Origin of the sequence: Polynucleobacter sp. AP-Nickl1-40-C4 (genome assembly GCF_035012665.1) — a bacterium.
In the GTDB taxonomy this organism is placed as follows: Bacteria; Pseudomonadota; Gammaproteobacteria; order Burkholderiales; family Burkholderiaceae; genus Polynucleobacter.
Genome location: NZ_JAYGQR010000003.1, coordinates 1 through 56859, shown reverse-complemented (window position 1 = coordinate 56859; position 56859 = coordinate 1). Strand labels below are relative to the sequence as shown.

At 45.9% G+C, this 56859-nt stretch carries 57 protein-coding genes and 1 other RNA gene (1 of these 58 only partly in view); 31 read left to right on the top strand and 27 right to left on the bottom strand.

The features are described from left to right. The 10 genes from VC182_RS04825 to rnpB form a co-directional block, all read left to right on the top strand. Nucleotides 1–449 carry the 3' end of a Tim44-like domain-containing protein gene (locus VC182_RS04825; RefSeq protein WP_323484669.1) on the top strand. It extends 460 nt beyond the left edge of the window, so 449 of the gene's 909 nt are visible here — the last part of the coding sequence; the start codon falls outside the window, past its left edge; it ends in the stop codon at nucleotides 447–449. 53 nt (nucleotides 450–502) lie between these two features. Next, the gene (locus tag VC182_RS04820; protein WP_323484668.1) at nucleotides 503–1123 is read left to right on the top strand and encodes a ubiquinone biosynthesis accessory factor UbiJ; all 621 of its coding nucleotides are present in this window, start codon (nucleotides 503–505) and stop codon (nucleotides 1121–1123) included. Between the two features lie 3 nt (nucleotides 1124–1126). Beyond that, on the top strand, nucleotides 1127–2713 hold the full coding sequence (ubiB, locus tag VC182_RS04815; RefSeq protein ID WP_216120221.1) for a ubiquinone biosynthesis regulatory protein kinase UbiB: 1587 nt from the start codon (nucleotides 1127–1129) through the stop codon (nucleotides 2711–2713). A gap of 52 nt (nucleotides 2714–2765) precedes the next feature. Beyond that, nucleotides 2766–3419 carry a DUF502 domain-containing protein gene (locus VC182_RS04810; protein ID WP_323484667.1) on the top strand — a complete coding sequence of 218 codons (654 nt, stop codon included), beginning with the start codon at nucleotides 2766–2768 and terminating at the stop codon, nucleotides 3417–3419. Nucleotides 3420–3435: 16 nt separating this feature from the next. Then, a complete protein-coding gene (gene aspS / locus VC182_RS04805) occupies nucleotides 3436–5235 on the top strand; it encodes an aspartate--tRNA ligase (RefSeq protein ID WP_323484666.1) in 1800 nt (599 codons plus the stop codon). A gap of 21 nt (nucleotides 5236–5256) precedes the next feature. Continuing rightward, the gene (gene nudB, locus VC182_RS04800; protein ID WP_323484665.1) at nucleotides 5257–5700 is read left to right on the top strand and encodes a dihydroneopterin triphosphate diphosphatase; all 444 of its coding nucleotides are present in this window, start codon (nucleotides 5257–5259) and stop codon (nucleotides 5698–5700) included. 37 nt (nucleotides 5701–5737) lie between these two features. Continuing rightward, the gene (locus tag VC182_RS04795; RefSeq protein WP_323484664.1) at nucleotides 5738–7561 is read left to right on the top strand and encodes an ABC transporter ATP-binding protein/permease; all 1824 of its coding nucleotides are present in this window, start codon (nucleotides 5738–5740) and stop codon (nucleotides 7559–7561) included. 9 nt (nucleotides 7562–7570) lie between these two features. Further along, entirely contained in the window at nucleotides 7571–8923 is a 1353-nt protein-coding gene (locus tag VC182_RS04790; protein WP_323484663.1) for a glycerate kinase, read from the top strand. Nucleotide 8924: 1 nt separating this feature from the next. Continuing rightward, the gene (gene pyrC, locus VC182_RS04785) at nucleotides 8925–9983 is read left to right on the top strand and encodes a dihydroorotase (RefSeq protein WP_323484662.1); all 1059 of its coding nucleotides are present in this window, start codon (nucleotides 8925–8927) and stop codon (nucleotides 9981–9983) included. A gap of 59 nt (nucleotides 9984–10042) precedes the next feature. Continuing rightward, nucleotides 10043–10349: RNase P RNA component class A (gene rnpB, locus VC182_RS04780), an RNA gene on the top strand. On the opposite strand, the gene VC182_RS04775 is transcribed toward rnpB, so the two are convergent. After that, nucleotides 10350–10772, bottom strand: a complete 423-nt coding sequence (locus tag VC182_RS04775) for an OsmC family protein (RefSeq protein ID WP_216120232.1) — start codon at nucleotides 10770–10772, stop codon at nucleotides 10350–10352. A 409-nt stretch (nucleotides 10773–11181) separates the two neighbouring features. Here VC182_RS04775 and rplM point away from each other — a divergent pair, with 409 nt between their 5' ends. The 4 genes from rplM (at nucleotide 11182) to erpA (ending at nucleotide 13643) form a co-directional block, all read left to right on the top strand. Further along, nucleotides 11182–11610, top strand: coding sequence for a 50S ribosomal protein L13 (rplM, locus tag VC182_RS04770; RefSeq protein ID WP_072582725.1), 429 nt, complete (start codon nucleotides 11182–11184; stop codon nucleotides 11608–11610). 9 nt (nucleotides 11611–11619) lie between these two features. Beyond that, a complete protein-coding gene (gene rpsI, locus VC182_RS04765) occupies nucleotides 11620–12021 on the top strand; it encodes a 30S ribosomal protein S9 (protein ID WP_072582726.1) in 402 nt (133 codons plus the stop codon). Nucleotides 12022–12141: 120 nt separating this feature from the next. Next, the gene (argC, locus tag VC182_RS04760; RefSeq protein WP_323484754.1) at nucleotides 12142–13200 is read left to right on the top strand and encodes an N-acetyl-gamma-glutamyl-phosphate reductase; all 1059 of its coding nucleotides are present in this window, start codon (nucleotides 12142–12144) and stop codon (nucleotides 13198–13200) included. Nucleotides 13201–13268: 68 nt separating this feature from the next. Then, a complete protein-coding gene (gene erpA, locus VC182_RS04755) occupies nucleotides 13269–13643 on the top strand; it encodes an iron-sulfur cluster insertion protein ErpA (protein ID WP_068319574.1) in 375 nt (124 codons plus the stop codon). A gap of 40 nt (nucleotides 13644–13683) precedes the next feature. On the opposite strand, the gene VC182_RS04750 is transcribed toward erpA, so the two are convergent. Further along, nucleotides 13684–14811 (bottom strand): anhydro-N-acetylmuramic acid kinase, encoded by a 1128-nt coding sequence (locus VC182_RS04750; RefSeq protein WP_323484661.1) that lies wholly within the window; start codon nucleotides 14809–14811, stop codon nucleotides 13684–13686. Between the two features lie 76 nt (nucleotides 14812–14887). Between VC182_RS04750 and tyrS the strand changes: the two genes are divergently transcribed. Next, nucleotides 14888–16120 carry a tyrosine--tRNA ligase gene (gene tyrS, locus VC182_RS04745; protein WP_323484660.1) on the top strand — a complete coding sequence of 411 codons (1233 nt, stop codon included), beginning with the start codon at nucleotides 14888–14890 and terminating at the stop codon, nucleotides 16118–16120. On the opposite strand, the gene ruvB is transcribed toward tyrS, so the two are convergent. The 10 genes from ruvB to VC182_RS04695 all read right to left on the bottom strand — a co-directional run bounded on the left by ruvB (nucleotide 16117) and on the right by VC182_RS04695 (nucleotide 25719). Next, a complete protein-coding gene (gene ruvB / locus VC182_RS04740) occupies nucleotides 16117–17187 on the bottom strand; it encodes a Holliday junction branch migration DNA helicase RuvB (RefSeq protein ID WP_072582728.1) in 1071 nt (356 codons plus the stop codon). The genes tyrS and ruvB overlap by 4 nt on opposite strands. A 26-nt stretch (nucleotides 17188–17213) precedes the next feature. Next, complete coding sequence (gene ruvA / locus VC182_RS04735) at nucleotides 17214–17795, bottom strand: Holliday junction branch migration protein RuvA (protein ID WP_072582729.1); 582 nt, start codon at nucleotides 17793–17795, stop codon at nucleotides 17214–17216. Between the two features lie 29 nt (nucleotides 17796–17824). Then, nucleotides 17825–18355 (bottom strand): crossover junction endodeoxyribonuclease RuvC, encoded by a 531-nt coding sequence (gene ruvC / locus VC182_RS04730; protein WP_072582730.1) that lies wholly within the window; start codon nucleotides 18353–18355, stop codon nucleotides 17825–17827. 26 nt (nucleotides 18356–18381) lie between these two features. Then, nucleotides 18382–19962 (bottom strand): bifunctional phosphoribosylaminoimidazolecarboxamide formyltransferase/IMP cyclohydrolase, encoded by a 1581-nt coding sequence (purH, locus tag VC182_RS04725; protein ID WP_072582731.1) that lies wholly within the window; start codon nucleotides 19960–19962, stop codon nucleotides 18382–18384. A gap of 52 nt (nucleotides 19963–20014) precedes the next feature. Further along, nucleotides 20015–20254 (bottom strand): helix-turn-helix domain-containing protein, encoded by a 240-nt coding sequence (locus VC182_RS04720; RefSeq protein WP_072582732.1) that lies wholly within the window; start codon nucleotides 20252–20254, stop codon nucleotides 20015–20017. 57 nt (nucleotides 20255–20311) lie between these two features. Next, nucleotides 20312–21328: a tRNA dihydrouridine synthase DusB gene (gene dusB, locus VC182_RS04715; RefSeq protein WP_072582733.1), complete on the bottom strand. Its 1017-nt coding sequence runs from the start codon at nucleotides 21326–21328 to the stop codon at nucleotides 20312–20314. Nucleotides 21329–21456: 128 nt separating this feature from the next. Further along, nucleotides 21457–22614 carry an FAD-dependent monooxygenase gene (locus VC182_RS04710; RefSeq protein ID WP_323484659.1) on the bottom strand — a complete coding sequence of 386 codons (1158 nt, stop codon included), beginning with the start codon at nucleotides 22612–22614 and terminating at the stop codon, nucleotides 21457–21459. Between the two features lie 16 nt (nucleotides 22615–22630). Next, on the bottom strand, nucleotides 22631–23998 hold the full coding sequence (gene pepP / locus VC182_RS04705; protein WP_323484658.1) for a Xaa-Pro aminopeptidase: 1368 nt from the start codon (nucleotides 23996–23998) through the stop codon (nucleotides 22631–22633). Next, complete coding sequence (gene murU / locus VC182_RS04700; protein WP_072582734.1) at nucleotides 23991–24707, bottom strand: N-acetylmuramate alpha-1-phosphate uridylyltransferase MurU; 717 nt, start codon at nucleotides 24705–24707, stop codon at nucleotides 23991–23993. The genes pepP and murU overlap by 8 nt, the downstream gene beginning before the upstream one ends. Nucleotides 24708–24717: 10 nt before the next feature. Continuing rightward, the gene (locus VC182_RS04695) at nucleotides 24718–25719 is read right to left on the bottom strand and encodes an aminoglycoside phosphotransferase family protein (RefSeq protein ID WP_323484657.1); all 1002 of its coding nucleotides are present in this window, start codon (nucleotides 25717–25719) and stop codon (nucleotides 24718–24720) included. A 33-nt stretch (nucleotides 25720–25752) separates the two neighbouring features. Between VC182_RS04695 and VC182_RS04690 the strand changes: the two genes are divergently transcribed. Genes VC182_RS04690 through rsmA form a run of 4 tightly spaced genes read left to right on the top strand, consistent with a single transcriptional unit; the run spans nucleotide 25753 to nucleotide 31491 of the window. Then, on the top strand, nucleotides 25753–28275 hold the full coding sequence (locus VC182_RS04690) for an LPS-assembly protein LptD (protein WP_323484656.1): 2523 nt from the start codon (nucleotides 25753–25755) through the stop codon (nucleotides 28273–28275). An 8-nt stretch (nucleotides 28276–28283) separates the two neighbouring features. Then, a complete protein-coding gene (locus VC182_RS04685; protein WP_323484655.1) occupies nucleotides 28284–29729 on the top strand; it encodes a peptidylprolyl isomerase in 1446 nt (481 codons plus the stop codon). Beyond that, on the top strand, nucleotides 29704–30711 hold the full coding sequence (pdxA, locus tag VC182_RS04680) for a 4-hydroxythreonine-4-phosphate dehydrogenase PdxA (RefSeq protein ID WP_323484654.1): 1008 nt from the start codon (nucleotides 29704–29706) through the stop codon (nucleotides 30709–30711). The genes VC182_RS04685 and pdxA overlap by 26 nt, the downstream gene beginning before the upstream one ends. A 3-nt stretch (nucleotides 30712–30714) precedes the next feature. Beyond that, complete coding sequence (gene rsmA / locus VC182_RS04675) at nucleotides 30715–31491, top strand: 16S rRNA (adenine(1518)-N(6)/adenine(1519)-N(6))-dimethyltransferase RsmA (RefSeq protein WP_323484653.1); 777 nt, start codon at nucleotides 30715–30717, stop codon at nucleotides 31489–31491. Between the two features lie 48 nt (nucleotides 31492–31539). Here rsmA and VC182_RS04670 read toward each other — a convergent pair whose 3' ends face one another. From VC182_RS04670 to VC182_RS04630, 9 genes are all read right to left on the bottom strand, one after another. Beyond that, complete coding sequence (locus VC182_RS04670) at nucleotides 31540–32274, bottom strand: lysophospholipid acyltransferase family protein (protein WP_323484652.1); 735 nt, start codon at nucleotides 32272–32274, stop codon at nucleotides 31540–31542. Between the two features lie 7 nt (nucleotides 32275–32281). Beyond that, nucleotides 32282–32854, bottom strand: coding sequence for a D-glycero-beta-D-manno-heptose 1,7-bisphosphate 7-phosphatase (gene gmhB, locus VC182_RS04665; RefSeq protein ID WP_072582741.1), 573 nt, complete (start codon nucleotides 32852–32854; stop codon nucleotides 32282–32284). Next, nucleotides 32851–34989 (bottom strand): glycine--tRNA ligase subunit beta, encoded by a 2139-nt coding sequence (glyS, locus tag VC182_RS04660; protein WP_323484651.1) that lies wholly within the window; start codon nucleotides 34987–34989, stop codon nucleotides 32851–32853. The genes gmhB and glyS overlap by 4 nt, the downstream gene beginning before the upstream one ends. Before the next feature lie 27 nt (nucleotides 34990–35016). Further along, on the bottom strand, nucleotides 35017–35907 hold the full coding sequence (gene glyQ, locus VC182_RS04655) for a glycine--tRNA ligase subunit alpha (RefSeq protein ID WP_068319536.1): 891 nt from the start codon (nucleotides 35905–35907) through the stop codon (nucleotides 35017–35019). A 59-nt stretch (nucleotides 35908–35966) separates the two neighbouring features. Beyond that, on the bottom strand, nucleotides 35967–37466 hold the full coding sequence (gene lnt, locus VC182_RS04650) for an apolipoprotein N-acyltransferase (protein WP_072582899.1): 1500 nt from the start codon (nucleotides 37464–37466) through the stop codon (nucleotides 35967–35969). 38 nt (nucleotides 37467–37504) lie between these two features. Next, nucleotides 37505–38344: an HlyC/CorC family transporter gene (locus VC182_RS04645; RefSeq protein WP_216120259.1), complete on the bottom strand. Its 840-nt coding sequence runs from the start codon at nucleotides 38342–38344 to the stop codon at nucleotides 37505–37507. A 30-nt stretch (nucleotides 38345–38374) separates the two neighbouring features. Then, entirely contained in the window at nucleotides 38375–38848 is a 474-nt protein-coding gene (gene ybeY, locus VC182_RS04640) for an rRNA maturation RNase YbeY (protein WP_216120261.1), read from the bottom strand. Beyond that, nucleotides 38835–40184, bottom strand: coding sequence for a tRNA (N6-isopentenyl adenosine(37)-C2)-methylthiotransferase MiaB (miaB, locus tag VC182_RS04635; protein ID WP_072582745.1), 1350 nt, complete (start codon nucleotides 40182–40184; stop codon nucleotides 38835–38837). Before miaB ends, ybeY begins: the two co-directional genes overlap by 14 nt. Before the next feature lie 66 nt (nucleotides 40185–40250). Then, a complete protein-coding gene (locus tag VC182_RS04630) occupies nucleotides 40251–41513 on the bottom strand; it encodes a putative Na+/H+ antiporter (protein WP_216120263.1) in 1263 nt (420 codons plus the stop codon). A gap of 58 nt (nucleotides 41514–41571) precedes the next feature. On the opposite strand from VC182_RS04630, the gene VC182_RS04625 reads away from it, so the two are divergent. Both VC182_RS04625 and VC182_RS04620 read left to right on the top strand, forming a co-directional pair. After that, a complete protein-coding gene (locus tag VC182_RS04625; protein ID WP_072582747.1) occupies nucleotides 41572–41982 on the top strand; it encodes a rhodanese-like domain-containing protein in 411 nt (136 codons plus the stop codon). 47 nt (nucleotides 41983–42029) lie between these two features. Continuing rightward, complete coding sequence (locus VC182_RS04620) at nucleotides 42030–42419, top strand: OsmC family protein (protein WP_323484650.1); 390 nt, start codon at nucleotides 42030–42032, stop codon at nucleotides 42417–42419. A 68-nt stretch (nucleotides 42420–42487) separates the two neighbouring features. Here the strand turns inward: VC182_RS04620 and VC182_RS04615 are convergent, their stop codons facing one another. Together VC182_RS04615 and VC182_RS04610 are read right to left on the bottom strand one after the other, a co-directional pair. Next, nucleotides 42488–42775, bottom strand: a complete 288-nt coding sequence (locus tag VC182_RS04615) for a glycine zipper domain-containing protein (protein ID WP_215358625.1) — start codon at nucleotides 42773–42775, stop codon at nucleotides 42488–42490. A gap of 47 nt (nucleotides 42776–42822) precedes the next feature. Beyond that, a complete protein-coding gene (locus VC182_RS04610; protein ID WP_072582900.1) occupies nucleotides 42823–43185 on the bottom strand; it encodes a Rap1a/Tai family immunity protein in 363 nt (120 codons plus the stop codon). Between the two features lie 135 nt (nucleotides 43186–43320). Here VC182_RS04610 and VC182_RS04605 point away from each other — a divergent pair, with 135 nt between their 5' ends. The 3 genes from VC182_RS04605 to VC182_RS04595 are packed head-to-tail and all read left to right on the top strand — an operon-like array spanning nucleotide 43321 to nucleotide 46061. Next, entirely contained in the window at nucleotides 43321–44523 is a 1203-nt protein-coding gene (locus VC182_RS04605; RefSeq protein ID WP_323484649.1) for an ammonium transporter, read from the top strand. A gap of 56 nt (nucleotides 44524–44579) precedes the next feature. Next, nucleotides 44580–45104 carry a gamma carbonic anhydrase family protein gene (locus VC182_RS04600; protein ID WP_072582750.1) on the top strand — a complete coding sequence of 175 codons (525 nt, stop codon included), beginning with the start codon at nucleotides 44580–44582 and terminating at the stop codon, nucleotides 45102–45104. 27 nt (nucleotides 45105–45131) lie between these two features. Continuing rightward, nucleotides 45132–46061 carry an AEC family transporter gene (locus VC182_RS04595; protein ID WP_072582751.1) on the top strand — a complete coding sequence of 310 codons (930 nt, stop codon included), beginning with the start codon at nucleotides 45132–45134 and terminating at the stop codon, nucleotides 46059–46061. Here VC182_RS04595 and maiA read toward each other — a convergent pair. Next, the gene (gene maiA / locus VC182_RS04590) at nucleotides 46032–46712 is read right to left on the bottom strand and encodes a maleylacetoacetate isomerase (RefSeq protein WP_216243296.1); all 681 of its coding nucleotides are present in this window, start codon (nucleotides 46710–46712) and stop codon (nucleotides 46032–46034) included. The two genes, VC182_RS04595 and maiA, sit on opposite strands and share 30 nt — an antisense overlap. 90 nt (nucleotides 46713–46802) lie before the next feature. On the opposite strand from maiA, the gene VC182_RS04585 reads away from it, so the two are divergent. Together VC182_RS04585 and VC182_RS04580 are read left to right on the top strand one after the other, a co-directional pair. After that, entirely contained in the window at nucleotides 46803–47432 is a 630-nt protein-coding gene (locus VC182_RS04585) for a trimeric intracellular cation channel family protein (RefSeq protein WP_323484648.1), read from the top strand. Between the two features lie 176 nt (nucleotides 47433–47608). Continuing rightward, entirely contained in the window at nucleotides 47609–49279 is a 1671-nt protein-coding gene (locus VC182_RS04580) for an MFS transporter (protein ID WP_323484647.1), read from the top strand. Between the two features lie 66 nt (nucleotides 49280–49345). On the opposite strand, the gene VC182_RS04575 is transcribed toward VC182_RS04580, so the two are convergent. Together VC182_RS04575 and VC182_RS04570 are read right to left on the bottom strand one after the other, a co-directional pair. Next, nucleotides 49346–49957, bottom strand: a complete 612-nt coding sequence (locus tag VC182_RS04575; RefSeq protein ID WP_072582754.1) for an MOSC domain-containing protein — start codon at nucleotides 49955–49957, stop codon at nucleotides 49346–49348. 30 nt (nucleotides 49958–49987) lie between these two features. Next, the gene (locus VC182_RS04570; protein WP_323484646.1) at nucleotides 49988–50311 is read right to left on the bottom strand and encodes a DUF6150 family protein; all 324 of its coding nucleotides are present in this window, start codon (nucleotides 50309–50311) and stop codon (nucleotides 49988–49990) included. Nucleotides 50312–50368: 57 nt separating this feature from the next. On the opposite strand from VC182_RS04570, the gene VC182_RS04565 reads away from it, so the two are divergent. From VC182_RS04565 to VC182_RS04550, 4 genes are all read left to right on the top strand, one after another. Next, on the top strand, nucleotides 50369–50515 hold the full coding sequence (locus VC182_RS04565) for a hypothetical protein (RefSeq protein ID WP_323484645.1): 147 nt from the start codon (nucleotides 50369–50371) through the stop codon (nucleotides 50513–50515). 604 nt (nucleotides 50516–51119) lie between these two features. Further along, complete coding sequence (locus VC182_RS04560; protein ID WP_323484644.1) at nucleotides 51120–52331, top strand: site-specific integrase; 1212 nt, start codon at nucleotides 51120–51122, stop codon at nucleotides 52329–52331. A 247-nt stretch (nucleotides 52332–52578) separates the two neighbouring features. After that, nucleotides 52579–53679 (top strand): hypothetical protein, encoded by a 1101-nt coding sequence (locus VC182_RS04555; protein WP_323484643.1) that lies wholly within the window; start codon nucleotides 52579–52581, stop codon nucleotides 53677–53679. A gap of 462 nt (nucleotides 53680–54141) precedes the next feature. Then, nucleotides 54142–54708 carry a site-specific integrase gene (locus VC182_RS04550; RefSeq protein WP_323484642.1) on the top strand — a complete coding sequence of 189 codons (567 nt, stop codon included), beginning with the start codon at nucleotides 54142–54144 and terminating at the stop codon, nucleotides 54706–54708. 34 nt (nucleotides 54709–54742) lie between these two features. Here VC182_RS04550 and VC182_RS04545 read toward each other — a convergent pair whose 3' ends face one another. After that, nucleotides 54743–55678, bottom strand: coding sequence for a hypothetical protein (locus VC182_RS04545; protein WP_323484641.1), 936 nt, complete (start codon nucleotides 55676–55678; stop codon nucleotides 54743–54745). 143 nt (nucleotides 55679–55821) lie between these two features. On the opposite strand from VC182_RS04545, the gene VC182_RS04540 reads away from it, so the two are divergent. Beyond that, nucleotides 55822–56769 carry a hypothetical protein gene (locus VC182_RS04540; RefSeq protein ID WP_323484640.1) on the top strand — a complete coding sequence of 316 codons (948 nt, stop codon included), beginning with the start codon at nucleotides 55822–55824 and terminating at the stop codon, nucleotides 56767–56769. Nucleotides 56770–56859 lie beyond the last annotated feature (90 nt).

Sequence of the window (56859 nt, the reverse complement as noted above, 5' to 3'; positions counted from 1 at the left end):
AAGAACCTGCATTCACTCCTGCTGCAAATGCATTCGGTGGGGTGAGTACAGAGCCTGAGGTATTTCAGTCAACTTTGCCCCCTGGTTTCGATCAGCAAACATTTTTGGAAAATGCAAAACAATATTTTGTAACTTTGCAAAAAGCTTGGGACCAAGGTGATCTTGCATCCTTACGTGAATTTACAACTCCCGATATGTTTGCCACGATTCAGCAAGATTTAGCTGGTAGAACTGATGGCAGTAATCAAACAGATGTCGTGACTATTAATGCTCAGCTCTTAGGGGTTGAGACGGCAGATGCCCATTATTTCTGTAGCGTTCAGTTCAGCGGCATGATTCGTGAGCAGCAGGGAGCTCCAGCGAGCGACTTCTCCGAAATCTGGAATTTAAGCAAGCCTGTGGAAGGTCCTGGCGGCTGGGTACTGGCGGGTATTTCCCAGTTGGTTTAAGCTTTAGGTACTTTCCGTCGGAAAACCCGCACTAGTGCGGGTTTTTTACACTCATGAATAGACATTTTTCGACTACCCATACGATTGCTTCTGGCGCAGCCTGCCGGGGGATTAATCACGTGTTGGATAGCGAGCCTTGGGCGTCTACAGAATTGGCTCGTCATGCCAACAAAACAATCTTGTTACAACTTCCGCTAGGTAATCTGTGTTTTGAGATCAAGCCAGATGGTTTATTGGCTAGCTTAAAAGAGATTGAGGCACCTTCGCTCACTTTGGAGGTTTCTGCCAAGGCATTGAGTGACTTGGCAGGCAGTACCGGTTCTTTGCGAGAGCAGGCTTTCAAAGCAGTCAAAATTACTGGTGATGCAGACTTGGCCCAATTATTGGGTCGTCTTGCAGGACAGTTGCGCTGGGAATACGAGGAAGATTTAGCTCGTCTGGTTGGAGATGCACCTGCAAACTTTGCCGTAAGGCAGGGTAAAAAGTTTGTGTCTGCCACACGTTCTGCTGCAAGCGATTTGCTGGACAATGTAGTGGAGTATGTCAGCGAAGAAAAGAAAGTGCTTTTAAATAAACGAGACTTTATGGTTCGTAAATCCGAATTAAGTGATTTGCGCGAGTCTGTAGATCGTATGGAAAAACGTATTCAACTTCTAGAGCAAAAGGCTAAATAAATCGTGCGTCGAATTGCTCGTCTCTTTTTCATTTTCTTTACCGCATGGCGTTATGGTTTATTGCCACTACTTCGTGATCTTCTAAAGCCGGGCATTCGTCGCGGATTCTTAACAGTACTTTGCTGGATGTCTCCTGGCAGTCATTTACCTAGAGGTGAGCGTATTCGATTGACGCTAGAGGCACTAGGCCCTATTTTTGTGAAATTTGGTCAAGTACTTTCTACACGTCGCGATTTATTGCCAGAAGATATCGCTAATGAATTGGCTAAATTACAAGATCAGGTACCACCATTCTCAAACGAAGAATCTCGTCGCTTGATTGAAGCGGATCTAGGTCAACCAATTGAAGAAGTGTTTATTAGCTTTGATGCAACACCTGTCGCTAGTGCCTCAGTGGCACAGGTGCACTTCGGAGTCTTGCGTGGCACAGATAAGCATCCTGAATGGGAGGGTCGTTCAGTAGCCATCAAGGTCTTGCGCCCCGGTATTTTGCCGGTGATTGAGGGTGATTTGGCTTTGATGTACGACTTAGCTAAAGTGATTGAAAAAAGCTCCGAAGATGGCCGCCGTTTAAAACCGCGTGAGAACGTTTCGGAGTTCGATACTTATTTGCATGATGAGCTTGATCTCATGCGCGAAGCCGCTAATGCGAGTCAGCTACGTAGGCAATTTGCGGATTCGAATAAGTTAATGATTCCCGAGATGTATTGGGATTTATGTCACACCAATGTGATTGTCATGGAGAGAATGTATGGCATCTCAATTGGTAAAACGGCAGCACTCAGAGAGGCGGGCGTTGACTTTAAGAAGTTGGCTTCAGATGGCGTAGAGATATTCTTTACTCAAGTGTTTGAGTATGGGTTCTTCCATGCAGATATGCATCCCGGCAACATTATGATTAGCTTAGAGCCAGAAACATTTGGCCGTTTCATTTCTCTAGATTTTGGAATTGTTGGTGCATTAAGCGAATCTGACAAAAATTATTTAGCCTTGAATTTTCTGGCATTCTTTAATCGCGATTACCGCCGAGTTGCTGAGTTACATATTGAATCGGGTTGGGTTCCGGCGAATACCCGCGTTGAAGAATTAGAGGGTGCGGTACGTTCAGTTTGCGAACCGTATTTCGATCGCCCCCTGAAAGAAATTTCCTTGGGCATCGTGCTGATGCGCCTATTTCAAACATCGCGTCGCTTTAAGGTGGAAATTCAGCCGCAACTCACTTTGCTACAAAAAACCCTCTTGAATGTCGAGGGTCTGGCTCGTCAACTGGATCCCGACCTGGATCTTTGGAAAACGGCTAAGCCGATTCTGGAAAAATGGGTAAGCAAGCAGTTGGGGTGGCGTGGTCTCATTGATGGCATCAAGGAAGAGGCGCCTACTTGGGCCAAAATTCTGCCAACATTGCCCCGTTTGATTGCGGATAGCCTAGCGCAGGCCCGTTCCCCCATCAAAGACCAAAATGGCGAATTAGAGGTCTTAAAGGCCCTTTTATTGCAAGAAAGACGTACACATCGCCTTTTGGCAGGCGCTTTACTCTTTGCTGGCGGGTTTTTGGCTGGAATTTTGATCATCAGCCTAGGCATTTATTAGTCTCTCGCTGATTGGCTGCTAACCCGCTAAAATAGCGGGTTAGGCAGAACACATGAAAAAATACTTTATCGCTGGCATCCTCGTTTGGGCACCCTTGTCGATCACCATTTGGGTGATTGCTTGGGGCTTGGGCCTGCTCGATGGTGTTTTTGGTTCTGTAATGCACGCCATTATTATTGTTCTCCCTGAGGATGCCGCTAGAGATTTGCAGCATTTCCGCGACCTCCCGGGTGTTGGAATACTGATTGTCATTGTGGTCATCCTTCTCACTGGATTGACCGCAATTAATTTTGCCGGACAGTGGTGGTTAAAAGTTTGGGATAAATTTGTTAATCGCATACCGATTGTTCGTTCCATTTATTCCAGCGTTCAGCAAGTCTCATCCACTTTATTTTCTGGAAGTGGGCAAGCTTTTAGCAAAGCCTTGCTGATTCGATATCCCCATGCGGATTCTTGGGTGATTGCTTTTCAAACTGGCATTCCCGCAAGAGAAGTAACTGCCAAATTGGGTGAAGATTACGTCAACGTATTTTTGCCTACAACCCCAAATCCAACCTCTGGTTTTTTCATGATCGTGCCACGTGCACAAACGATTGAATTAGAGATGAGTGTGGAAGAGGCTCTGAAACATATTGTTTCAATGGGCTCTGTTCCCCCCAATAGTTCTAGTGGTTTAACTGCATCCCAGTTGCCACACCATTTTTGATTTATAGGAAATTGTTATGTCAATGCGAAGCCATACCTGCGGCCAGGTCACCGATTCACTGATTGGTCAAGAAGTCACTCTTGCTGGATGGGTTAATCGCCGTCGTGACCACGGAGGCGTGATCTTTATTGACTTGCGTGACCGCGAAGGTTTTGTACAGGTTGTTTGCGATCCTGATCGCCCAGAAATGTTTGCTCTTGCTGAGCAAGTTCGTAGCGAGTTCTGTATACAGATTAAAGGTCTTGTACGTGCACGTCCTGCCGGCACTGAGAACACGGATTTAGTTAGTGGAAAAGTAGAGATCCTCTGCCATAGCTTGGTGATTCTGAATGCTTCTGTAACTCCGCCGTTCCAGATTGATGATGAGAATTTGTCAGAGACCACTCGATTAACTCATCGCGTATTGGATTTGCGTCGCCCACAAATGCAAAAGAATTTACGGTTGCGTTACAACGTGGCGATGGAGTGTCGTCGTTATTTAGATGATGCTGGCTTTATCGATATCGAAACACCGATGTTAACTAAGAGCACCCCAGAAGGCGCGCGTGATTATTTGGTGCCTTCCCGTGTTCATGATGGCCAGTTCTTTGCGCTGCCACAGTCTCCACAGTTATTCAAACAGTTGTTAATGGTCGCTGGCTTTGATCGCTACTATCAAATTACCAAGTGTTTCCGTGACGAAGACTTGCGTGCGGATCGTCAACCTGAATTTACTCAGATCGACTGTGAAACTGCTTTCTTGAGTGAGTTAGAAATTCGTGATTTGTTTGAAAACATGATTCGACATATTTTCAAGAAGACGATGAATGTTGAGTTGCCTAATCCATTCCCAACCATGCCTTACTCTGAAGGTATGGCGCGTTTTGGCTCTGATAAGCCAGATTTGCGTGTGAACTTTGAATTCACTGAATTGACTGATTTAATGAAAGACGTTGATTTCAAGGTGTTCTCAGGTGCCGCTAACCAAGTGGGTGGACGAGTGGTGGGCTTATGCGTGCCTGGTGGTGCTGAAATTAGCCGTAGCGAAATCGATGACTACACTCAGTTCGTCAGTATTTATGGCGCTAAAGGCTTGGCTTGGATTAAGGTCAATTCCGTTGCTGAAGGCCGCAATGGCTTGCAGTCACCAATCGTGAAGAATTTGCATGATGCAGCGATTCAAGGCATCTTGAAGCGCACTGGTGCAAAAGATGGCGACATTATTTTCTTTGGTGCCGACAAAGAAAAAGTAGTAAACGATGCGATTGGTAATTTACGTTTACGTATTGGCCAATCTGCTTGGGGCAAAGCGCATGGTCTCTTTACCGAAGGTTGGAAACCATTGTGGGTAGTAGATTTCCCAATGTTTGACTACGACGAAGGCGAAGCCCGTTGGGTTGCCTGCCATCATCCGTTTACCAGTCCTAAAGATGAGCACATGAAGTATCTGGAGTCTGATCCAGGTAAGTGCTTGGCTAAAGCGTATGACATGGTGTTGAACGGTAGTGAAATTGGTGGCGGCTCAGTCCGTATTCACCAAGAGGCTGTTCAAAGCCAGGTATTCCGTGCATTGAAAATTGATGCAGAAGAAGCGCAAGCGAAGTTTGGCTTTTTGTTAGATGCACTTCAGTATGGCGCGCCTCCTCACGGCGGTATTGCGTTCGGCCTGGATCGCATCGTAACGATGATGACTGGTGCAGAATCCATTCGTGATGTGATTGCTTTCCCTAAAACACAACGTGCGCAGTGCTTGTTAACTCAGGCCCCAAGCCCAGTAGACGAGCGTCAACTGCGTGAGTTGCATATCCGTTTGCGTCAAGCTACCCCTGCCGCATAAAGCAACTTCAGTAATACCATCTTGAAAATCCCTATTTCGGTTTTAGTCGTTATCTACAAATCGAATAGGGATGTTTTATTGATAGAGCGTGCTGACCGCTCTGGCTTTTGGCAATCTGTCACTGGTAGTCTTGATACTCTCGATGAGGATCTGGCTTTAGCAGCTACGCGAGAAGTATTTGAAGAGACGGGGATTGCGGTGGTGCGCCTACCAAAAGAGGCGTTGCAAAACCTGCATCATCACATCGAGTATGAAATCTATCCTGAGTGGCGATTTCGTTATGCCCCAGGTGTTACCCGAAATATCGAACATTGGTTTGCGCTAGAAGTTCCGGATAGCACTCCAATCACACTTGCCCCAAGGGAGCATGTTGCATATGAGTGGCTCCCTTATGAAGAGGCCGCTAAGAAATGTTTTTCTCGTAGCAATGGCGAAGCTATTTTGAAATTATTTTCTGCGAACTAAGCCGAGTCAAATAGCCGATTAGGAATAAGATAGAGCGATGAGACATTCATCAGGACATCATCACGGTAGCGCAGATTCAAAAACACCAGGGCGCGGTGATTGGCGCGTCATTCGTGATCTCCTCCCTTATCTTCTGGAGTATCGCTTTCGGGTAATTATTGCCCTGAGCTGTTTAATAGCTGCCAAGGTCGTTAATCTCGGCATTCCAATTGTGATGAAAGAGTTAATTGACTCTTTGGATATCAAAGCAAGTTCTCCCCAAGCCCTTTTGGCTGTTCCCTTGGGAATTATTCTGGCCTACGGCTTATTAAGAATTTCCGCATCCTTGTTTACAGAGTTGCGTGAAGCTTTATTTGCCAAGGTTACCCAGAATGCAGTTCGTAAAGTAGCGCTTCAGGTATTTGAGCACTTGCATTCACTTGCGCTGAGCTTTCATCTAGCCCGTCAGACGGGTGGCGTGAGTCGAGATATTGAGCGCGGGACACGTGGTATTCAGTCACTGATTTCTTACTCGCTCTATAGCATCTTGCCAACAGTAATTGAGTTTTTTTTGGTGTTGGGCTACCTTGCCTATTCATACGATATTTGGTTTGCTGCAATTACATTTATAGCCTTAGTCCTCTATATTGTTTTTACGGTGATGGTTACTGAGTGGCGTACCCATTACCGCCGCACCATGAATGATATGGATTCAAAAGCCAATCAAAAGGCCATTGATTCTCTATTGAACTTTGAAACAGTGAAGTATTTTGGTAACGAGGCCTTTGAGGCCAGGCGTTACGATGAAAACTTGCTGCGCTATCAATCTGCAGCAGTGAAGTCACAAAAGACCTTAGCCGTATTAAATCTTGGCCAGCAGATCATTATTGCTACCGGCTTAATGTTGATTCTGTGGCGCGCTACTGTCGGCGTTGTCAATGGCACGATGACTTTGGGCGATCTGGTGCTGGTAAATACCTTGATGATTCAGCTCTATATTCCGCTTAATTTCTTGGGGGTCATATATCGTGAAATTAAGCAGTCATTAACGGATATGGATCGGATGTTCTCATTGCTGAATACCGATAAAGAGATTGCTGATTCTCCAGATGCAAGGCCGCTACAAGTTCATGACCAGGGACATGGCCCAGACGTTAGGTTTGAGCATGTGTCGTTTCACTATGATGCCAAGCGTGAAATTCTGCGTGATGTCAGCTTCAATATTCCTGCTGGAACCATTACGGCGGTAGTGGGTCAAAGTGGCGCAGGTAAAAGTACTCTCGCCAGATTACTATTCCGTTTTTATGATGTGCAGTCAGGAGAAATTCTGATTGCAGGGCAGAATATTCAAGATGTGACACAGGCTAGCTTGCGTAAAGCAATCGGCATCGTTCCGCAAGATACCGTTTTATTCAATGACACGATTGGTTACAATATTGCCTATGGCGATCCTTCAGCAACGATTGAAGAGGTGCAAGAGGCGGCTAGGGCAGCTCAAATCGATAGCTTTATTAAGCGCTTGCCAGAGGGGTATGACACACAGGTTGGCGAGAGAGGTTTGAAGCTTTCTGGGGGTGAGAAACAACGCGTAGCGATTGCGCGAACACTCCTCAAAAAACCGGCCATGTTGATTTTTGATGAAGCGACTTCAGCTCTAGACTCCAAAACAGAACGCGCTTTTCAGGAAGAGCTACTCAGTTTGGCCAAGAACCGGACAACCCTCATTATTGCCCATCGTCTTTCAACTATTATTCATGCCGATCAAATTTTAGTGATGGACCGTGGTCAGATTGTGGAGCGAGGAACTCACGAAGAGTTGCTTGCAGCTCAAGGAAGGTACGCGGAGATGTGGCAGATGCAAGAGCGTGCCACGGTTGATTAGAATAGCTGGATGACTCAAAACAGTTCTTTTCCCTCTATGGCAGCAAGTAAAGAAGCAATTCTTAAAAATGCATTTGCTGCTGCAGTGGCAGTGGCTGATCCACAGGTCATTGTTCCCCAGTACTTAGCAAAGATATTTCCAGTTGGGCAAGAGCCTAAGGGTAAATGTTTGGTAGTAGGTGCAGGTAAGGCTAGCGCTTCGATGGCTAGTGCATTAGAAGCTTATGCCAAATCCCATTGGCCACAGGTGAAGTTAGAGGGCGTTGTGCTGACGCGTTATGGTCACGGCTCACCAACCTCCTTCATCAAGATCGTAGAGGCTGGCCATCCAGTGCCCGATCAAGCTGGCATGGATGGAGCTAAAGAAATTTTTGCCTTAACCAATCAGTTGGAAAAAGGCGACGTATTGATCGCCTTAGTCTCTGGTGGTGGATCAAGCCTTCTTACCCTGCCGCAAGAGGGTATCTCGATTGATGATATGCGTAAGACCACGGAAGCACTTTTGCGTAGTGGTGCACCTATTGAAGAAATGAATGTGGTGCGTAAACATTTATCTGCAATCTTGGGTGGCAATTTAGCTAGAGTAGCTATCGCCCGTGGCGCACGAGTCGAGGCTTTATTAATTTCTGATGTCACAGGCGACTCACCAGCCGATATTGCTAGCGGCCCGTGTGCTGCAGACTACTCAACCTATTTAGATGCACTCAACATCTTGCAAAAATATGATTTAGATGATTCGGTTATCCCTGGATCAGTATTGAATCATCTCAAACAAGGTTTGGCTGGTGAAAAGCCAGAGACTCTGAAAGATTCTGATTTAATCTCCGCTCAAGTGGCCAATCATGTGATTGCAACTGCTTATAAAAGTTTAGAGGCTGCTGCTGACTATGTGAGCACGCAGGGTTATGAACCCATTGTTTTGGGGGACACTATTACTGGTGAGGCGCAAGAAGTTGGTGTGGAGCAGGCTGCGTTAGCTCGTGACTATATGGCTAAGGGAATTGATAGTCCGCTTGCCCTCATTTCAGGGGGTGAATGTACTGTGACGATTCCAGCAGACGTAAAAGGCCGTGGCGGTCGTTGCAGTGAATATCTACTCTCACTTTTAGCTGCTAGCTCTGATTTGCCAAGAATAGCTGCTTTGGCTGCGGATACCGATGGCATTGATGGTAGCGAAAAGAACGCCGGTGCCTGGTTTGATAGCGCCGTGCGCCAATCTAGCCAGACTGCAGGTCTGGTTCCAGAGAAATTCTTATCAGCACATGATTGCTATGGCTTCTTTGCAGAATTAGACGCTTTAGTGGAAACTGGCCCTACACTTACTAACGTGAATGATTTCCGCATTATCTTGCTCGATAAATAATATGTCTAATAGCCCTACACAAATTCAACTGATTCAGCCGGACGATTGGCATTTGCACATTCGTGATGGTGAAGTGATGAAAGATGTGTTGGCAGACACTGCGCGTCAATTTGCGCGTGCGATCATCATGCCCAATCTCAAACCACCAGTAACTACTGTGGATTTGGCTAAGGCCTATCAATCTCGCATTGAATCGAATTTAAAGTCTCTGGGTGTCAGTGACTTCACGCCTTTGATGACTTTGTATCTCACTGACAATACTTCTACAGATGAGGTTCGTAAGGCCAAGGCTGCAGGCATTGTAGGTTTTAAGTTATATCCAGCAGGTGCAACGACGAATAGTGACGCCGGTGTCAGTGATCTTAAACATTGCCATGCGGCATTAGAAGCGATGCAAGCTGTTGGTATGCCGCTCTTAGTGCATGGTGAAGTAACCAGCTCTGAAATCGATATCTTTGATCGTGAAGCGGTATTCATTGATACGGTTTTAGAGCCTCTTCGTAAAAAATTTCCTGAGCTCAAGATTGTGTTTGAGCACATCACTACCAAGCAAGCAGCCCACTATGTGCGTGATGCAGCAACGGGTGGAAAGAATACGATTGCAGCCACGATTACTCCGCAGCATCTACTCATGAATCGCAATGCTATTTTTGCTGGTGGCATTCGTCCACACAATTATTGTTTACCTGTGCTTAAGCGCGAAGAACATCGCGTTGCACTTTTAGAGGCTGCGACCAGTGGTAACTCTCGTTTCTTCTTGGGTACGGATAGTGCGCCTCATGCTAAGGACGTCAAGGAGGCAGCTTGTGGTTGCGCGGGTTGTTACAGCGCCTTTAATGCTTTAGGTTTATATGCAGAAGCATTTGAGAGTGTTGGTAAGTTAGACCGGTTAGAAGGCTTTGCTAGTTTCTTTGGCCCTGATTTTTATTCTCTGCCACGCAATAGCAAAAAAATTACTCTGGTAAAGCAAGCGCAAAGCATCCCTGCTGAATTGCCATTAGGCGACACCACCATTGTCCCTTTGCGTGCTGGCGAAACCATCGCCTGGTCACTCGTTTAAAAAACACAAATCATTACTTTCTTAGCCAAATTGGCCTGACTGCGTTAGACTGCAGGCGCAGAGTCAATTGGGCAATCGCCGCCTCTTTATTGAGGGGGAGGAAAGTCCGGACTCCATAGGGAAGGGTGATGGCTAACGGCCATCCACGGCGACGTGAGGAATAGGGCCACAGAGACGAGCGTATTTAGTTACGGTGAAACGCGGTAACCTCCACCTGGAGCAATCCCAAGTAAGCAGGCGATGAGGCGTCCCGCTGAGTCTGCGGGTAGGGAGCTTGAGCCGTCAGGTAACTGCCGGCCTAGAGGAATGATTGCCCCTAGATGCAAATCTAGGCGACAGAATCCGGCTTATCGATTGACTCTGCACTTATTCCGCAATGATTTCGACGCTGTAGGTCAGTTCTGCAGTTTTAGCCAACATAGTCGTAGCCGAGCAATATTTTTCATGTGAGAGCTTTACGGCGCGATCTACCTTTGCCTGATCTAGGTCTTTTCCTTTGACCGTAAAGTGCAAATTAATCTTAGTAAAGACTTTCGGGTCTTCTGAAGCCCTCTCAGCCTGGAGGGCTACTTCACAGCCGGTAATGGCTTGGCGGGCCCTCTGTAGGATTAAAACCACATCAAATGCAGAGCATCCGCCTGCACCCACTAAAAGCAGCTCCATTGGCCTTGGAGCGAGGTTTTTGCCACCAGCTTCAGGGGCACCATCCATGTTTACGAGGTGGCCACTGCCAGTTTCTGCAGAAAAAGCCATCCCGCCATTACCCAACCAACTTACTCGACATTCCATTATTAGTGACCCCTAACTTACTAAATTAATCAATATTATCAATAGTTTACCTATTTTATGGGAAATCAAGTTGCTGCACAGCAACATAAAAAAATTGATTTTGATCAATATTCTTGCGTCGCACCATGCATATGGATACAATAACCATATTGGTAGTCAGTCTTGTATAAGACTGCGACTTACCTCCCAGTGTCTCCTCCACCCAAACATAGGTGGATTCCAACCCAGGACTCGTTCCTGGGTTTTTTTTAGGTTACAATTCAAGGCTTTACTGAATTACCGAGCCGGTCAGCGGTAATTTGTTGTACCAAGTAAATTGCAGAATCTGCGAGCTTGCAAACATAAGCAGGGCCAAGGTGGATGTAATTTGGTTGGGGTAATTTTTTTGACTATAACAATTTGAGAAATCATGAAAACTTTTTCTGCAAAATCCCATGAGGTAGTGCATGAATGGTTCGTGATTGACGCTACGGACAAAGTCCTCGGTCGTGTCGCCAGTGAAGTGGCACTCCGTCTACGCGGCAAGCACAAGCCTGAATACACCCCACACGTTGATACTGGCGACTTTATCGTTGTCATCAATTCATCTAAGCTCCGTGTCACAGGCACAAAAGGCTTGAACAAAATTTATTACCGTCACAGCGGATACCCAGGTGGTATTAGCTCGACCAACTTCGACAAGATGCAAGACCGTTTCCCAGGTCGCGCTTTGGAGAAGGCTGTGAAGGGTATGTTGCCAAAAGGCCCACTAGGCTATGCCATGATCAAGAAATTGAAAGTTTATGGCGACGCTAATCATCCGCACACGGCTCAACAGCCTAAAGCGTTAGAGATTTAAGGAACCCAAATGGCTATTAATTACGGAAATTGGAATTACGGTACTGGTCGTCGCAAGAGTTCTGTGGCGCGTGTATTCATTAAATCTGGCAAGGGCGAAATCATTGTTAATGGTAAGCCTATCGATGCCTATTTTGCTCGTGAAACATCACGCATGATCGCTCGTCAGCCTTTGGCTCTCACAGCCCACTTAACGACCTTTGATATCAAAGTAAACGTTTCTGGTGGCGGTGAAACTGGCCAAGCTGGTGCAGTTCGTCACGGCGTTACTCGTGCATTAATCGACTACGACAACGCCTTGAAGCCAGCCCTGTCTAAAGCAGGTTTGGTAACTCGCGATGCTCGTGAAGTTGAGCGTAAAAAAGTTGGTCTGCACGGCGCGCGTCGTCGTAAGCAGTTCAGCAAGCGCTAATTCTTTCAGTCGCTCAAGTTTTATCGAAAGGGTCGCGCAAGCGGCCCTTTTTGTTTCTACAATTGAGGTATTCAGAAGTTTTAAAAAAAACTTCTCATGATCGGTATTTTGGAGAATGGCATGATTAAAGTTGGCATCGTAGGTGGCACTGGATATACCGGAGTGGAGTTGTTGCGTTTATTGGCGCAGCATCCTGAGGTAGAGCTCACTGCAATTACTTCTCGCACAGAAGCTGGCATGCCAGTGGCTGAGATGTTTCCATCTTTGCGTGGCCGTGTTGCTCTCAAATTTACAACGCCTGATGAAGCCAAGCTGAATGAATGTGATGTGGTGTTCTTCGCAACTCCACATGGCGTTGCAATGGCACAAGCAAAAGAATTGCTCGCTAACAATGTGAAGATTTTGGATCTTGCCGCAGACTTTCGTTTGAAGGATGTCAAAGAATTTGCAAAGTGGTATGGCATGGAGCACACTTGCCCAGAAATTTTGGCTGAAGCGGTTTATGGTTTGGCGGAGATTAACCGTGAGGACATTAAGAAAGCGCGCGTAGTTGGTTTGGCGGGTTGCTATCCAACATCAGTGCAGCTAGGTCTAGCGCCTTTGCTATCACCTAAATCGACTGGCGGCAAACACCTCATCGATGGCACGCATATTATTTCTGACTCAAAGTCAGGCACTTCTGGTGCTGGCCGGAAAGCAGAGATCGGCACACTATTGTCTGAAGCAGCGGACAACTTTAAAGCTTATAGCGTTAAAGGACACCGTCATCTTCCAGAGATTGAGCAGGGATTAAAGGCAATTGCTGGCCATGATCAGATCGGTTTGACCTTTGTGCCGCATTTAACGCCGATGATTAGAGGTATTCATTCGACCTTGTACGTCCGTTTGACTGAGGCTGGTAAAGAGGTTGATTACCAAAAGCTGTATGAGAGTTTCTATAAGGATGAGCCATTTGTCGATGTCATGCCAGCAGGCAGTCATCCAGAGACGCGTTCTGTGCGGGGTAGCAACGGTATTCGGATTGCGATCCATCGTCCAGGCGGCGGTGATACTTTAGTTATTTTGGTAGTTGAGGACAATTTGGTGAAGGGCGCTTCAGGCCAAGGTGTGCAGTGTATGAACCTGATGTTTGGGTTACCAGAGACTATGGGCCTTACCCAGATCGCTGTTTCCCCATAATGACCCTTCAGCAAACTGGGCATTAAAAGCCTAAAATAAGACATTGCCTTTTGAATTAGGAGTAAATCATGACCGAATTAGCTACACAACCTGCACAAGATTTAGCCGAGCCGCCAACCCCATTGGTGTTCACGGATAGCGCTGCTGCGAAAGTGGCGGACTTGATTGCTGAAGAAGGCAATCCAGAATTGAAGCTGCGCGTATTCGTTCAAGGTGGCGGTTGCTCAGGATTTCAGTATGGCTTCACATTTGATGACGCTGTGAATGAAGACGATACTCTCTTTGAAAAGAATGGCGTTACCTTGTTGGTAGATTCAATGAGCTTCCAATATTTAGTTGGCGCTGAGATTGATTACAAAGAAGATATCAACGGCTCACAGTTTGTGATTAAGAATCCAAATGCGCAAACTACTTGTGGTTGTGGATCTTCTTTCTCTGCTTAATTAAAAAAGAACTTAATTAATATTTAATTAAGCAGCGAAGTTAAGCTGGGTAACAAGCACCTAGAATTCTAGGCCCCTTCGCCCCCGTAACGGCTGGCAAATTTGCTGGCCGTTTTTCTTTATGAGCCCACGCTAGCCATGCAAAAGCAAGGCCTTCCACAAGTTGCGGATCAATTCCTGCGGATTCACTCGTAGTAATTTCTAATGGCTTTTTGAAGAAATGCTGCGACTTCACTTTGAATAAATTCATCAAGGCATTATTTTTAGCGCCGCCTCCACAGACAATCAGCTTCTGGGTTTGCGGGGCATAACGGGCTAAAGCTTCGAGGGCTGAGTGTGCTGTGAGATGCAATAAAGTAGCCTGCACATCTTCACAAAGATAGTTTTCACCATTCAATTTTTCTTGTAACCAAGTGAGGTGAAAGTCGTCTCTACCAGTGCTCTTGGGCGGAACTTTTGCAAAGAAAGCGTCATCTAACATTTTTTTCAGCAGTGCTTCATTGACCTTGCCTTGTAATGCCCAGTTGCCATTCTCATCAAAGGCATTGCCTTGATGCTCATATATCCAGGCATCCATCAACATATTTCCAGGGCCGCAATCAAAACCAGTTACTTCGCCATTCTTAGGAAGTAAGGTGAGATTAGCGATGCCACCGATATTGAGAATGGCTAAATTTTTATCTTCTACAAACTGCTGCGCATGAAATGCAGGAACTAAAGGTGCACCATGTCCACCCGCAGCTAAATCTCGACTTCTAAAATCGGCGATGACATCAATGCCCGTTTTTTCTGCCAAGAGGGCTGGGTTGAGAGTTTGATGTGTGTAAGCCATATCCCCAAGATACGGTTGGTGGCGAATCGTTTGCCCATGTGCGCCGATGGAAGCGATATCAGAAGGCTGTAGATTTGCTTTTCTGAGTAACTGGCTAACGGCTTCTGCATAAGCCAAGGCCAAAGCATTTCCTGCCTGTTTTTCTCGGTGAAGCTCATTTGGGCCAGGGCTTTGAAGCTCGGATAGGGTCTTGCGGAGCTCCGCTGAGAAAGGGGCGCTAATGGCGTCTAGCGCACTAGCTTCCCCATTAGCCCCTATCTTCGCTAGAACAGCATCTATCCCATCCAGGCTGGTGCCAGACATTAGGCCGATATAGAGGGAATGGAGTTTGTTCATTTAGCTCTCAGGAATGCGACAATTATGCTTTAGCAATTTAACTACTAATTTAACTGAATCAGCAATCCGAATCAGCATGACGGCTAAACCAGAACAAAAATATCCTTTGACCCCTGAAGTCTTTGCGGCGCTCGAAGTCACCAAACGTGGCTGCGATGAGCTATTGGTTGAGGCAGACTGGGTTCAGAAACTGGCTCGTAGCCAAGCTACCAAGACTCCACTCAGGATTAAATTAGGTTTAGATCCTACGGCTCCTGATATTCATCTGGGTCATACCGTTGTTTTGAACAAGTTGCGCCAGTTACAAGACTTAGGTCATACCGTAATTTTCTTGATCGGTGATTTCACTAGCATGATTGGTGATCCATCGGGTCGTAACGCTACCCGCCCTCCATTGACCGCAGAAGAAATCGCAGTCAATGCAGAGACTTACTATCGTCAAGCGAGTATGGTGCTCGATCCTTCTAAAACCGAAGTGCGTTACAACAGCGAGTGGTGTGATCCTTTGGGCGCGCGCGGCATGATTCAGTTGGCTGCTAAACATACTGTTGCTCGTATGCTCGAGCGTGATGACTTTACTAAGCGCTATCGTAATGGTGTACCCATTTCGATTCATGAGTTTTTATATCCACTCATGCAAGGCTATGACTCCGTTGCACTGAAGAGTGATTTAGAGCTTGGTGGTACAGACCAGAAGTTCAATCTTCTCGTTGGTCGTGAACTCCAGCGTGAGTATGGCCAAGAGCCTCAATGTATTTTGATGATGCCGCTCCTGGTTGGTTTGGATGGTGTTGAGAAGATGAGTAAGTCCAAGGGTAACTATATTGGCATTAGTGAGCCTGCTGGCGATATGTTTGGCAAGCTCTTGAGCATTTCGGATGATTTGATGTGGGACTACTTCACATTACTGTCATTCCGTCCAATGGCTGAGATTGATTTGATGAAGCAAGAGGTTGCTGCAGGGCGTAATCCAAAGGATTGCAAAGTACTGCTCGCTCAAGAAATCGTGGCACGCTTCCACTCGCAAGCCGCAGCAGAAAAAGCCTTAGAAGACTTTAATCACCGTGCTAAAGGCGGTGTACCCGATGACATTCCAGAAGTAAATCTATCTGGGGCGCCCATGGCAATCGCCAATCTTTTGAAGGCCGCAGGTCTTGCCCCATCAACATCTGAAGCGATGCGCAATATCGAGCAAAACGGTGTGAAGATTGATGGTGTAACCGTTGCTGATAAGCAATTAAAGGTTGAAGCTGGAACTTACGTGGTGCAAGTCGGCAAACGAAAGTTTGCGAAAGTAACGCTAGCTTAAATATCTAAGCTAGCACTTCCGCTAGGCGGAGTTAATCCAAAGTGCTCATAAGCCTGGCGGGTTGCTACTCTGCCTCTTGAGGTTCTTTGTAGGTAGCCTTGCTGAATGAGGTAGGGCTCAAGAACATCTTCAATCGTGTCGCGCTCTTCACCGATGGCTGCTGCCAAGTTATCGATACCTACCGGGCCACCATCAAACTTGTGCAAGATCGCTTCTAAGAGTTTTCTGTCCATCACATCAAAGCCACTTGGATCCACGTCCAGCATCTTGAGTGCAGCGTCGGCCATAGCCTTAGTAATGGTGCCGGTGCCCTTTACTTCTGCATAGTCACGTACGCGGCGTAATAGACGGTTAGCAATACGAGGAGTGCCACGAGCACGCTTTGCAATTTCTACGGAGCCTTCTGGATCGATATCAGCCTTAAGTAAGCTAGCTGAGCGATTAATGATTTTAGTGAGTTCTTCAGTCGTGTAGAACTCGAGTCTGGCCACAATACCAAAACGATCACGCAATGGATTGGTCAGCATGCCGGCACGAGTAGTTGCGCCGATCAGGGTAAATGGTTTGAGATCAATCTTCACGCTGCGCGCTGCAGGGCCTTCGCCGATCATGATATCTAGGCTGTAGTCCTCTAGCGCGGGATACAGAATTTCTTCCACAACTGGAGATAGACGATGAATCTCATCAATAAAGAGAACATCGTTTTCTTCTAGATTTGTTAGTAAGGCAGCAAGATCGCCAGGCCTGTCTAGAACAGGGCCGCTCGTTTGGCGCATGTTCACACCAAGCTCTCTTGCAATAATGTGAGCAAGAGTTGTTTTACCAAGTCCAGGAGGCCCAAACAAGAGAACGTGGTCTAAGGCTTCTTGGCGCGCTCTCGTAGCGCTGATGAAAATCTCTAATTGTGCTCTGGCCTTAGTTTGGCCAACATACTCATCGAGTTGTTTAGGGCGAAGGGCTCTTTCAAAGACGGCTTCAGTATTGCCTGCTGCACCGCTCACAATGCGGGCATTACCTTCCGGTAAATCTTCAGGAATAGAGCTGAGGTCGTCTGTATGTATTGCCATGCTGAGAGTTTAGTGCCGTTTGACTATTAAGCTTTAGATAGATACTTCAATCCCATACGGATTCCATCGGAAACACTGGTATCGGGCGGGATTTGCTTGAGTGCCAAAAGTGCTTCTTTTTCTGAATAGCCCAGAGCAAGGAGGGCTTGTAACACTTCACTGCTAGCCTCAATTGCCTGAGGTTTGTCACCTGTAATGCCTAAGTCTGGAGCTAGCTTGCCTTTGAGCTCTAGGCAGAGACGCTCAGCAGTTTTCTTGCCGATACCAGGCACCTGAGTGAGGCGCCCAGCTTCTTGAAGTGCAATGGCTTGGGCTAGTTCATTAACACTCATGCCGGAAAGAACTGCGAGTGCTGTGCGTGAGCCGACGCCACTAATCTTGATGAGCTGTCTAAATGCTTCACGCTCAGTTTCAGTAGCAAAGCCAAAAAGTTGCTGCGCATCTTCGCGAACTTGAAAATGTGTCAATAGGGTAATCTTTTGACCAGCCTGAGGTAGTTGATACAAAGTGCTCATAGGCACATCAACCTCATAACCAATACCTTGGCAATCGACTAAAAGGCGAGGAGGGTGAACTGAAACGAGGGTACCTTGAATGCGACCAATCATGTAGAGATCTTAACCTGTGATGTGTATTGTTACTTGCTACGTTTCTTAGGCGTTAGCTTAGGTGCTAAAGCTGCAGTAATTGCTTTTGGCATCTGCGCATGATGGGCGGCGCAGATGGCAACGCCTAGTGCATCAGAGGCGTCAGTCCCTGGGGCGCGGCTCAGTCTGAGAAGACGCTTGACCATTTCTTGGACCTGAGGCTTAGCTGCTCTACCAGTGCCAACAATGGACTGCTTGACTCTTAAGGCGCTGTACTCAGCTACCGGGAGTTTTTCTGAAACGAGAGCGGCAATAACAGCACCCCGTGCCTGACCCAACATGAGTGTGGAACGAGGATTGACGTTTAAGAAGACTTCTTCGATCGCAGCAGACTCTGGTCTATAGGTCTCCAGAACTTCCTTAACACCGGCATAGAGGGTGCCTAAGCGTTCAGGCAGGCCTTTAGCTGGATCGCCACTTTCAATCGTCCCCGAGGCTACGTAGGTCAGCTTTTGGCCATCGACATCGATGACTCCAAAACCAGTAGTCCGTAAACCTGGGTCGATTCCTATCCAGCGCATGAGTTTGTTTATGGCTTCTTGTTTTCTTAGTGACGGAAGTGACGTGTGCCAGTAAAGATCATGGCGATACCATGCTCATTTGCTGCCGCAATGATTTCATCATCACGCATACTGCCACCTGGCTGAATGGCGCAGCTTGCGCCACCATTCACAACGACATCTAAGCCATCACGGAACGGGAAGAAGGCATCGCTTGCTACTGCAGACCCTTTGAGGCTTAAGCCAGCGTTCTCAGCCTTGATGCTAGCCATGCGCGCAGAGTCTACGCGGCTCATTTGACCGGCACCGATACCAAGAGTCATTCCATTAGCGCAATACACAATGGCATTGGATTTCACAAACTTGGCTACGCGCCATGCAAACATCATGTCGTGCATTTCGCTTGGGGTTGGCAGACGCTTACTGACAACGCGCATTTCACTTTCGAGAACATTCTTAGCATCAGGAGATTGCACCAGCAAACCACCGCCAACACGTTTGAAATCAAAGGTATTAAATGCAGTACCCAATGGAATTTCTAGAAGACGTACATTTTGTTTCGCAGCAAAGATCGCTTTAGCTTCATCACTAAAGCTAGGCGCAATCAATACTTCCACGAATTGCTTGGAGATGGCTTCAGCTGCAGTGCCATCGCAAGGCACGTTAAAGGCAATGATGCCGCCAAAGGCGGAGCTCGGATCGGTTTTGAAGGCTTTTTGATAGGCTTCAAGGGCTGAAGCACCAACAGCTACGCCACAAGGGTTGGCATGCTTGATGATGACGCAAGCTGCAGCGCCACCGGCATTGCCAGTAAAGCTCTTAACGCATTCCCAGGCAGAATCTGCATCGGCAATATTGTTGTAAGAAAGTTCTTTCCCTTGCAACTGCTTGTAATTTGCTAATGCGCCATCGACGGGGTAAATATCTTTATAGAACGCTGCAGACTGGTGTGGATTCTCGCCATAACGCATCTCTTGTACTTTTTCAAAGGCAAAGTGCAAAGTTTCTGGGTAGGCAGAACGGGCTTTGTGATCAAGATCATCACCTAATGCTGAGAGATAGTTAGCAATCGCACCATCGTATTGCGCGGTATGTGCAAATACTTTTTTCGCTAAAGCCAAGTTGGTTTTGTAAGAAACGACATTCTTATTGGCCTTCATTTCAGCCAAGACTGGAGCGTAATCTTCAGGTGAAATCAGCACGGTGACATCTTGGTGATTCTTTGCAGCGGCACGCAACATGGCTGGACCACCGATATCAATGTTTTCGACCGCATCTTCGAATGAGCAGTTTTCCTTAGCGACTGTTTCATTGAAGGGGTAAAGATTAATCACGAGCATATCAATGGTGTCTATGCCATGCTCTTTCAGGGCTGCCATATGCTCTGGAAAATCTCTACGAGCTAATAAGCCGCCATGCACCATTGGGTGGAGGGTCTTAACGCGACCATCCAGCATCTCCGGAAATTTCGTTAAAGAAGAAACTTCGACAACAGGCAGATTGTTTTCGGCCAAGAGTTTTGCTGTGCCGCCAGTAGAAATGAGCTTAATGCCTTGTTCGTGGAGGGCTTTAGCAAAAGGCACGATGCCATTTTTATCGGAGACGGAGAGTAGGGCTGTACGGATCATGGTTTTCGGAGCTTAATTTAAAAAATGGCTTTGTTATTAGTAAAGTTTGCGCTTACTTCAGAAGTTGATGTTCAACCAACTTCTTGTGCAGGGTGTTGCGATTAATGCCCAGATACTGCGCTGCCAGTGATTGATTTTGCTTGGCATGCTGCATCACTAATTCCAGCATTGGTTTTTCAACAACAGCCAATACCATGTCATAGATATCAGTTGGTGCAGTTCCTTTGAGGTCATTCAGATAACCCTGCAATTGGGTTTCAATACATTCGGTAATCGGGTGCTTATTGGTCATAACAATCTATCAATGCAAAAACAAAAAAATAAATAAAGAAACTAAACTCAGTTAAAGCTATGCCGCTTCCAAAAATAACAAGCGGTCAGAATGGGATTTCATTTCGTCAAAATAATCATTGACCATTTGCAGTTGGGTTTTGCAATCGTCGGCAGTATTCATACGCTGGCGGAAGGCATGGGAGTCACGCAACCCTTTGCAGTACCAGCCAATATGCTTACGAGCAGTACGCAGGCCAATATGCTCACCATAAAACTCGTAGTGGTCTAAGAGGTGTGCATTCATGATGCCCTGAATCTCATTGATCTCAGGGGTCGGAAGCTTGCCGCCGGTTTCAAGATAGTGGTTGACTTCACGGAAGATCCAAGGACGGCCTTGAGCAGCTCGTCCAATCATGATGGCATTGGCACCAGTGAGCTTTAAAACTTGCTCCGCCTTTTCTGGGCTGGTGATATCGCCATTAGCCACAACCGGAATGCGCACACTATTTTTGACTGCGGTAATCGTTTCGTACTCTGCTTCACCGTGATACAGGTCTGCTCTCGTACGGCCATGGACCGTCAGCATGGAGATGCCGGATTTTTCTGCAAGACGCGCTATCTCAATAGCATTCTTATGTTCGCGATCCCAGCCCGTACGAATTTTCAAAGTCACTGGTACTGCATCTGGTCCGATACCAACGGCATTCACAACTGCTTCTAGAATTTGCTGGACCAAAGGCTCATCACGCAATAGGGCGGAACCAGCGGCAACATTGCATACTTTCTTTGCGGGACACCCCATATTGATATCGATAATCTGGGCGCCGTGATCTACGTTGATTTTTGCCGCTGCCGCCATCATTGCTGGATCAGCGCCAGCAATTTGAACGGCAATCGGTTTGAATTCACCAACATGATTCGCGCGACGTTGCGTTTTTTCACTTTTCCAAAGCAAGGCATTTGAGGCGACCATTTCAGAAACTGCATACCCGGCCCCCAACTTCTTACATAGCTGTCTAAATGGGCGATCCGTTACCCCAGCCATCGGGGCCACAAATAACTTATTTGCGAGGAGGTGAGGACCAATATTCATCTAAAAGGGCGCGTGCGGAAAGCATGACACTTTAGCACAGTCAGACCCAAATCTGCCTATTTTTTAGGCAGATTGCTTATTACAGATCAAACGGAGAATGCTTAAATTTTGAGGGTGATTTAAGGGCTTTAGCGCCTACCAAACATCATCTGGCGAGCTAAGGCTGTCTTGACTGGTGGAAGCCACTGCAGGGCGCTTAAAGCCAGTCCACGGGCTGCAACAACTGGAGCTAAATTAGATGTAAATACTCTAGCCATAAAGTCTGTAAGACCAATTGTGGTTTTTCTATCTACTTTGCGACTTTGCGCATAACTCTGGAGTGCATTTTCGACATCTGCTGGAGATTGTTTCTCTGCGGCCCCAGAAAATACCTCAACTAACTTCTCTGACAGCAAGAAGGCATCTCGTAATCCTAAGTTCAAACCTTGGCCCGCCACTGGGTGTAGAGTTTGAGCGGCATTGCCAATCCAAACCGCATTGTCATGAGTGATCTCTTTGCGATAGTTCAAGCCAAGTTCATATAAGCGACGATCTTGAATTTTCAGAAATTGTCCAATACGTGAACCAAATTCTTTTTGTAGTTCAGCTAAGAAGTCTATGTCACTCAGTTGTAAACGATGCCGCGAGGATTCTGGCGAGCCGCACCAAACCAGATTCAAAATATTATGTCCGTAGTGACTTGGCAAAACTGCTAAAGGGCCTTCAGCAGTAAAGCGCTCCCAAGCTTGATGGGGCTCTGCATTCTCTACTTCAACCAAGCCTACTAAGGCTGACTGACCATAGTCACGTCCAGATTCAACCCAGTCTTGGGTCTTAAATAAACCACCTTCAGCATGTACAACGCATTTTGCGTGGATGCTATTTTCCTCGCCATCTTTGTTGATGTGCTCCCAAATAAAGTTAGGGCTCTTTGCTTGAATGGCACGTAAGGCGTGACGCAGGGCCATATGAATATCGCGATAACGAATAATGTGCCCTAACGCATCTTGCTTGAGTTCTTCACGCGTCATCAGTGCGCGGCCAAAGCGACCAGCTTGTGAAACGTGTACTTGATGAATTTCTGCGAACTCTTTTGGCCATGCATTAATCGTATCGAGCAAGAGTTTGCTGCCATGAGATAGCGCTATACCTCGACTATCAGCATTTGCCAGATCATTGTCGTTGACGGGATTGCGATCAAGTAAAAGGATTTTTGCATCAGGAAATTTTTGCAATGTCCAAGCCGCGCAAGCGAGTCCAACTGGACCGCCGCCCTGAATCAAGATATCGCAACTAGATGAATTCATTTTGATCGGGATGGCCTTAAGCATTCTTCATGAGTGCTTCGATTTCATCGGCATTGACAGGCGCGCCTCGAGAAATCAACTCACACCCAGAATCATTGATGACAGCGTCATCTTCAATGCGAATACCAATATTCCAAAATGCCTGATCAATATCATCTGCAGGTCTGACATAGAGGCCTGGTTCCACTGTAATGACCATACCGCTTTTGAGAATGCGCCAAGGCTTTTCTTCACTTGATGAATTTTGGCTAGCTTCACGGTAGGAGCCCACATCGTGGACATCCATACCCAGCCAGTGCGACGTGCGGTGCATATAGAAAGGACGGTAGGCGCCAGTTTCAATGGCATTTTCTAAAGAGCCCAGCTCTGCCAGTTTGAGAAGCTTTTCATCCAACAGACCTTGGGTAAGGACTTTAAGTGCCGCCTCATGTGGCTGCATAAATGTATTACCAGGCTTGGTCATCGCAATCGCAGCTTCTTGCGCAGCTAATGTAATGTCATATAGAGCGCGTTGAGGCCCAGTAAATTTTCCATTCACTGGAAAAGTCCTGGTGATGTCGGAGGCATAGCCATCAAGTTCACAGCCTGCATCAATTAAGCAAAGCTCGCCACCACGTAATTCAGTTGAGCCGGCGCGATAGTGAAGAATGCAAGAATTTGCACCGCCGGCAACTATGCTGTTGTATGCAACACTTTGTGCACCACTATTGCGGAACTCATGCAGTATTTCAGCTTCGAGCTGGTATTCACGCATTCCGGGCTTACAGATTTGCATGGCACGGATATGCGCACGAGCAGAAATGGTTGCAGCACGACGCATGATGTCAATTTCATGTGCATCTTTAAACAAACGCATTTCATGAATCAGTGTTTCAACATCATGAAATTCAGATGGTGGATTTACGCCAGAACGTGCTTGTCCACGCACCTGTTTCATCCAGTGACGCAGCCGTCTATCGGCTTCTGCGCTCTCAGCAAGGCGAATATATACCGCATCTTGATCAGCTAATAAGTCACTCAGTCTTTGGTCTAACTCTTGATTGCTGTGTGCATAGTCAATACCCAAAGCGTCAGGTGCTGCGTCAGGTCCAAGGCGAATGCCATCCCAAATTTCTCGTTCAGGATCTTTGGGTCTGCAAAATAAGTGAGATTGCAGTTGGAAGTTTTTTCCATTGCTGCCAACCTTCATGACCAGTGTTGCGCCTGGCTCTTCAAAACCCGTCAAGTAATAAAAGTCGCTGTCGTGACGATAAGGAAATTCACTGTCACGGTTGCGAGCAAGTTCAGGAGCAGTTGAGATGACAGCAATGCCTCCGCCAGTCTTGGCAAAGATTTGTTCTGCTAATTGGTTTCTACGAAGCTGATAAATATTCGTTTTATTCATATGCTGCATTAAGCTCTTGTAAGCGTTGTGGTGTGCCTACATCGTGCCATGGACCGAGATATTTTTCACCAGACACTTTATTTTGCTCCATTGCCGTCCTCAATAGAGGTGCGAGCTTGGCTGGAGCTCCGAATTCCAGGTCTTTGAAGAGGTCTTTGTGATAAATCCCAATTCCAGAGAAGGTGAGCTTTTCTGCTCCAAGTGATTGGGTATTTCCAACTACTGAACCTTGGAGGTAAAAATCTCCTTCAGGATGCTGGACTGGGTTGGGAACCATTAATAAATGGGCCAAAGGCTTGTTCTCATCCATGCGCATTTTGGCAGCTGTTTCCACAAGCTGGGTAATTGGTAGGTTTGGGCTAAATACGTCCCCATTAATCACCAAGAAGTAGTTTTCGGGCGCAATGATGGGGAGCGCCTTGCAAATACCTCCAGCGGTTTCGAGGGCCTTGCCTTCCGGGGAGTATTGAATGTGAAGACCAAATTGCTCTCCATCACCTAGGGTTGCCTCAATTTTTTCACCTAACCAAGCATGGTTAATCACCACGTTTTGAATCTTTGCTTTTGCTAGGGCTTCTAAATGCCACTCCAGCAGCGATTTATTCTGAATGCGAAGTAACGGTTTGGGTAAATTATCCGTGAGGGGCCGCATGCGCTCACCACGACCAGCTGCTAGTAAAAAACAAGGTATGGAATTGAGCTGACTCATGGCTGATGAATTACGCTTGATTGACGCGAGTGGATTCCAAAAGTCGGGCCAATGGTTTTAGTTCAATATAACGGTTCGCCGTCGCAATCGCGTATTCCAGTACGAGTGGAATGTCCTTGATGTAGCCATCCTTACCATCACGATGAAGGAGTCTTGCAAAAATGCCCAAGACTTTAAGGTGGCGCTGTAATCCCATCCATTCAAAATCACGATAGAACTGTCCAAAATCATCTGGCATTGGTAATCCTGCTTTACGACCTTCTTCCCAAAATTTAATGACCCAATCAATCACACGTTCTTCTGGCCATGCAACGTAAGCATCGCGCCACAGTGAAGAAGCATCATAAGTAATAGGACCATAAACTGCATCCTGAAAGTCAATCACTCCGGGGTTATTTCTTTCGGTCACCATTAAGTTACGAGAATGGTAATCACGATGCACATACACTTTAGCTTGCGCTAAATTATTTTCGATAATGAGCTCAAAAGCTTTTTTGAGTTGCTCTGTTTGTTGTTCGCTCAGATTGATATTGAGATGCTTCTTTAGATACCACTCTGGAAATAAATCTAATTCTCGTTGTAATAGCGCTTCATCATAGTTTGGCAAAACCCCTGGTTTGCTTGCCAGCTGCAAGAGTACTAGGGCATGAGTTGCATCTTTGTAGAGATGGTCAGCCGTTTCATGATTGAGTTCGGCTAAGTAGGTTTTTGTGCCTAAATCATTTAACAGCAAGAAGCCTTCAGCAAGATTTTGCTCTAGGATTTTTGGTACATTTAAACCAGCCTCAGCGAGTAATAAATCGACCTTTATGAAGACATCCAAAGGCTCATGTTGGGGCGGGGCATCCATCACGATCAAAGTCCCAAATTTGGGGTTTTTGGACTCAATTCGGAAATAGCGTCGAAAGCTGGCGTCAGCCGAGGCTGGCACCAAAGAGTCGAGATCTAATTGCCAGCTAGCTTCTAGGGCTTTTAGCCAGTTACGGAGGGTGTTTAAGCGTGAGTCAGTCATGGTCGATTCGTATAATAAGGCGGGTCTGGATCTATGAGTCATTATCGCCGTCGCGCCGGCCATTGCGCCCCTCTTTTTTTGCATGTAACCCTGCGCGTTTTGATGGGGGTGGCATTGCTTCAATTTGCCCTCTGCGCACGCGCTCAAGCGCCTGCTCCCTTAACTCCAAACGCACAAGCTAATGCTAATACGGTTTTATTGCCTGATCGTGGCAATGTCACTGTTTTAAAGTTGGACGATCAGCTGCGAGTCGGGGTTCCCTTGGATGATAGTAAGGCACTTACTTTTACTTCAAGTGATTCTATTGATGGCGTTGTAGACCGCAAGATGAAGTTGAAGGGCCGCGCACAAATGCGACGCAATGGCGGGGTCATTAAAGCGGATGAAATTATTTATGACCCTGATACTGACATTGCTGATCTCGTAGGTAACGCTGAGTTGACCAAAGGTAATACGACTTTCAAGGGGCCAACTGCCCAATTTAAAGTTGATGCGCGTGAAGGCGAAATGGAAACGCCTTCGTACGAGCTACGAGATACGCGCGGCAATGGTACGGCTAAAAAACTCACTATTGAAAACTCAGATATTTTTGTTTTTGATAAAGCGACCTACACAACATGTACGCCGCAAAATATGGACTGGTATTTTTCAGCCAGTACTTTAGAAATTGATAATGAGCAAAAAGAAATGGTTGGAACGCATGGCGTGATGCGCTTCTTTGATGTTCCTATTGCATACGTTCCTTACTTCACCGCTCCCACCTCCAATGAGCGTCGTTCGGGCATCTTGGCGCCGGTGGCAGGATACAACTCCAATAATGGCTTTGACATTACTCAGCCTTATTACGTCAACATAGCTCCCAATAGGGACTTATTAATTCTTCCGCGTTACATGAGCGAGCGCGGCCTGCAGGTGGGTGCAAATTACCGCTTTCTGGACAGCAAGGACAGCGGCACCCTAGGCGGTGACTACCTCGCGCATGACAATAAGACGGGAACCAGCCGTTGGCGCTATGACTGGCAGCAGAGAGAGGTGTTTAGCGGAGGTGTAGCGCCTGGTGGAATACCGCTCCCAGGCTCTTGGACTGGTTACGCCAATATGGCGCGAGTTTCAGATAATTTATACCCCACTGACTTCTCACAGAGTATTGCTGGAGCAGTTACTAGTCAGTTTCGTCAAGAAGTCGGTACTACTAAAGGCTTGACGGGAAGTTTAAGTAACTGGGTAGTGTCAGCTAGAGCGTTAACGTTTCAAACTCTGCAGCCGGACCCAACCGCTTTAGTTCAGGCCCCTTACAACGTGTTGCCAAATATTACCGCTGCCTATAACAACCGCCTTAGTCCTGCAGTAGCTGATACTAGCGGTAAGTACGTTACTTTACCTACTGGACCAGCAACTACGTTCTCTACAGATTACACAAGATTCTCGTACAACATTGGCGGCAATTTAGCTGCTACTGCGCCTGGTGTTTACAGTCAGGCCGATCGAACGGTCGTTAAGGGTGCGATGGCTTTGCCTCAGGTAACACCAGGCTATTACATCACCCCAAAGATGAGCTTTCAATCAAACACGTATAACGCCACTCCTTTTGCAACTGGTGGAGCGCCTGTTGCACAAGGCTTTACCATCCCTACATTCAGTTTGGATTCTGGATTGGCGTTTGAAAGAGATGCCGCTGAATTGAAGGGCTTTTACGGCCGAGATATGTTGTTAACTATAGAGCCCCGCGCTTTCTATGTTTACACGCCTTATCAAAATCAATCACAAACACCTTTGTTTGACACTGCGGATGCGGGCTTCGGTGTTTCGCAGATCTTTAGTGAAAATACCTTTATTGGTAATGACCGTGTGGCAGATAACAATGCAGCCACGCTTGGTTTAACTAGCCGCATGATTGAAGCTAGCACTGGTGCAGAGCGTGCCACGGTCACTCTTGCACAGAAGCAGCAGTTCACTGGGCAGCGGGTTGGCTTGAATGGCACGATTGTGAATCCCACTACTTATTCCGATACCTTGGGTTCTGGTTCAGTGCGCTTACTTGGTAATTTCAGTGCAGATGTATTTGGTCAATACGATACGCAGCTCAATCGTTTGGTTCAAACTACCGTGGGCGGTAGTTGGCGTCCGACTCCGGGCAGAAGTTTGAATTTTGGATACCGTAATGTGTGGTCGCCACCAGTGCAAGCATCTGTCCAAAACAATCAGCCTTTTGTGCCCTCTGCCACCACGACGGATCAATACAATATTTCTGGGCAGTGGCCTATTACCCGTGAGGTTTCTGTTTTAGGGCGCTGGGGATACGATGCCTTGACTACCAAGACTTTGAACACCTTAGTGGCCTTGGAGTGGAGTAGGGACTGCTGGACTTTTCGTGGCGCCTACTCTCAAGTCTTGAATACTTCTCAAATAACCACCACCCAGGTGCTCTTTCAGGTCGAATTTAGGGGCTTTGGTAGCGCTGGAAGCAATCCAGTTGATATCATGAAGCTAAATGTTCCTGGATATATGCCTACCTCTAAGCCTATACCACCCTCAACATACGAGAACTATCAATAATGCTTTGTATGAAACGTTTTAAACAAATGAGTGTTCATGCCATTTTTATTGGCATTGGATTATTCGCGAATGTTGCACTTGCTCAGGATTCAGCAAAGGCGAATGCTATTGCCGAAAGCAAGATTCGTAATATCGATGGTGTAGCTGCAGTCGTCAACACGGGTTATGTAACTCGCAAAGAAATTGATGACCGAATTGCTGCACTTAAAAAACAAGGTGTGAAATTGCCTGAGGATGGTACGGTTCGTAAAACCATTCTGGATAGACTTATCCTAGAAAAAATTCAATTACAAAATGCCGAACAAGAAGGCGTTACTGTAAGTAACAAAGAGTTAGACAAGATTATTGGCGATGTTGCAGCAAAAAATAAGCTCTCTGTTGCTGAGTTCAAAGCAAAAGTAATTGCTTCCGGTACTACCTTTGAGCGCTATAAGCAGTTATTGCGGGATGACGTCATGATTACCCGTTATCGCGAAAGAGAAGTAGAGGGTAAGCTCAAAATCTCGGATGCTGAGATTGATAACTTCATTGCTGAGCGTACGCGGGCAATCGCTGGTGCTGGAGCTCAGAGGTCCGCACCTGCTGCCAAAGGTGAGCCTGAAGAAATCGACGTAGCTCAAATTTTTATTCCTGTTGATCCTGCAGCTGGGGCTGGTACTCAAGCTGAAGCAAAGAAGAAGGCAGATGCTCTGTTGAAAGATGCTCGTGGGGATGTTGACTTCCTACAGCTAGGCGCAATGGCTGCAAAAGATAATCCAAAGATTAAGTTTCAAGAATTAGGCTATCGCACTCCTGATCGTTTGCCACAATTATTTTATGAAGCAATTCGCAATACTGGTGGTGGACAGGTTGCTAACACGGTTGTGAAAAGTCCTGCTGGATACCATGTACTGAAAGTTTTGGATCGCCGTGCAGCAGGAGCAAGTGCGCCTCCGCAGCAGGCTGCAGCACCTGATGCTGGCTCACCTACTCCGCAAAATATTCCTATTACACAAACTCTCTCCCGTCATATTTTATTGCGAAGCCGTGCTGGCTTAAGCGATCAAGATGCGGAGAGACGCTTGCAGGGCTACCGTGATCAGGTGCGAGCAAAGACTGCAGACTTTGCGGAACTTGCAAAGAAGTATTCTGAAGATGGATCTGCGCCAAATGGCGGTGAGCTAGGTTGGATGAGTCCTGGGGATTTGGTTCCCGAATTTGAGCAGGCCATGAATCGTCTGCAAATTGGCGAGGTTAGTAATCCTGTTAAAACAGAATTTGGTTGGCACTTAATTCAGGTATTAGAGCGTCGCGAAGGTCAGCTCACTGTTGAGAAGCAACGTCAATTTGCGCGAGCAGCAATTCGTGAGAGAAAGTTTGATCAAGCTTATCAAGAGTGGATGCGTGAGCTGCGTGATAACGCAACTGTAAAAATTCTGAACGTGGAAGATGAAGCAAGTAGCGCACCTCGTTAATCTCGTTGTAACTACCGGTGAACCAGCCGGTGTTGGGTCTGAAGTTTCTTTAGCTGCCTCGCTTGAGTTTCTACGTTCACATGCAGATGCTCACATCACTTTATTAGGTAACGATAAGTTACTGAGAATACCTGGGGGCCTTGGTTCAGACCTATCTAGTCGATTGCAAATCCAATCCGTCCCCCTCGGAGCCCCTGTTGTTTTGGGGAGCTTAAATTCGCAAAACGCTCAATATGTGGTGAATCTTTTAGATCAGGCGATTGATGGTTGTCTGGAAGGGCGATTTGATGCCGTGGTGACTGCGCCTCTTCAAAAAAGCATTATTAATGAGGCTGGTACGCCATTTACAGGGCATACGGAATACCTAGCACAGCGCTGCAAGGTTTCTCATGTGGTGATGATGTTATGTGCGCCGTTGCCCATCGGTTTTTTAGGGCTCAAGACACCCAGAGATTTACGTGTTGCTCTAGTCACAACTCATCTTCCCTTAAAGAATGTTCCGCAAGCACTGAGTTATGACTTGATATTGGAAACGATTCAAGTCGTTAATCAAGATTTGCAGCAGAAATTCGGAATCGCTAAGCCCATCATTCGGATGGCGGGTTTAAATCCACATGCAGGAGAGTCTGGTTATTTGGGCCGAGAAGAAATTGAAATCATCTCTCCGGCTATTGAAGCGGCTAAGAAGATGGGAATCCATGTTTCTGGTCCTTATCCCGGCGATACCATGTTTGATCCAGAATCTGTTGCTCAAGTAGATGCATTTATTGCGATGTACCACGATCAAGGACTCGCACCCTTCAAGTTTGTTACCTTTGGTAATGGCGTGAATGTCACTTTAGGATTACCTATTATTCGAACTTCCGTAGATCACGGAACCGCTTTGGATATTGCTGGCAAAGGGCTGGCTGACTCGGGGAGCATGCTTGAGGCTTTGCGCTTGGCATATAAGTTAGCTCTGAATAAACGAAAGCAAGACTAATCTATGCATCGCGCTCGCAAACGATTTGGCCAAAACTTTTTGCAGGACAACGGAATTATTTATTCTATTGTTGCGCTTATCAATCCTAGTGCGGATATGCATGTCATTGAGATTGGTCCTGGCCTAGGTGCGCTAACACTCCCTTTGTTGAGTAATCTTGATCACCTAGACCTTTTGGAGATTGACCGTGATTTGGTAGCTTTTTGGAATGAGAAAAATCTCAAAGGCCTCTCAGTGATTGAGGGTGATGCGCTCAAGTTTGACTTTTTGACATGGGCTCAGAATAGATCGACCAAGCAAGGCTTATGTAAAGTGGTTGGCAATCTGCCATACAACATTTCATCACCTCTGCTATTTCATTTGGTTTCTGCGGCAGCCTCAATTGATGAGCAGGTATTTATGTTGCAAGCAGAGGTGGTGGAAAGAATGGTTGCGAAGGCGGGAAGCTCTGATTTCAGTCGTCTGTCGGTCATGCTGCAAGCCCGTTACGATATGGAGTTGGTGCTAGAGGTTCCTCCTGAGGCTTTTGATCCTCAGCCTAAGGTGAACTCTGCTGTCGTGCGAATGATCCCAAGAAGGGACTTTACGTTGACAGATGCTCAATGGAATTCATTGGAAAAAGTAGTTGCTGCCGCCTTCTCTCAAAGAAGAAAAATGTTGCGGACTAACTTGAGTGTTTTTTCAGACAGATTGGGTTTGACGGAGATAGAGCTTAAGGCGAGAGCCCAGGATATTTCCGTTGACCGCTATATCGAGTGGGCTAAAGTTCTCGCTTCATAAATCAATATTCAGTCCTGACTCAGCACTGAATTACTGCCTTCTAGTGAATTATTTATAAGCGCTGGGGTCAATCACACGCATTTCAGCTTCAATCCAACCTTCTACTTCTCGTTGAAGTTCTTCAGCTGACTTATTGGTTGAGCTAATCGCAGGCCCAATTGAAAAGATGACTGTGCCCGGTTCCTTGATAAAGCTATTTTTCGGCCAGCAACGACCGGCGTTGTGCGCAATCGGAATCACTAGTGCATCTGTAGCACTCGCAAGGCGTGCCCCACCTTTGCGGTAAGGCTTGGTTGATCCAATCGGGGTTCTAGTGCCTTCTGGAAATAACATGATCCATTTGCCTTCACTTAAGCGTTTACGGCCTTGAGTCGCTACAGAATGGGCTGCTGTCTGCTTATTAGAGCGATTAATGTGGATCATCTTCAGTAACGCCAAAGCCCAACCAAAGAAAGGAATCCAGAGAAGTTCACGCTTAAAGACAAAGCAAAGTTGTTTTGGCAGTAGTGCGATGTACGCAATAGTTTCGTAAGCTGACTGGTGCTTACTTAAGATGATGACCCGCTCATTAAGTACAGCCCGCATGTTTTCCATACCGCGAATTTCATAATGAATGCCGCACAATGGCTTTAATAGGGCGATAACGATTTTGTTCCAGAGCCCAATAAATGTGTAACGGTTTTCAGGACTCAGAAATGGAAAGGCCAGCATGCATAGCACTGACCAGATGGGTGTAAAGATAACTAAAAATAAGGCAAAGAGGATGGAGCGAATCAATTTCACGATGGGTCTAAGCCTTATTTTCTAAAAGTGCATTTGCAAAAGCCAGTAGATCAGCATGAATTTGTGTGCCTTCAGGTAGGTTACCTTTTGTAAGCGTTTTTTCACCCTTACCTGTGAGTACTAGGTGAGGTGAAGCTCCTAAGGCTACTCCAGCTTGAAGATCCCGTAAAGAATCCCCCACTATAGGAACGCCTGTCAGTGGTTTGGTGCTATCCGTCCTCTTATAGCGCAATGCAATTTCTTTCATCATGCCTGGTGCCGGTTTACGGCAATCACATTGATGTGAATCTTGATGAGGGCAAAAGAAGATGCTGTCGATATGACCGCCTAATGGCTTTAGCAAAGTCTCCATTTTGCTATGCATGGCATGTAAATCATTAATTGTGAAGTAGCCTCTGGAAAGACCTGACTGATTGGTTGCTAAAGCAATTTGATAGCCCGCTTGATTGAGTAAGGCTATCGCCTCTAAGCTTCCTCGAAGGGGAATCCATTGGTCTACTGACTTCACATAATCATCGCGATCTTCATTGATCACGCCATCTCGATCAAGAATGACTAATTTAGAAGAGCTGGAGCTCATGCTAATTTGCCGAGATCGGCAACGAGATTCATTTTCTGGTGAAGTTGTTGCAGGAGAGCGAGGCGATTATCTCGTAGCTCAGGATTAGGATCCATGACCATCACATCTGCAAAGAATTGATCAATTGGTCCGCTCAAGGCGACTAGCGCTCTTAAGAGTTCAACAAATTGACGTTTTTCATAAGCAGCATTGAGTGCAGGAGTCACCGCTTCCAATGCTTTGTGTAGTGTTGCCTCTGCTGGAATTTGCAGTAATTTGGCTGAACACGCTGCAGGAATAGCGGTAGTGGTTTTCTTCAGAATATTGCTGATGCGCTTATTGGCGGCAGCTAATTGAGCCGCTTCTGCTAGAGCATTAAATTCACGCAGGGCAGTCAATCGCTCGATCAAGTCATTAATTTGTGCTGGGTCTTGGCTCAGGACAGCATCAATCTCTGCGCTAGTAAACGCTTTACCAGCAACTGATTGGTCCCGCAAATAGGCGCGCAAGCGATCAATAATGAACGCATAGATATCGGCAGCTTTTGCTTTTTCTTGCACATCAGCCTGGGGAAACTGCGCACGAGCTAATTCGATTAATTCAGGCAAATTCAGCGAAAGATTCTTTTCTAAGAGCAAACGGCAAATACCTAAGGCATGACGACGTAGGGCATACGGGTCTTTATCGCCAGTAGGGGCAAGCCCAACACCCCAAATGCCAACCAGCGTTTCTAATTTGTCGGCAATAGCTAAGATCGTGCCAGTTTGGATTTGCGGCAGAGTGTCGCCTGCAAAGCGCGGCATATAGTGTTCGCTGCAAGCACTAGCAACATCAGCATGCTCGCCATCATGGGTAGCGTAATAACGCCCCATAATGCCTTGCAACTCTGGGAACTCGCCAACCATATCAGTTAGTAAGTCTGTCTTAGCAATTTCTGCAGCACGTGAAGCGAGCTTTTCATCGGCACCCAGTCTTTTGGCGATACCTACAGCTAACCCTTGAACGCGCTTTGTGCGATCTAGCTGATTGCCTAACTGGTTGTGATAAACCACCTTGCCAAGATCTGCCACACGAGAAGCCAAAGGGCGCTTTTGATCTTGCTGGAAGAAGAAGCGAGCATCGGACAAGCGTGGGCGTACAACGCGCTCATTGCCTGAGATGATGGCGTCTGGCTTACTTGTTTCAATATTAGAAGCAATCAAGAAACGATTACGTAATTTGCCTTGTTTGTTTGTCAATGCAAAATACTTTTGATTGGTTTGCATGGTCAAAATCAAGCATTCTTGAGGTACCTCTAAGAACTCTTGATCAAAATGGCATTCGTAGATGGCCGGCCACTCAACAAGGGCTGTTACTTCATCTAGAAGGCTATCCGGCATTAATACCAGATCCTCGCCAGCCGCTTTTAATAGGGCAGCTTCAATTTGCGCCCGACGCTGATTAAAGCTAGCAATAATCTTGGCTTTGGACTGGAGCTCGATCTCGTATTGGTCTGCATTCGTAATGGTGATGAGGCCAGGAGCTAAAAAACGATGGCCTTCAGTTTGATTGGCTGCATCAATACCTAGAGCACTGATGTTTAAAGTAGTAGCACCATGTAGTGCAATGATGCGGTGGGCAGGACGAGCAAATTGCACTTCGGCCAATCGACCATCCTTTTGTAGCACTTGGTAGTGCATCATTTTTGCAATGGGCAGCTTGCTTAATGTTTGTTCAAGCGCAGCCTGCGCCGTTTGCTCAAGAGCAGCACCTTTAGCAATGACATTAAGGTACAGGGCTTCATTCTTACCTTCACCCGCTTTTTCTAAAGTCGCAAGATTAATATCCCCATACCCTAGAGCACCCAATTTTTTGAGTAGTGGTGGGGTTGCTTTACCTTCAGCGTCAAATGCAATGCTAGTAGGTAATAATTTTTCCCGCACAGGGTAGTCAGGCGCTTGATCAAGAACCTTAGTGACTTGTACGGCTAAACGACGCGGGGTTGCAAAGCCGGTCATCTTGGATGATTCGGATGCAAGACCAGCTGTTTTGAGTGCTGCAAAGATGCCTTCGCTAAATGCATCACCTAAGCGACGCAGAGTCTTAGGTGGCAGTTCTTCGGTAAATACCTCGATCAATAAAGTCGCTGATTGAGGATTTGAATTAGATGTGCTCATAAGTGGAATACGAAAATCTCGATGCGCTTAAGCCTGAGCTTTAGCTTGACGTTGACACATTGGGAAGCCCAGTTTTTCTCTAGACTCAAAGTAGGCCTGCGCCACTGCCCGAGAAAGATTACGAATGCGGCCTATGTAGGCTGCACGCTCAGTCACCGAGATAGCGCCACGCGCATCCAGCAAATTAAATGTGTGCGCTGCTTTAAGTACCATCTCGTAAGCAGGTAGTGCCAGTGGAACTTCCATCAAACGCTTTGCTTCACTTTCATAGTTTGTGAAGTTGGCAAAGAGTAAATCAGTATTGGAGTGTTCAAAGTTGTAGCAAGATTGCTCCACTTCATTCTGGTGATATACATCCCCATAAGAGATGCCGTCGGCCCATACTAAGTCGTAGACGTTAGAGCAGTTTTGGATATACATTGCCAAACGCTCAATACCGTATGTAATCTCACCAAGAACAGGCTTGCAATCTAAGCCACCTACTTGTTGGAAGTAAGTGAACTGCGTCACCTCCATGCCATTGAGCCAAACTTCCCAGCCAAGACCCCATGCACCCAGTGTTGGGTTTTCCCAATCGTCCTCTACAAAACGAACATCATTCTCTTTAAGGTCTAAGCCTAAAGCGGCAAGAGATCCTAGGTAAAGATCGAGAATATTTTCAGGTGCTGGCTTGAGGACTACTTGATATTGATAGTAGTGTTGTAAGCGATTTGGATTTTCACCATAGCGACCATCTTTAGGTCGGCGGGATGGCTGAACGTAAGCTGCTTTCCAAGGCTCAGGACCAATGGCGCGTAAGAAGGTTGCGGTATGGGATGTACCGGCACCAACCTCGAGGTCGATAGGTTGCAATAGGGCACAACCTTGTTGGTCCCAATAATCTTGAAGTTTGAGAATGATTTGCTGAAAAGTAAGCATGATTAACCTGGCTAAGCCTTTGATTTTACATGGCTAGAGCACTCTAGAGTTAAAAATGCTTAAAAACGCCTGTGACGAATCAGACCCCAAAGCAAGAGCAGGCAAGAAATACCCAAAATCGGTAAATTGCCCCAAATGACATAAGGTGTTTTTCCAGAATACGCCTGAACCTGGGTGCTGAGGGTTGTTTGGGTAAATTCCGGGAGCGCTTTTAGTACTCTGCCATCAGGACCAAGAACTGCAGTAATTCCGGTATTGGTGGCACGCAAGGCGGGAAGTCCAGTTTCCAGGGAGCGCAATTGTGAAAGCCTGAGTTGTTGAGTGGATGCTTGAGAATCCCCAAACCAGGCTAGATTGGTCATGTTAATAAGTAGGTTGACTGGCTGGTCGCTATGTTGAATGCGGGAGGCGAGTTCGCCACCAAAGACGTCTTCATAGCAAATCGTAATTGCCGCATGAAGATCATCTTGATCCTTGCGCACAATCGCAAAGGGGGGTTGATCTAGTTTTCCTCTTGCAAAGTCGCTCATGGGTACATGAAAGGCTTTAACGAACCACTGAAAACCTAGAGGGATAAATTCTCCAAAGGGAACGAGGTGGGCTTTATCGTATTGATAGGGCAATGCATTGGGCGAGAGTCCAGTAGCGCGATTCGAATACTGCATACCGCCTTCTCCAGGCACTTCGCCGATCAAGCCAAGCAGAATGTTGCTGTTACCTTTATTGGAAAAATCTTGCAGGTAATTAAATAAGCCAATTGGCAAATTGGGAAGTGGCCATGGAAACGCAGTCTCAGGAATGATGATAAGGTTGGCTGCTTCTTTAGTAATTTCTCCAGCATAGAAATCGATTTGCCTGCCAATAGCTTGAGGATTGAATTTCAGACTTTGTTCAAAGTTGCCTTGAATTAAGCGAACGCTAATTGGCTCTCCAACTGGCTTGGTGAAAGTAAATAAATTAGCGCTTTGAGAAATCCCAATGACAGCCAATATGAGGAACATGCTAGAAATGACATGCTTACGGGCTTGGTAAATTTCCCAGGAGGCCCATACTGCCAAAAAGGTACATGCTAGCCCGCCAAAGAAGGGTGCGACAGGCGCAAATGGGCCATTGAACTGGGTTTCTGCAAAGCCCATCCAAGGAAATCCAGTGAAGATATAGCCTCGTAGAAATTCCGCAAGAACCCAACTCGCTCCCAGCAGCAGACCAAATAAGCGACTCTGTTTAAACAGTGGAATAGCAAGTGTTGCCAATGAGAAATAGAGCGCCACATAAGCAGAGAGCAGGAATACACCCATACAAGCAAGTGGCGCACTCATGCCACCAACATCATGCAGGCTGATGTAAAGCCACCATAGACCTACAACAAAATAAGCGATGCCGAATGGGAGGCCTAAGACAAATTGTTTTTTAAAGGAGATGGGCTTCTGATCAAGACGCCACCACAGAAGGCTGAGAACGGGGATCTGAATCCAGCCACCATAGGGTAACTCAGCAACGGCAGCAAGGACCGCTCCCAATACAAACAGAATGCAAACTGAAAAGATTTTGATGCTCATGCCCGAATGATTGGAGTGCTGATCAAACAATGTAAATCTCAGTCTGATTTTTTATTGGATTGTCGTGCAAGCAGAATATGAATTTGTCTTGGGTCGGCGCGCTGCACTTCAAATTCAATGCCACCTATTTCAATGAGCTCACCCATTTTAGGGACGCGGCCTAAATGCTGAATCACTAAGCCCGCCACAGTCTCAATATCTTCTACTTCAAAATGAGTGCCAAGTCTTTCATTGAATTGCTCAAGCTCGGTAATGCCTTTAACGCGAATGTCGCCGTTATCCAAAGCGATGAGGTTGTCCGCTTCTTCATCGACGTCATGTTCATCCTCAATGTCGCCAACGATCTGCTCGAGCACATCTTCAATGGTGATGATGCCGGCAACGCCGCTATATTCGTCAACTACGATAGCTAAATGGTTGCGGTTATCTTTGAAGTCCCGTAATAGGACGCTAAGACGCTTGGATTCTGGAATGAATACCGCAGGACGTAACCAATCGCGGACCTGAAAATCTTTCTCAGTAGCGTGACGTAATAAATCTTTTGCTAACAAAATGCCAATGACGTTATCTCGACTACCTTCGAACACAGGAAAGCGGGAGTGAGCTGCTTCAATAACGCTTTTAATGATTTCAGAGAGGGGCTGGCCAATATCGATCCAATCAATTTGGGCGCGGGGTACGAGGATATCGCGAGCGCATAACTGCCCTACTTGAAAAACACCCTCAATCATGGAGAGGGCATCGGCATCAATTAATCCCTCAGCCTGAGCTTCCCGAAGGGTATCAATCAGCTTTTGGCGGCGTTCACTGGGTTCCGTTGGCTGCGGAGTTAAAAAATCAGCCAAGCGATCTAAAAGGGATTTATTGGGGTCAGGCATATAGCAAGAATAGCGTAGAAATATGGCAAATCAAGAATAGGGGTTAGCAAAGCCCAATTTTTGGAGGATTTGGATTTCCAGGGCCTCCATCTTTTTTGCATCCCGGCCTACCTCGTGATCATGGCCTTGAGCATGAAGGCAGCCGTGCACAATTAAATGGGCCAAATGGGCTTTTAGTAATTTACTTTGCTCTTTGGCTTCTTTTTGTAGAACCGGTAAGCAAAAAATAATATCTGCTACTACAGCTTCTTTTGAAAGCTCGTAAGGAAAAGTTAAAACATTGGTTGCGTAATCTTTTTGACGAAAAGCGAAATTTAGCTTTTTACCTTCCGCAGCATTCACAAAGCGAAGGGTAATTAGGCCACCAAGTGCCGTGGAACTCTTGACCCATTTCTTGATCAGGGTTGAGGAAGCTGCTTTATTGACGGCAGACTCAATCGCTGGACTGGCGTATTGCAGCTCAATCGCTAGCTTCGAAGAGATACTTTTTTTATTGACTGACATGGGCTTCTACCAACTCACCTCTGAGGGTGTAGTTCAGAACTTCCGTAATGCGAATGTCTACGAATTGACCAATGAGACTTTCAATATCTTGATCGGGTGCTGTGAAATGAATGACGCGATTATTTTCAGCACGACCCTGTAAGTTGACGCCATCCTTAGCAAGACCCTCAATTAATACTCTTTCGGTATTACCCAGCATTTTTTGGCTAATTTGGTTTGCCTGTCCCTCAACCAATGCCAATAAAGTTTGGAGGCGCTTGAGTTTGACTTCATAAGGCGTGTCATCGTGAAGGTTCGCCGCAGGAGTGCCTGGGCGCGGACTAAAGATGAAGCAAAAGCTGTTATCAAAGTTCAGCTCTTTCACCATCTTCAATAGTTTTTCAAAGTCAGCCTCAGTTTCACCTGGAAAGCCCACAATGAAATCACTCGACAGTGTCAGGTCGGGGCGAACAGCGCGCATCTTACGAATAATGCTCTTGAACTCTAGGGCTGTATAGCCGCGCTTCATCGCTGAGAGCATAGAATCCGAGCCATGTTGTACAGGCAGATGTAGGTGACTTACAAGCTTAGGCACTTTAGCGTAGACGTCAATGAGGCGTTGTGTAAATTCTTTAGGGTGGCTGGTGGTAAAGCGAATCCGTTCAACCCCAGGAATGTCAGCGATGTATTCAATCAATAGAGCAAAGTCAGCGATTTCTTCGGTATCACCCATCTTGCCAAGATAAGCGTTTACGTTTTGACCAAGCAGCACAATTTCTTTGACGCCTTTGCTAGCAAGGCCAGCGACTTCTGTCAGTACATCATCAAATGGCCTGGAGACTTCTTCGCCACGCGTATAGGGCACAACACAATAGCTGCAATACTTAGAGCAACCTTCCATGATGGAGACGTATGCAGAGCCACGAGTTTGGCGAGATGCGGGAAGATGGTCAAACTTTTCGATTTCGGGGAAAGAGATGTCTACTTGAGAGACTCCAGTTTTGCGACGCTGTGCAATGAGGTCGGATAGGCGATGGAGTGTTTGAGGCCCAAACACAACATCGACGTAAGGAGCACGACTAACAATTTGTTGACCTTCTTGGCTGGCAACGCAGCCACCAACGCCAATCAGTAAGTCGGGCTTCGTTTTTTTGAGTTCACGCAGCCGTCCTAAATCTGAAAAGACTTTGTCTTCCGCTTTTTCGCGGATAGAGCAGGTGTTGAGAAGAACCACGTCAGCATCTTCAGGGCGATCTGTTATGACCATGCCTTCGTCGGCATGCAGGAGGTCTGCCATTTTTCCCGAGTCATACTCGTTCATTTGACAGCCAAAGGTTTTGATATAGAGCTTTTTCATATGCCGTTCTCAGGTTTATAGCTGGGGGCGAAGCTCAGATTTTACTGCCTAAGGCCTCAGTTGTTCTTATATGAGCCTGTAAGCCAAGATTGCCACAATAGTGGGCGGAATAGCCGCCATCAATAGATATAGTGCTGAAACCGTATGTCCAGGAAAGTGGCCACGCAAGATCGCAATACCTGCTGGGTTGGGAGCATTAGCAATGACGGTGAGGCCGCCACCAGCAACTGCTCCACCCACTAATGCCAGCTTGAACTCCGGTGAGGTGCCAGTTACCAATGATCCTAAATAGGTGAGTGCCGCATTGTCAGTGAAAGCAGTCAAAACAAGACTGCCATAAAAGACTGCGGTAGGGCTCATCATTTCGAGAATAGGTTGCAGCCACCATCCTTGTAATGCACCCAATACTACTAAACCGCCCAAGAAGAATCCCACTAAAAGGGCCTCTTTCAGAATCAGGGGGCTTTGATGTTTTGGGTATGCCGTGGTGTAACCAATAAAGAAAAGCAGAATCCACGTGAAAATAATCGGATCATGCGCAAAGTAGACCACTCCAAACAGGAAAAGCAGGTGCGTCAAAATAACTGCTAAAGGAATTTTGGCTTCCTTTTTGTCAGCATTAGGTTCAATTAATTGGCGATGAAATAAAAGTGTTGCTGCCAGAGCGTTGATGAAGATTGCTATGCAAGACTCTAGACCAAAGTTGCTAAACATGAATGCTGAACTCCATCCCCAAGTGGAGGCCACCATGAGAACGGGCGGAGCGGCAAAGTTAGTGAGTGTGCCTCCAATGGAGATGTTCACAAAGAGCACGCCAAGAGTGCCAAACAGAAGCGCTTTAGAACATTGGTGACGATAGACAAGATCGCGCAATAAAAAAGCAGCCAGAGTCATTGCTGCAGGTTCGGTAATCAAAGAGCCAAGGAGGGGCGTAGCGCCTAGGATTAAAAAATATAAAGCAGGAGCACTTCTGATGCGCAAAAGGTATTGCAGGCCATTGCCTAGCACATGCAAAATTTGCGTAGAAAAATACAGAATAGGTTTTGTGCCGGCGACAATCATGATGGCAAAGACAAAGAGTGGTTCTGTGAAATTGCGTTTATTGAGAAAGTACTTTGCTGTCCCTAAGTCGTCATATAAGGAAATGAAAATAACCAATATGGCAGCCCAAAAACCAAAAACAATTTCTACTTCGCCAAGCAAATGCCAAAGACCAGCATGCCGAGGCGATTTTTTAGCAATCGTTTCAAAATAGCCCGTGCAAAAGGTATGCAAAACAGCAATTGCAAAAATAATGCTTGCGCCAAGTTCTGTAGGGGTAAAGTTCATAGCAGAATGGTAGCAGGTGCTTGGTGACACTAAGGCATTGTTAATTTAGGAGATTTTGGTGAAATTAAAGATTGGATATCAAGCGCTCATTCAGGAAGCAATGGCTGAAATTGAGACTCTTCCTGTGGAAAAGGCGTCAGATTTACTGGCGGATCCAAATGTGGTGTTTGTGGATATACGGGATGTTCGTGAGTTAGAGCGTGAGGGCATGATTCCGAATGCGATCCATGCCCCCAGGGGGATGTTGGAGTTTTGGGTTGACCCAGATAGCCCTTATTACAAGCCAATCTTTGGTGAAGGCAAAAGGCTGGTGTTGTATTGCGCCTCGGCTTGGCGTTCGGCCTTAGCAACACAAACTCTTCAGAGAATGGGTGTACCCAATATATGTCACTTAGAAGGTGGCTTTAGTGCTTGGAAGAAGGCGCAATTACCCGTTACAGAAAAAGCAAGTAAATCCCATTCGGGTTAAATTCAGTCTTGATCATTTCTACGGATTAATAATTTTTTAGGATTCTTATGAGAAAAGTAGTTTCGCAATTTGGCCAAGGCCCCCTACAGCAGAAATTGACTGCTGGTGATTTACATTTTTTGTCTGATGCAGAAGTTTCTAAAGGTGGCTCTGATAGTGGCCCAAGTCCTCACGAATATCTTGGCGCAGCATTGGCTGCCTGCACCTCAATGACTTTAAAGATGTACGCTGGACGCAAAGAAATGAAATTAGATAATGCAATTGTGACTGTCGATATTGAGAGGCATGATGATGTTGAAACATTCTCTCGTGACATTCAGTTGCAAGGCAATTTGAGCGCTGAAGAGAAAGAGCGCTTACTTGAGATTGCACATAAATGCCCAATTCATAAAGCATTGTCAGGACAGATCCAAATAAAAACCCAGCTAGTAAATTAATACGAGCTGGGTTGGTATTGCTGAACTCGGGCCTCAAAAGGCCTGGGTATTCTGCTTAGCTAGGCTTATTAATTAGGTGCCTGAGCTGGCTGATTATTTTTACCAGCGTTATAACCAGAGTTGTAATTAGCAGCTTCATTTTTCTTGTATGCATCATAGACATAGCCAGATGCTGCACCAACTGCTGCACCACCAACTGCACCCCAAATAGGATTGCCGTGAAAGATTGCGGTGCCAACAGCACCAGCAGCTGCGCCAATGCCGGCGCCTGAAAGTGTACGTTGTTCTGTGTTGCTCATGTTTGAACAACCAGCAATTGCTAAAGTTGCTGCGGTAATTGCGATAATTTTTTTCATCTCAACTGATCCTTTAAATGGGTATTCGTTTGTCTAAGTTGCTTTGATTATTTTCTGGCGCAAGGGAAGCGTGAAGCTAAGAAGCCCAAGAAAACGCCTGCTGCTGGTTTGTCTGCAACTTGTGGGGTGTTGTTTGCAAACTTCACAAAATCACCAATGACTTCATCACGCGCTGGAGCAGGTTGTTTAACGCAAATAAATGGCTTTGCACGTTGTGGGTGACGAGTAGCTAAATAGGTTTCATAAACAGAGGTAGTAAAGCCAATACAGAAACTACGAGATTCTGGGCTTGCAGGAAGTTTGCAAACATTCGCAAGTTCTTGAGTGCTTAATACCTTGATGGTTTCTTGTGCTTGAGCAAGACCGGAAAATGCGGCTAAAGCGGCCAATGCGATGAGGATTTTTTTCATGAGTTCTCCTGTGGGTGTATGTAAAACCATGATAAACCATAAAAATCTCTCCATATGCACTAAATAGGTGCGCTATGCCCCTTTTTGGGATTTTTCATTCCCCATAATGAGGCAAAAAATAAGAGGGGAAATTGCATGGAAACTTTGAAATCTGGAAGTGATGCTTTATTTATCTTGCTTGGCGCCATCATGGTTCTTGCCATGCATGCAGGCTTCGCATTCTTGGAGTTAGGAACGGTTCGGAAGAAGAACCAAGTCAATGCCTTAGTCAAAATCTTGGTGGACTTTGCGGTCTCAACAATTGCCTATTTCTTTATTGGCTACAGCATTGCTTATGGTGTGAACTTTTTCTCTGGAGCAGAGTTGCTAGCAGAGAAGAATGGCTACGAGTTAGTCAAATTTTTCTTCTTACTGACTTTTGCCGCTGCTATCCCTGCCATTATTTCTGGCGGCATTGCAGAGCGCGCTAAATTTAATCCGCAACTAGTTGCCACTTTTGTATTGGTAGGTTTTGTCTACCCATTCTTTGAAGGCATTGCTTGGAATCAGCATTACGGTATTCAGGCTTGGATCAAGGGATTTACTGGTGAAGAGTTTCATGACTTTGCGGGATCAGTAGTGGTTCATGCAGTAGGTGGTTGGATTGCCTTGCCTGCTGTTATTTTGCTGGGCGCGCGCCGTGGCCGTTACACAAAAGAAGGTCAAATCTCTGCTCATCCACCATCAAGCATTCCTTTCTTGGCCTTGGGTGCATGGATCTTAGCGGTGGGTTGGTTTGGCTTTAATGTGATGAGCGCACAAACGATCGACAAAATCAGTGGTTTAGTTGCAATGAACTCGTTGATGGCGATGGTTGGTGGAACATTGGCTGCTTGGGTGGTAGGTCGTAACGATCCTGGCTTTACATACAATGGGCCGCTTGCCGGTTTGGTTGCAGTATGTGCAGGGTCAGACTTAATGCATCCTCTCGGTGCCTTATTTGTTGGCTTGGTTGCCGGCGCCTTGTTTGTGTATATGTTTACCTTGGTTCAAAACCGCTGGAAGATTGATGATGTTCTCGGTGTTTGGCCTTTGCATGGCTTGTGCGGTCTTTGGGGTGGATTAGCTGCTGGTATCTTCGGGACCAAAGCCTTGGGCGGAATTGGCGGTGTTACTTTTACTGGTCAGCTGATTGGTAGCGCCTTAGGTGTTGGCATTGCATTAGTTGGTGGCTTTGTGGTCTATGGAGTCCTGAAAGCAGTCTTGGGTATTCGGATGTCTCAAGAAGAAGAATTTGAAGGTGCAGATTTAAGTGTCCACCGCATTTCCTCTACGCCTGATCGTGAGCCAAACTGGTAATGCACTTTTAGTGCTCAGTCGTTTATCTATGGCCTGATTCATACCTATAATGAGTTATGGCTATATTTGAACTAAACGGAAATGCCCCTCATTTATCTGAGGGCGCTTGGGTTGCCGATAGCGCAGAAGTGATCGGCAAGGTTGAGCTTCATCAAGATGCCAGTATCTGGCCCAAAGTTGTTATTCGTGGTGATAACGACCTTATTCAAATTGGCGAAGGCAGCAATGTGCAAGACGCTTCTGTTTTGCATACCGATCCAGGTTACCCACTCATCATTGGCAAGCATGTCACTGTTGGCCATCAAGTGATGCTGCATGGTTGTCACATTGGAGACGGTAGCTTGATTGGCATTGGCGCAGTCATTTTAAATGGCGCAAAGATTGGAAAAAACTGTCTCGTTGGTGCGGGCGCACTTGTTACCGAAGGAAAAGAATTTCCGGATGGCTCCATGATTTTGGGAACTCCCGCTAAGGCGGTAAAAGAGTTAACCCCGGAGCAGATTGCTGGCATCCACGATATTGCTGGTCGCTATGTCAAAAATGCGCAGCGTTATGTCAAGACGCTGAAGAAAATTTCCTAATCCCTTAAATATCACCCGTTAAATATTTTGCTCTACGTATTTAATGTAGTTCTCCCAGTGTTCCTACTCATCTTTATTGGGTATGTTGGTGGGCGTGCTGGTAAGTTAGGCATTAACGCTTCAGTTGAGCTCAATCGTTTTGTGGTTTGGTTGGCATTGCCTGCGCAACTCTTTAACTTTGCCGCCAATAGTGGCTGGCAAACACTATGGCAACCCGGTTTCATTACTGCATTTTTTCTAAGTTGTTTAATTGTTTTTGTCCTGGTGCTCTTGGTGAGTTGGCTACGTCATCGCGATTTAGCGGCAGCTAGCTTTGATGGCCTGAGTGCCTCTTATTCAAATACTGGGTATATGGGCATTCCTTTGTGTGCACTTGCCCTTGGCCAAGATGGTTTGGCACCCGCGATTATTTCCACCTTCATTGTGTTTGTCATGTTTGCTTTAGCAACAGTCTTGATTGAGATTGGCATCTTGTCGCATAAGAAGCCGCATGAGATTGGGTTGAGCGTCATTAAATCGCTTTGCACCAATCCCTTATTAGTAGCTCCAGTGGCGGGTCTGTTATGGTCTTCCAGCGATTTAACTTTATACGATCCCATTGCACAAGTGATTGCATTCTTAGCAGCCGCATCGACACCTTGCGCTCTTGTTTCCATCGGTCTATTCCTGATGCAAAAAAGTACTGCCGGTCCTGCTCAGGCTTGGGGTATCAGTTTGGCAAAGCTGCTTCTGCAACCTTTGATTGCTTGGGTCATTGCGGCCCCCATCTTGGGGCTACCAGCATTATGGGTGAGCGCTATCGTGATACTTAGTGCGCTACCAACTGGTACGGGGCCCTTTATGTTGGCGCAGTACTACAAAGCTGACGGTAGCGTGATCTCTAGAGTGGTACTAATTACTACTGTGAGTTCTTTGCTGACGCTCTCTTTATTTTTGTGGTGGAACAGCGGGATTTAATCCTTCAGCATCCAATTGTTTTTCCCAAGAGGCATCAATAAAGGCGGGTAGCGTCATGCACTCATGAAAAATTCGCATGAGAGTGGGGTAGGGTTTCACATCCACTTTTGCGCTCAGTGCGTTAAATAGCTGAGGCACTAAGCAGACATCAATCAAGCCCGGTTGATCTCCATAGGCAAATTTCCCAACACGAGAATCAATGCTTAATTGTTTTTCTAGGCTCTCCAGTCCGACCTTGATCCAGTGCCCATACCACTCATCTTTCGCCTCACTGCTGATACCTAGTTTTTTGATGAGGTAGCGTAAGACCCGCAAATTATTGATTGGGTGAATATCACTTGCAATATCCATTGCGACAGAGCGAACCCATGCTCGGTCAATTGCTATTGTTGGTAGGAGTGGTGGCTCAGATTGAATCTCTTCGAGGTACTCAATAATGGCTAAGGATTGATGAATGCTTTTTTCACCATCTTCCAGAAGAGGTACTAAGTGATTGGGATTTTTCTTGCCATACTCCTCACCCAATTGATCTCCGCCATTTTTACCGAGATGCACGGGAATAATTTCGTAATCCATAGCCTTGAGATTGAGGGCAATGCGAACCCGAAAAGCGGCGGAGCTGCGCCAAAAGCTATACAGCTTGGAGGTCATATCAACACCTTATTTGCACTCATAGCTGACAGTATATTGAGGATGGTCATTCAAGTCTGTGCTCAGACAAAGTGCATTAGACTCATTGTTATGGAAGACATTAATTTCTGGATTGGCATCATTGCAACCATGGCCTTTGCGGTAACGGGTGTCTTAGCCATTGCAGATCGTGGCGTAGACCTCTTTGGCGTCTTGGTGCTGGGTTTAATTACCGCAATTGGCGGCGGCACTATTCGCGACATTATTTTAGAAGCACCCATTTTCTGGTCTGAGAACCAAATGTATGTGTGGCTTGCTCTAGCTGCCAGTGTTATTACCTTCTTCGCAGAATCTTTCTTCACCCAGCCGCAAATTTATCGGTGGATGCTGTATATCGATGGTTTTGGCGCAGCTCTCTTTGCTATTCAGGGGGCTGATAAGGCATGGAGCATGGGTTATGGTCTGCCTGTGGCGCCAGTCATCCTGGGTGTGATTACTGCAATTGGCGGCGGCCTATTACGGGACGTCTTGGCTGGTAGAAAAACACTCATCATGTCGCATGAGCTTTATGCCATTCCAGTGACTTTAGGTTGCTGCGCGTATGTTCTGGTGCTGAACTTTTTACCCCAGTATGTTGTTGAGGGCTCCGTGATCTGTATGCTCGGAATTTTTGGACTGCGCGCAGCTGCTATTTACTGGGATCTGCACGTACCCAAAATGTTTATTACTAAAACACGCTAATTGCACCAAGGCTGGGCTCATAGGTGCTGCGTAGCTAGCTCTAATTCCTAAATATCTCGGGAAAACCCCGATCCTATTTGATGGGGAATTACCCTAACTAGTGGATTTCTTTGAATTTTTTCAAAGCATAATCGATCCGTTGTTATTTATTTAATAAAAATAGTTAGGAGCTACTGATGTCAACATCAACTAAAGCAGCCCCAATGACCGCTGAAGAACGCAAAGTTATTTTTGCATCATCTTTAGGTACGGTTTTTGAGTGGTACGACTTTTACTTATATGGTTCACTTGCGGCAATTATTGCTAAGCAATTCTTCTCTGGCCTAGATGCTGGTTCTGCCTTCATTTTCGCTTTGTTAGCGTTTGCTGCTGGTTTCATCGTGCGTCCATTTGGCGCGTTGGTGTTTGGTCGTCTCGGCGATTTGATTGGTCGTAAATACACCTTCTTGGTTACCATCTTATTGATGGGCGGCGCAACTTTCGTTGTGGGTATTCTGCCTAACTATGCAACTATCGGTGTTGCTGCTCCAGTAATCTTGATCGCATTGCGTATGCTTCAAGGTTTGGCTTTGGGCGGCGAGTACGGTGGTGCTGCTACTTACGTTGCAGAACACGCTCCTCATGGTCGTCGTGGTGCTTACACAGCTTGGATTCAGACAACAGCTACTTTAGGCTTGTTTCTCTCCTTGCTCGTGATTTTGTTCACACGTGAATTCACTGGTCCAGACTTTGATGTTTGGGGTTGGCGCGTTCCTTTCATCGTTTCTGTTGCATTGTTGGCGGTTTCTGTATGGATTCGTTTGTCCATGAATGAATCCCCAGCTTTCAAGAAGATGAAAGAAGAAGGCAAATTGTCTAAAGCGCCTTTGACAGAGTCATTCGGTCAATGGAAGAACTTGAAGATTGTGATCTTGGCATTGTTTGGTCTGGTTGCAGGTCAAGCGGTAGTTTGGTACACAGGCCAGTTCTACGCTTTGTTCTACCTCACACAAGTGTTGAAAGTAGATGCTAAGACAGCGAACTTGTTGATTGCTGGTTCATTAGTAATCGGCACACCATTTTTTGTGGTCTTCGGTAGCTTGTCTGACAAGATCGGTCGTAAAGTGATCATCATGGGCGGTTTGTTATTGGCTGTAATTACTTACATCCCTAACACCCCTGTTTCCGTGTTTAATGCTTTGACACACTTTGCTAACCCAGCGTTGGAAAAGGCAATGGCAACAGCGCCAGCAACTATTACTGCTGACCCGGCTGAATGTACATTCCAGTTCAACCCAACGGGTACAGCGAAGTTCACAAGCTCTTGCGATATTGCAAAACAAGTGATGGCCTCGAACTCTGCTAGCTATACAACTGTTGCGGCTCCGGCTGGTGCCACTGCTGTTGTGAAAATTGGCGATATCGAAATCCCTGGATATACATCTAAGGGCATTGATCCTGCTGAAGCAAAAGCGAAAGATGCTGAGTTTAAAAAGGCAATTCGTGAGGCTTTGAACAAGGAAGGCTATCCTGTTAAGGCTGATCCAGCACAGATTAACTACGTTGCTGTATTGTTCTTGTTGGTGTACTTAGTACTCTTGGTAACCATGGTTTATGGCCCAATTGCTGCGATGTTAGTGGAGATGTTCCCAACTCGCATTCGTTACACCTCTATGTCCTTGCCATACCATATTGGTAACGGTTGGTTCGGCGGCTTATTGCCAACGATCTCCTTCGCCTTGGTAGCGCAAAACGGTAACATTTACTACGGTCTCTGGTATCCGATCATCATCGCTGCGATGACATTGGTAATCGGTACGTTGTTCATACGTGAAACTAAAGATGTAGATATCTACGCACGCGACTAAGCGGATTGACTAAGATTCTTTAGTCTGCATCAAACAAGAAACCCGATCAGAAATGGTCGGGTTTTTTTATTCCCACAAATCTTTTTGATTGCGATTATTTAAGAGTTTTTGATTTTGCTGGGCGATAGAAGTTTCTCTTGCCCCAGGGATTAAAGTAATTTCGGCACCAGCCGCAAGAACTCCAGTTTTGATAACGCGTAAATACCAACCACTAAAGCCGGACTGCAGCATTGCTTTGCTTGCACCCTTGTAAGCAACAGCAGCGTTGAATTTGAAACAGGGTTCGCGGAGTTTGACGACAGCAAATTCAAGTTCGCCAATAACCAATTTATCCCCAACAAACACTGCTGTTTCTAGCAGGCCTTCGATTGTGAAGTTCTCGCCGATAGCACCATGTTGTAAATCAACCGGCTGCTTGGTTTCTCGAGTGAGCAGTTCATTCCAGAAGATGTAATGCTCTGCTGGATAAACATAAATGGCTTTTTCAATTCCGCCATGTACCGATAGGTCAGCTTGTTCATCGCCTTTAATGCCTAGTGGAGTAATTTTAACTGGAGCAGGATTTTCTAAATCACTTACCACCTGCTTGCGAATAGCTGAAGCAACTGATTTGTAATTAGGATGGTGATTGCCAAATAAAGGAGCTACCTTACCGGCGGAGATGGAAAGAAGTTTCATGAGGTAAGGAGGGTGATTAAAAGATGTTTATTAGTAGCAACAGCGCGCATCACTCTTGTACTTAGTGAAGTGCACAATAAGGTCTGCCTCGGATTTGTATTGGGTGTAGTAAATCACGGCACGGGCATCGCTTTTGTATTTCGTATAGAACCAAACGCCCGGCTCGTTATCGCTGGAGTATTGGGTGTCATACACAATGCAGTTCGCCTCAGACTGGTACTTGGTGACAAAGACCTTGGCATTGGCCTCTGATGGGTAATTGGTAATGAAGATTTGAGCTGCAGAAGCGATCGTAGGGATGCAGCTACTCAAGAGCAAAAAGCTGAGTAGGCGCAAGAGAAATGAATTCATCATTTGGGAATATTACGCTTTCTACTTTTTAGGTGTTCATCTGGCTGATATGATCACAGGATGAACACCTCTCAAAAGAAATCTTTTTTTATATTGAGCCAATTGGTCTTGGTATTTCTTTGTGCCATAGCGAGTTCAAGCATTTACGCTAAGTGGGATGAGGAGCGCGACATGACTACCAATGGCAAAGAGGAGTTGGTCTACTAATTCAAGACTAATGAGCAGGGTCAAAAGCTGGTCTTAGATAAATATGTAAAGCGCCTGATTTTTATACGTCCTGATAAATTTTATAAGCGCTCAATCAAGCAAATTAAGATTGATGGGGTGGTGGTAGACGTCAATAGCGACCCTTTTTCGCATTACCCTGAACAAACCGCGATTGTTTTTGAGAACAAGGATGAGGTCCTGAAAAAGCTCTTTTTGGCCAAGAAAATCGAATTTAATGTCCTTTATGGCCGAGATGAGGCTGTCAGCACCTTTCAGATCAAATAGGGATTTGAGCACCTCCAGCAGTCATAGGGTTGGATTGGTTTAGACAGATGCATTCCGATCATTTACAATAACGAGTTCGGCGAATTAGCTCAGCTGGTTAGAGCGACGGAATCATAAAAATGTTTGTGAGTGCTAACTCAGTTCTAAAACATTGATTTAAGCATACTCAAATTTTGCCGTTCACTACACACCAAAAATATTGGCATCAAAAAATATTTACACGCATTAATCTGCGTTCGCAGAACATCGTGTGAGATTTTGACTACGAAGAAAAAATAATCGTCGTAGAAAATGCAAGACGACAGCACACTAAGCGTGTATGTCTAATCTCAATCAACTCTTTGCAAACCCCATCCCCTCAACCCCAAAGGCTATAAGGCTTATAGACGGGAAGGTTACTGTCTATAAGCGTCCCCAGTCGGCACAATGGCAATGCCGCTTTAAGCTGGCAAATAACAAGTGGCATTCGGCAAGCACTGGTACAGACGAGCTAACTGAAGCTAGACGCAATGCCATAGTTCTTTATGAAACTGTGCGTATCAAAATCGACGCAGGGTTAGCACTCACAGAAAAAACATTTGGACAGTTAGCATTAGAAGAGATGGCAAATATGCGTCGCACTTCGAATGGTAAGAGAGGTGAGCGTAACTACAAAGATTATTTTTTTATCTGGCAAAAATATCTCATTCCATTTTTCGGAAAATACAAAGTTGGTGAAATCACGCAAGAGTTAGTTGCAGACTTTGAAGCGTGGAGAACTTCGGTAATGGGCAAAGAGTCAAAAGCAATCACTAAAAAACATCACGCACTGGCATACAACAGAGTGGTGACGTTGGCAAAAGAGCTTGGACAGATTTCTCAAAACAAGATTGTTCCATTGCTAAACATTGCTGGTGCAAAGAGCGAGCCTCGTCCCGCCTTCTCGCAAGAAGAGTTAGAGCAGTTGTATGCCTACTTTCCGATTTGGCAAAAAGATGTGCATCACAGACATTCGGGTGAAGTTAGAGTGCTGTGTGCCGCTTACATTCAGTTTTTGGTGAATACAGGCATTAGGCACAGTACCGAATCTATGCCGCTGAGGTGGAAGCACCTGCAATGGCACTATATCGGCGATAAGCGATATTTACGCATATGGGTGAGTGGCAAGACAGGGCAGAGGTATTTAATCGCTAAAAACGCTGTTTTAGAGGTTTTGGAGGGGTTAATGCACTGGCAGAAGCTCCCATATGCCAGTTTGGGGGAAATCATCGACATAAAGCTCGATAAAAAGATATTTACGCTCCCCACAGGTGAAATGCCCCATTTACTGGAAAACATCTTTCGACACTTAATGAAAAAGAGCGGATTGCTCAAAAATGGTGCTGGGCAGAATAGAACGCTGTATAGCTTGAGGCATACGTATGCAACACAGGCATTGGCTAGTGGAGTAGATATTCACACTTTAGCCAAGCAGATGGGTACTAGCGTCTTAATGATTGAGCGGCATTACAGCAAAATCACCCCAATGATGAATGCTGAGAAGCTGGCTTAAATGAGGGGTGGGAGTGTCGTGTTAAGCACGACAGGCTGATAAGGGGCAGACTCCAGAGACTCAAAACAAGGTGTTTTCAGAGATTTGACTGGCGGAGAACGGCCAACATGAGATGCTGTTACCCATATTTTTAGATGGGTGGCTGAGGAGATATTCCCTTTTTCCGCCAAGAGGCATTATGGCGGGAGTTAAAATAATAATTACAATTAAAATTATCAATTATTAAAACCAATTACTAGGAGTTTCTGTGGAAAATCGTTTACTACTCTCTATTGCAGCACTCTTTGTTGGTGTGGTAGTTGCTGCCTGTGGTGGAGGCGGTGGCTCTAGCTCTACTTCTAGCGCTAGCTCTGCAGCTCCTGCAGCCGCAACGACTGCGACCTATACGACCTCATCAGCCGCTGGCGAGGTTATTTCCTTTACTGTTGATACAACCAATAAGGTTTATAGCTATACCAATGTTCAGTCTAGCTATGGATTTACTGGAAAGACGGGAACCGGAACATTAACATCTCAAAATTCAGATGGCTCATGGAACCTTTCAACTTCATCAGATAACTTCATTAAGTCTGCCACTGCCTTAATGAGTTCAAATGGTCTCGTAGCTGGTCAGTTAACTGTTAACTATGGCGGTGGGGCTGGCAATCAAACAAATCCAATGTTTGGCGTAAACGGTCCAATTACTTCAATAGCCAATTTGGCTGGGACATATAACTATATTAGCCAAGCTTGCTCTACTAAAACGTATGGCGTTAATACAAATGCATGTACTCCAGTGCATGGAACGCTTATCGTTGATACTTCTGGCTCCTACAAAATTTGCAAGAATGCTAACCTTGTGCTTGATACCGCTTGCTCAGGTGGAACGCTAACAACTGGCACTATTTCAGCAACCTCAAACTCAGGTGTTTACAACCTATTGAGAAATAACGGCAGTCAAAGTCCAAATCCAGTTGGCGGTACATCGGGTACTTTTGTGGCATACACCTCTGCCAATGGTCAAAAAGTAGTGGTTGTCGACTTATCAGACAGTTACTATGGTTATGGTCAAATGATTGGTTCAACGCAAACGGCGATTGTCTTTAGTCAGACGGATGGAACATGGTATTGGGCTGAAAATGATGGTTTAACTGGAACCACAGTATTTTCTGGGTTGGGATTTACTGCGTATCCAACTGGCATGAGCACTGTCACCGGCACAATGACCACCAATGCCAACTGGACCGGGTTGCTTAGCTTTACCCGTATTGATGGTAGTTATGGAGTTGCAATTGTTGCTGGCACCGGTCTATATGTGGCGCATGACAACACAAGCTCTGGCAATTATGAGGTTGGGGTTAAGAAGTAATTGAGCTTCTGGTCTGTAGAAAGAACCGCCTTCGGGCGGTTTTTCTTTTCCGGCGAGAGTCTCTTGTGGGTCGAAAGTTGCCAGCGGTAAATATGTAATACAAACGACTGCTTTGAAGTAATAAGCAGTCGTTAGGTAAGGTGTCGTGTTAAACACGGCATCACAACCCCCTAAAAAAACGTCTATATGCAAACTAATTGCGGCGCCAAATAGCTGTGCATCAGGGAACCCCTGGTTTAAGCGTGTAGCCTGGATTTGAGGTGTTTGCTTAAATTCGTCGTCTTTATCCCACGATTTGAATAAATACATTTAACTCCACCAAAGATTATTGCTATTTTCTTTGGCGGAGCTAAATGCTAAGTCATTGATTCTTGGAAAGATTATTGATCACACATTTTGGTCGTTCTTTTGAGCAAAAGAATACAAACTGCATACACAGTTTTATTTATCTAAAGGACAAAAATGGCTCAAGCAAAAACACTCACCACAAACGAATTAGAACAAGTCTTACGCTACATCAGTAGCACAACTTATGCAGAACGCAATCGCGCAATGTTGCTCATGGGATATTGGGCAGGACTTCGCGTTAAAGAAATTGCCCAATTAAAAATGGGAGATGTATTAAATGACGATGGCTCGATTAAAAGTGAAATTCGTTTAAGTGCACAGCAAACCAAAGGCAATGACGGCAGAACTGTATTCTTGCCAGTAAAGTTAAAAGAAGAATTGGCCGTGTATCTCAAAACTCGACATATCACCATGCCTGATATTCCCTTATTCCATACATCTAAGCGTTTGGGCTGGACGCCTAATACCTTATGCCAGCACTTCTTTTGGCTTTATAAGAAAGCGGGTATTGCGGGTGCTAGTAGCCACAGTGGTCGTAGGCAATTTATTACGACCTTGGCAAATAAGGGCATCTCTGTGCGTATTTTGGCTAGCTTAGCGGGACATAAGAGTATTGCTGTAACGCAGAAATACATTGATGTGAATGACGATATGAAAAGAGCGGCTGTGGAGTTGATATAGCTTTATAGCGTGTAGTGTCGTTTTACACACGACACTACTTATTACCATACCAGCTATAAACAATCTTCTTGGCATCCTCTATCTTTGTTCCGCTTAGCGTTGAGGCTAAATCCAATTCCCACCAAAGTTTTTCAAGCTCTGCGTGGGATTCTCTTTGACCTTTGCTAAACCTTTCGATTGGGGAAATTTTTGTAAAGCGAGGAAACTGACCTATCTCCACATTGCCAATTAACATATTGGCGCGGCTCAAATAGCGACTGACTGTCGCCCGCATGATGTTTAGCCGCTTGTGATGAATGAATGGATCTTCGGCTGGGCTCTCGTTGGCTGGACTTAATCGTAAAACTTTGCCAATCCGAAATAAATCACCTTTAGTCGAATACTTATCCACTGCGTCACCCAATGCAACAGGCTTAGCAATCAACTCTCTATGCAAGCACCAGACTTCGTGCATTTTTTGCAAAGTAGGCAAGCGATACAAGACGGGGTTAATTGGAAATTCTGACTTACTTGTTTCCAATTTATTGGTGGGGCGTTCATCGATATGTTTTTTCAGTATGCGATTGATCTGTCGATTGATAGATGCCTGACTCATGGACAGTGGAATCTCTAGCAATAGCTTGCCATCCCGCTCTTCGGATAAATTACTAAGGTCATCGGCAACCTCCATTACTTTGGGCAATTCAACCTGCTCCCTAAACAAGTAAGAGCCTTTCTTTTCATACCAAGTATCAAAATCCACACTGTGAATATCTCCAAACTTGCGATATAGCCGTCGTAAGCCTTCATCCGTGGTGCGAGGATTCATTGGGTTGGAGGAGGTTTGGCAAATTAGCCAATAGTCCTTGCTAAGACGCAAATACTCCCACCACCAACGCCTAACGCTAGTGCGGGCATAACTGAGCTCCTCCTCAATGGTGCGGGAGCGTAATCGCCCAATCCCCTTTTGAATGCCTCTGATATACCGCATAAGCCTTTACCTATATAGGATTAACAGTATATATCAACTATGACCAATTAAATAGTTAATGCGGATAGTAGGGGTTGTGGGCAGCGAAACAAACCAAAAGCAGTCCGCATATTTACTAACCCGTCATTAAAAGGAGAAACCTTATGACAACAGCAACTTTGGCAGTAAACGCAGTAAATCCTTCAATTAACTTGGCAGCCCTGAATGTGCCTGCAACGGTTGTCGTGTCAAACACGACACCCGTTGCTCAGCCTAGCGCATTTGAGCAATTGAAGTCTTTGGAGTCAGCCCGTATTAGCTGGGAAACAGTTGAACTTGCTCAGTCTAATAATCGCTTATATGGCATTTTGAAGCAGGCTTACAGCTTTTATCTGGTGATGAAGCAAGACGCTGACAAAGAAGTGCGTAAAGCTAAGCTAGAGGCGATGGAGGCATTTATCGCTGACAAGGGCTATACCAATAGCTTTGGCGCCACAACACACGATATGACTCGTGTTGTTAAGTGTGTATTTGGTGTTGATCGTCGTCGTGTTTCAGCATATTCAATTGCTTTGCGTGAAGCATTGCGACAAGAGGTTGGAGCTGATGACTTGGTTGCATTTTTGCAAGAAAACGGTGGTGTTGAGCAAATTCGTATGGGTGGCACTAAGCCTTTGTCAGCCACTAAGCGAGCTGAGCTTGTTAAAGCCGAAGTAAGCGAAGCTGTGATCAGTAAGGTGAAGTTTGACGCTGAAACAGTTAAGGCAAATGCGGACTGGGTGGACAAGCAAGTGGTGTTTGTGGCTACTTACTTGCCTACAGGCGAATTTGAGGTCAATGCTGTGATTCGTCACGACGGCGCTGTGAATACTGCGCTGGCAGCGTATTACACGCTCGCACAAGCTAAAAAGCGCGAAGAATTAAATGCGCTCAAAAAAGCCGAAGAAGAGGCAGCAAAAGTGCAAAAGTCAGAAGCGAAAGCAGAAGACAAAATGGCTAAGCAAATTGCCAAGACTGCGCAAGAAATTGCAGAGAAGGAGCAATTGGAAAAAGCTACAGAGGCTTTTAACAATGCATTTGAAACAGAAGCAGCAGAAGCTGAACTTGTTTAACTAACCTTTGGGGCTATGGCGACATAGCCCCCTTTTTTTATTCTTATATAGGAGGGACTATGTCCTTATTTGCACCCAGTTGTTTAGACG

Excerpts from the sequence above, each read along its gene's own strand:
- VC182_RS04585 (WP_323484648.1), top strand. The coding sequence starts at position 46,803 with ATGGAAGACATTAATTTCTGGATTGGCATCATTGCAACCATGGCCTTT.
- VC182_RS04565 (WP_323484645.1), top strand. The coding sequence starts at position 50,369 with ATGAACACCTCTCAAAAGAAATCTTTTTTTATATTGAGCCAATTGGTC.
- rsmA (WP_323484653.1), top strand. The coding sequence starts at position 30,715 with ATGCATCGCGCTCGCAAACGATTTGGCCAAAACTTTTTGCAGGACAAC.
- rplM (WP_072582725.1), top strand. The coding sequence starts at position 11,182 with ATGAAAACTTTTTCTGCAAAATCCCATGAGGTAGTGCATGAATGGTTC.
- VC182_RS04690 (WP_323484656.1), top strand. The coding sequence starts at position 25,753 with ATGAGTCATTATCGCCGTCGCGCCGGCCATTGCGCCCCTCTTTTTTTG.
- VC182_RS04790 (WP_323484663.1), top strand. The coding sequence starts at position 7,571 with ATGACTCAAAACAGTTCTTTTCCCTCTATGGCAGCAAGTAAAGAAGCA.
- VC182_RS04550 (WP_323484642.1), top strand. The coding sequence starts at position 54,142 with ATGGCTCAAGCAAAAACACTCACCACAAACGAATTAGAACAAGTCTTA.
- rpsI (WP_072582726.1), top strand. The coding sequence starts at position 11,620 with ATGGCTATTAATTACGGAAATTGGAATTACGGTACTGGTCGTCGCAAG.
- VC182_RS04750 (WP_323484661.1), bottom strand. The coding sequence starts at position 14,811 with ATGAACAAACTCCATTCCCTCTATATCGGCCTAATGTCTGGCACCAGC.
- VC182_RS04645 (WP_216120259.1), bottom strand. The coding sequence starts at position 38,344 with ATGCCTGACCCCAATAAATCCCTTTTAGATCGCTTGGCTGATTTTTTA.
- argC (WP_323484754.1), top strand. The coding sequence starts at position 12,142 with ATGATTAAAGTTGGCATCGTAGGTGGCACTGGATATACCGGAGTGGAG.
- VC182_RS04560 (WP_323484644.1), top strand. The coding sequence starts at position 51,120 with ATGTCTAATCTCAATCAACTCTTTGCAAACCCCATCCCCTCAACCCCA.
- ybeY (WP_216120261.1), bottom strand. The coding sequence starts at position 38,848 with ATGTCAGTCAATAAAAAAAGTATCTCTTCGAAGCTAGCGATTGAGCTG.
- lnt (WP_072582899.1), bottom strand. The coding sequence starts at position 37,466 with ATGAGCATCAAAATCTTTTCAGTTTGCATTCTGTTTGTATTGGGAGCG.
- pdxA (WP_323484654.1), top strand. The coding sequence starts at position 29,704 with ATGAAGCAAGTAGCGCACCTCGTTAATCTCGTTGTAACTACCGGTGAA.
- dusB (WP_072582733.1), bottom strand. The coding sequence starts at position 21,328 with ATGAATATTGGTCCTCACCTCCTCGCAAATAAGTTATTTGTGGCCCCG.
- miaB (WP_072582745.1), bottom strand. The coding sequence starts at position 40,184 with ATGAAAAAGCTCTATATCAAAACCTTTGGCTGTCAAATGAACGAGTAT.
- VC182_RS04580 (WP_323484647.1), top strand. The coding sequence starts at position 47,609 with ATGTCAACATCAACTAAAGCAGCCCCAATGACCGCTGAAGAACGCAAA.
- glyQ (WP_068319536.1), bottom strand. The coding sequence starts at position 35,907 with ATGCTTACTTTTCAGCAAATCATTCTCAAACTTCAAGATTATTGGGAC.
- VC182_RS04795 (WP_323484664.1), top strand. The coding sequence starts at position 5,738 with ATGAGACATTCATCAGGACATCATCACGGTAGCGCAGATTCAAAAACA.
- ruvB (WP_072582728.1), bottom strand. The coding sequence starts at position 17,187 with ATGGCAATACATACAGACGACCTCAGCTCTATTCCTGAAGATTTACCG.
- VC182_RS04605 (WP_323484649.1), top strand. The coding sequence starts at position 43,321 with ATGGAAACTTTGAAATCTGGAAGTGATGCTTTATTTATCTTGCTTGGC.
- pyrC (WP_323484662.1), top strand. The coding sequence starts at position 8,925 with ATGTCTAATAGCCCTACACAAATTCAACTGATTCAGCCGGACGATTGG.
- VC182_RS04600 (WP_072582750.1), top strand. The coding sequence starts at position 44,580 with ATGGCTATATTTGAACTAAACGGAAATGCCCCTCATTTATCTGAGGGC.
- VC182_RS04695 (WP_323484657.1), bottom strand. The coding sequence starts at position 25,719 with ATGACTGACTCACGCTTAAACACCCTCCGTAACTGGCTAAAAGCCCTA.
- VC182_RS04620 (WP_323484650.1), top strand. The coding sequence starts at position 42,030 with ATGAGAAAAGTAGTTTCGCAATTTGGCCAAGGCCCCCTACAGCAGAAA.
- VC182_RS04775 (WP_216120232.1), bottom strand. The coding sequence starts at position 10,772 with ATGGAATGTCGAGTAAGTTGGTTGGGTAATGGCGGGATGGCTTTTTCT.
- aspS (WP_323484666.1), top strand. The coding sequence starts at position 3,436 with ATGTCAATGCGAAGCCATACCTGCGGCCAGGTCACCGATTCACTGATT.
- VC182_RS04540 (WP_323484640.1), top strand. The coding sequence starts at position 55,822 with ATGACAACAGCAACTTTGGCAGTAAACGCAGTAAATCCTTCAATTAAC.
- purH (WP_072582731.1), bottom strand. The coding sequence starts at position 19,962 with ATGATCCGTACAGCCCTACTCTCCGTCTCCGATAAAAATGGCATCGTG.
- murU (WP_072582734.1), bottom strand. The coding sequence starts at position 24,707 with ATGAGTCAGCTCAATTCCATACCTTGTTTTTTACTAGCAGCTGGTCGT.
- pepP (WP_323484658.1), bottom strand. The coding sequence starts at position 23,998 with ATGAATAAAACGAATATTTATCAGCTTCGTAGAAACCAATTAGCAGAA.
- VC182_RS04545 (WP_323484641.1), bottom strand. The coding sequence starts at position 55,678 with ATGCGGTATATCAGAGGCATTCAAAAGGGGATTGGGCGATTACGCTCC.
- VC182_RS04610 (WP_072582900.1), bottom strand. The coding sequence starts at position 43,185 with ATGAAAAAAATCCTCATCGCATTGGCCGCTTTAGCCGCATTTTCCGGT.
- tyrS (WP_323484660.1), top strand. The coding sequence starts at position 14,888 with ATGACGGCTAAACCAGAACAAAAATATCCTTTGACCCCTGAAGTCTTT.
- VC182_RS04820 (WP_323484668.1), top strand. The coding sequence starts at position 503 with ATGAATAGACATTTTTCGACTACCCATACGATTGCTTCTGGCGCAGCC.
- gmhB (WP_072582741.1), bottom strand. The coding sequence starts at position 32,854 with ATGAGCTCCAGCTCTTCTAAATTAGTCATTCTTGATCGAGATGGCGTG.
- ruvA (WP_072582729.1), bottom strand. The coding sequence starts at position 17,795 with ATGATTGGTCGCATTCAAGGTACCCTCGTTTCAGTTCACCCTCCTCGC.
- ruvC (WP_072582730.1), bottom strand. The coding sequence starts at position 18,355 with ATGCGCTGGATAGGAATCGACCCAGGTTTACGGACTACTGGTTTTGGA.
- VC182_RS04710 (WP_323484659.1), bottom strand. The coding sequence starts at position 22,614 with ATGAATTCATCTAGTTGCGATATCTTGATTCAGGGCGGCGGTCCAGTT.
- VC182_RS04570 (WP_323484646.1), bottom strand. The coding sequence starts at position 50,311 with ATGATGAATTCATTTCTCTTGCGCCTACTCAGCTTTTTGCTCTTGAGT.
- VC182_RS04630 (WP_216120263.1), bottom strand. The coding sequence starts at position 41,513 with ATGAACTTTACCCCTACAGAACTTGGCGCAAGCATTATTTTTGCAATT.
- VC182_RS04615 (WP_215358625.1), bottom strand. The coding sequence starts at position 42,775 with ATGAAAAAAATTATCGCAATTACCGCAGCAACTTTAGCAATTGCTGGT.
- VC182_RS04575 (WP_072582754.1), bottom strand. The coding sequence starts at position 49,957 with ATGAAACTTCTTTCCATCTCCGCCGGTAAGGTAGCTCCTTTATTTGGC.
- VC182_RS04810 (WP_323484667.1), top strand. The coding sequence starts at position 2,766 with ATGAAAAAATACTTTATCGCTGGCATCCTCGTTTGGGCACCCTTGTCG.
- glyS (WP_323484651.1), bottom strand. The coding sequence starts at position 34,989 with ATGAGCACATCTAATTCAAATCCTCAATCAGCGACTTTATTGATCGAG.
- VC182_RS04685 (WP_323484655.1), top strand. The coding sequence starts at position 28,284 with ATGAAACGTTTTAAACAAATGAGTGTTCATGCCATTTTTATTGGCATT.
- VC182_RS04720 (WP_072582732.1), bottom strand. The coding sequence starts at position 20,254 with ATGACCAATAAGCACCCGATTACCGAATGTATTGAAACCCAATTGCAG.
- erpA (WP_068319574.1), top strand. The coding sequence starts at position 13,269 with ATGACCGAATTAGCTACACAACCTGCACAAGATTTAGCCGAGCCGCCA.
- maiA (WP_216243296.1), bottom strand. The coding sequence starts at position 46,712 with ATGACCTCCAAGCTGTATAGCTTTTGGCGCAGCTCCGCCGCTTTTCGG.